Source organism: Yersinia nurmii (assembly GCF_001112925.1).
GTDB lineage: Bacteria > Pseudomonadota > Gammaproteobacteria > Enterobacterales > Enterobacteriaceae > Yersinia > Yersinia nurmii.
The window spans coordinates 230,687-288,357 of record NZ_CPYD01000001.1 but is presented as its reverse complement, the minus strand read 5'-3'; the positions used below and the strand labels follow the sequence as shown (position 1 = coordinate 288,357).

The window sequence follows — 57,671 nt, the reverse complement described above, 5'->3', positions numbered from 1 at the left end:
GGTAAAAATGGGTGAACTGGAAACCGACTGGTTGAACTGGCTGACGCCCCGCGCCGGTCGGGTGCGCTTTTGGTCTGCGCCCTCGGTGGGGGAACAGGTGATTATCCTCAGTATCGGCGGCGAACTGACGACCGCTTTTGTGTTGCCCGCGGTGTTTTCCGATAGCAACCCTGCACCCTCGGCTTCAGCGGATGCCATCGTAGTGACATTTCCCGATGGGGCCAGATTTGAATATGAACCTGCAACCCGTCATTTAGCCATCACTGGCATGAAAACCGCCAATATCGTGGCCGAAACCTCGATCACCCTCACCACGCCAGTGGTGAAATGTACTCAACACCTGATTACCCGAACCCTTCTGATTGAAGAAGGCGGCGAGGTCACTTTAACCATTCCGGTGGCAATCTGACCTCAAACGGCATTGTGGTTCACACCCATCAACACGGCGGCGTTAAAGGTGGCGGTGATTCCTCCGGGGGGCCGCAATGACTTATCTCGGCATGAATGCGCAGACAGGCAAAGCCATTACCGATATGGCTCACATTCGCCAGTCTATCAGCGATATTTTAATCACGCCGCAAGGCTCCAGAGTGATGCGTCGGGAATACGGTTCGCTGCTGTCCACGCTGATTGATCAGCCGCAGAACCCCGCCTTACGGCTCAAAATGATGGCGGCGGTGTATGGTGCAGTCATGCGCTGGGAATCCCGCGTGACGCTGACGGCGATTGATCTCACGACTGAAAACAGCGGAAAAATGACGGTAGAGCTGTTCGGCAACCGCTCGGATAGCGCCGAACGCCTCAGTCTCTCTATCCCGTTAAGGGGGCAATAATGGCGACCATTGATTTAAGTCTGCTGCCCGCGCCGCAGGTGGTGGAATCACTGGAATTTGAAGCGTTACTTAATCAGCGCAAAGCGGCCCTTATTGCACTTTATCCTACTGAACAACAGGCGGCAGTGCGGGTGACGTTGTCCTTTGAATCTGAACCGATAGTGAAGCTATTGCAGGAAAGCGCTTATTTAGAATTGCTGCTACGCCAGCGAGTCAACGAAGCTGCGCAGGCGGTGATGGTGGCTTACGCCAACGGCAGCGACCTCGATCAGTTAGGTGCCAATAACGGCGTCGAGCGCCTGCTTTCTCTCACGCTCACCGATAACCGGGGCTTTGAGGCCGATCAGTTAGATATTGAATTTGATGACAGCGACGGTCAGCTAGCCTTACCGCGCCGGGGAACCAGTATTGAAATTGCCCTCGGCTGGGCAGGCTTACCTTTGATAAATAAAGGTATCTATACGGTTGATGAAATAGAACACAGCAGCGCACCGGATAAACTGACTATTCGCGCCCGCAGTGCGGATTTTCGCGAAACGTTAAATATCCGTCGGGATCAGTCTTTCCATAATTCGACGGTCGGGGAAATTATTAATACCATCGCCGAACGTCATAAACTCAAACCGGCCTTAAATAAAGCGATGGCAGATTTACCTGTCAGCCATATTGACCAGACCAGCGAATCAGACGGCAATTTTATTACCCGCCTGGCAAAACAATTTGGTGCTATCGCGGCGATTAAAGACGGTCACTTATTATTTATTCAGCAAGGCCAGAATAAAACCGCCAGCGGTAAGCCCCTGCCAGTAATGACCATTACCCGTAAACAGGGGGATGGTCATGTTTTTAGCCTGGCAGATAGAGGCGCTTATACCGGCGTGGTGGCTAACTGGCTGAATACTCGCACCACGGAAAAACCGGCAGTAGCGGTAAAGCGTAAACGGAAGAGTAAAAAGCCTGTCCAGTCGAAGAAACCGGTAGAGAAGCAAGGGGAATATCTGGTCGGTACCGAGGATAACGTGCTGACGCTGCGCACCACTTACGCCACCAAATACAACGCCCAGCGGGCAGCTAAAGCCAACTGGGAACGGCTACAACGCGGCGCGGCCAAGTTCTCGATTCAGTTAGCCAGGGGGCGAGCCGATCTCTATCCCGAAGTGCCGATTAAAGTCACTGGTTTTAAAAAACAGATAGATGACGCCGACTGGACGTTGGTCACGGTCATTCATTCATTGAGTCACAGCGGGTTTACCACGGCGTTAGATCTGGAAGTGAAAATAGATGAGCTGGATATGGAATGATGATTTTGAATCAACAATCACGCATAATTATCATTAACACCGACCTTAGTCGGGATGATGCCGGAGTCCGGATCATGTTCAATTGCCCTTTATGCCACAGCGCAGCCCATACCCGCAGCAGCAGCCAGATCACCACCGAAACCAAAGAACGCTATCACCAGTGCACCAATGTGAATTGCGGCCATACCTTTGTGACGATGGAAAGTTTTATGCGATCGATTGCTACGCCAGGGGAAATAAACCCGGTACCGCCTCACCTGCAAGTAGGCGGGCAAGTGTTGATGTTCTGACAAGTTGATACGCCAATCCTGCTTTTCTCCAGAGACAAGAACGCCCGCTTTAGCGGGCGTTCTTGTTCAACAAAAGTAGTAATAGCATCGACATGGACAATATGTGGACGGTGCTTGAAATAAATTCTTTTATTTCAATGTATTGAACCTTATTTTATGTCACCAAGTACAGACATTGCAGGGGGTTCTCCAAATTGACCGTTCAATATCAGTCGAAATCAACATAACGGCGGCAGGGTAGGAGGAAGGGGATGCCCTTATTAGCTCGGTGATTCGGGCGATCACAACGTCTGAGCTGGCACTCCTGCTGCCGACGCTAGGTCGGATAAAACTGTTTTGCCGGGCACCCACTCAGAGTAGATGGCTGGCAAAACAGACTTTTTGGCAAGTACATCGTGCGGCGGTTGGTGAAAATAGCTGTGCTTGATAAGTAAAGGCCCCACAGTCGTGGAGCCTTTAAGTTTATACCCTTCAGACTTGAAGCAACAGGGTTGTTAGCGGATTCACAGGCCCAAATCAGTGACTTAAGTCAGTTCATCGGGCTTTGTTTTCTTGCTACCTGTCCGTCACTCCAAATTCTTTGCGTATAGGGTTATTAAATCGACTGAGTGAAAGTACGAGTAATAACATCCTGTTGCTGTTCTTTGGTCAGCGCGTTGAAGCGTACTGCGTAACCCGATACACGGATGGTCAGCTGCGGATATTTTTCCGGATTTTCCATCGCGTCTAACAGCATTTCACGGTTCATCACGTTCACGTTCAGGTGTTGACCACCTTCGATGGACGCTTCGTGATGGAAGTAACCATCCATCAGACCCGCTAAGTTAGCTTTACGCACTTCGTCATCTTTACCCAAAGCGTTTGGTACGATGGAGAAGGTATAAGAAATACCATCTTTCGCATAAGCAAACGGCAGTTTGGCAACGGAAGTCAGAGAGGCAACCGCACCTTTCTGGTCACGACCGTGCATTGGGTTAGCACCTGGACCGAATGGCGCACCAGCGCGACGACCGTCTGGGGTGTTACCGGTTTTCTTACCATAAACCACGTTAGAGGTAATGGTCAGAACAGACTGAGTTGGTACCGCGTTACGGTAGGTACGCAGCTTCTGAATTTTCTTCATGAAGCGCTCAACCAAGTCACAAGCGATGTCATCAACGCGAGAATCGTTGTTACCGAACTGTGGATATTCGCCTTCGATGTTGAAATCGACTGCCAGACCATCTTCATCACGAATAGTCGTTACTTTCGCGTATTTGATAGCAGACAGGGAGTCAGCCGCAACGGACAGACCTGCGATACCACAAGCCATGGTGCGATATACATCACGGTCATGCAGAGCCATCAGCGCAGCTTCGTAGCTGTACTTGTCATGCATGTAGTGAATGATGTTCAGCGAAGTCACATATTGTTTAGCCAGCCAATCCATGAAGTGGTCCATGCGTTCCATGACTTTGTCATAGTCCAGCACTTCGTCCATCATTGGCGCTTCTTTCGGGCCTACCTGAATTTTCAGTTTTTCATCAACGCCGCCGTTGATTGCGTACAACATGGTCTTCGCCAAGTTGGCACGAGCGCCGAAGAACTGCATTTGTTTACCGACGATCATCGGGCTAACGCAACATGCGATGGCATAATCATCGTTGTTGAAGTCAGGACGCATCAAATCATCGTTTTCATACTGTACAGATGAGGTGTCGATAGAAACTTTCGCTGCGAACTTCTTGAAGTTCAACGGCAGTTTCTCAGACCACAGAATGGTCATGTTCGGCTCAGGAGATGGCCCCATGGTGTACAGGGTATTCAGGAAGCGGAAGCTGGTTTTAGTCACCAGAGTACGACCGTCAACGCCCATACCAGCCAGAGACTCAGTTGCCCAGATTGGGTCACCGGAGAACAGCTCATCGTATTCAGGGGTACGCAGGAAGCGAACCATACGCAGTTTCATTACCAAATGGTCAATCAGCTCTTGCGCTTCGATTTCGGTCAGTTTGCCGGCTTTCATGTCGCGTTCAATGTACACGTCCAGGAAAGTAGACACGCGGCCGAAGGACATCGCTGCACCGTTCTGGGATTTCACTGCGGCCAGATAGCCGAAGTAAGTCCACTGTACCGCTTCACGAGCGTTAGTCGCAGGACCAGAAATATCGCAGCCGTATTTAGCCGCCATTTCTTTGATTTGACCCAGCGCACGATGCTGTTCAGCAATTTCTTCGCGCAGTTGGATGGTCATTTCCAGATCTTCGCCGTTTTCCAGACGTGACTGTAATGAATTGAACTGAGCCAGTTTGTCTTTCATCAGGAAGTCGATACCGTAAACGGCTACGCGACGGTAGTCACCGATGATACGACCACGACCATAAGCATCCGGCAGACCGGTCAGAATACCGGACTTACGGCAGTTCAGGATGTCTTTGGTGTAAACATCGAATACGCCCTGGTTATGGGTTTTGCGGTATTCGGTGAACACTTGTTTCAGCTGTGGATCCAGCTCACGACCGTAAACTTTGCAGGAGTTTTCAACCATTTTGATGCCGCCGAATGGAATCAGGGCGCGTTTCAATGGTGCTTCAGTCTGCAAACCAACGATGGTTTCCAAATCTTTGCTAATGTAACCAGCGTCGTGGGAGATGATGGTTGATGCTACGTCGGTATCGAAGTCAACTGGCGCATGAGTGCGGTTTTCCAGTTTGATGCCTTCCATAACCTTGGCCCACAGCTCATCGGTTGCTTTGGTAGAGCCGGCCAGGAAGGATTCGTCACCTTCATACGGGGTGTAGTTCTTCTGGATGAAGTCACGAACGTTTACTTCGTTCTGCCAGTCACCCTCGGTAAAACCTTGCCATGCGTTGGCCAATTTTTCATTAAGTTCGGTCATAATGCATCTACCTTTTAATGTGAATTTCTTCGAAAACCAGACGTAGCGGCCACACTTTAATGTTGCTGGTCACCGCGCAGATAAATTACCCAATAAGTTAACCCTACCAATAACCCGCCACCAATGATGTTACCGATGGTAACAGGAATGAGGTTGTCGATAACAAAGTTACTTACGGTCAGATTAGCAAATTGCTCAGGCGTTGCTCCTATGGCTTGCCAGAACTCAGGCGAAGCGAAGTTTTTAATCACTATGCCCATAGGAATCATAAACATGTTGGCGATACTATGCTCAAAGCCGCTGGCGACAAACATACCAACTGGCAGAATCATCGCGAACATTTTGTCCATAATGGTACGGCCGGAGTAACTCATCCATACCGCTAAACACACCATCAGGTTAGCTAAAATGCCCAAACATACCGCTTGAATAAAAGTATGGTGCAATTTGTGATCTGCGGTTTGCAGCACATTCAAGCCCCATTGGCCGTTGGCAACCATATATTGACCGGCAAACCAGATCAGGCCGACAAAAAACAGCGCTCCGGCTAGGTTTCCAACGTAAACATTCACCCAGTTAGTACCCAACTGACGCCAGGTAATCCGGCCGCTGGCTTTCGCTACGGTGGTCAATACGGTGGAAGTAAAGAGGTCGCCGCCGCAAACCACGACTAACATCAAACCCAGTGAGAAGCAGATACCGCCAACTAATTTTGCAAAGCCGAAAGGAACGCCCGCGGTGCCGGTGGTAGCTGTAATGTAAAATACAAAAGCAATTGAGATAAACACGCCTGCAGTAATTGCCAGATAGAAAGTTTTCATCGGATGCTTGGTGGCTTTGTAGACACCGGCATCTTCGGCTACTTTCGCCATGGCCGCAGGTAGTAATGCATCGAAGGGGTTGTCAGCTTTCACACTAACTCTCTCTTTAGGGTTAATAAAGCACAACGAGATACTAGCAAAGCAGTATAGCGTGAAAATTGACGTGGATCATATTGGGCGACTTTAACCGGCTATAAACACCTGTATATTAAAGGGTTAATAAGGTTATATATCTGATATTTAAAGAGAAAAAATATTTTAAGATTTACAAAAAATTTTGATTAAACGTTCAAATCGATGAAGAAAAGGTTAATAAATAGCGTGATTTGTAGATTATCGCCTTTAACCACGTCATTAAAAATTAACTATTTATTTACCTGCCCGTAAGAATGCGAGCTTCAGGCGGAATTATTTGTCTAAAAGTGCCATTTTCTACCAAAAATAATAACTGCTTTTTGATGAAAAAATAATTCTGTCGATGGGAATATCTGCATAAATAATTAGTCAGGCGCGGAGATGTCTATTTATTAAGCGTACAGTTTATATAACTCGTCGCATCATATAGAACATACAGCGATAAAATGAGGATCTATCCATGTGGGGTAAAAAAACGGCGAACCCATAGGATTCGCCGTTGCTTGATGAGATGGCAGTTTTCAGTACTGGAACAACGCTTTTAGTTTTTTGCCCAGTAACGACGCTTGGCCGCTTGCAACGTCTCATAGGCTCCCAACAGCGCCTGATGAGCCGGTAATGCTCTCAAATCAGGATCTACGCTAAACAGCCCGTGGAAGCGAACTTCGCCACAAAGGGCGGCAGAAGCGGCATCCACGGCATCCTGACCATACATTTTCACAAATGCGCCGTGATATTGAGCAGGATCGCGATCCGGCTCCTGAGTCAGCAGCAGCAAGGTTTGCAGGCAACGGTAATAGTTAGCCTGTTCAGGAGTAAATACGGAGGAGTTGAAATCCTGCGTCCACTCAACCCAAATCAGCGCTTGCTCCAAATCACCACCAGCCAGCGCCAGCATGGATTTCAGTTCGCCAACGCGCAGAGTATACCAACCGTTGTCTTTACCGGAGGCGATGCCTAGCAGTTCACGCACACGCGCAAAATCATCCAGACCTTCGTCGTCCAGCTGTTCGATCAATTGCAGATACTGCTCTGGCTTCCACTCGGTGCTTGGCAACGCCAGCAGAGTGTCACGCAGATGTACGCCCATAGTGTTATTGGCCATCAGCAAATCTTCTGCCGGATAGATGTCGGACATCCCCGGTACCAGAATACGGCAGGCGTAAACGCCCAAATGCTCATAATCTGCGATGTAAACTTCAGCATCTTCCTGCTTGAATATAGCCATCAGCGTAGCGAATTCTTCTTCGGTTGTGCCGCTGAAACTCCAGTCAACAAACGGATAGTCTGCGTCCTGCTTGAACATATCCCAGCTAATTAAACCGCTAGAATCGATAAAGTGAGTTTCCAAATTGGTGTGTTCAGCCACTTCTTCGTCATCGAAGGTTGGGGCGGTGAAAACGTCCAAATCTTTCAGGCTGCGGCCTTGCAACAATTCGGTCACGGTGCGCTCCAGCGCTACGCCGAAGTCAGGATGCGCGCCGAATGAAGCAAAACAAGTTCCGTTAGACGGGTTGAACAACACCACGCAAATAACCGGGTAAGCGCCGCCCAAAGAGGCGTCATAAGAAAGGATTGGGAAACCTTCCTCTTCCAGTTTCGCAATGGCTTCAACTACGCCTGGGTAGCGGTTTAGCACCGCTTGCGGGATTTCCGGCAGGCTGATGGATTCCGCAATAATGCGGTTTTTCACATAGCGTTCGAAAACTTCTGACAACCCTTGGACACGTGCTTCATTGGCGGTATTACCAGCAGACATACCATTAGACACATAAAGATTTCCTATGATATTCATAGGAATATATACTGTCTCTAGGTCAGATTGACGGGTAAAGGGCAGGGAACAGATTCCACGCTCAACGTTACCTGACTGTAAGTCCACCAGATCATTGGCATCTAGCTCTTTGTCTGGGTCATAAAAAGCGTGCAGACGGGCATCGAGAATGCCTTGTGGCAGGGAGCCATCAGCCGGAATAGGGAACCACTTCTCATTGGGATAATGAACGAACTCACCGTTGGCGATTTCTTTACCCAAATAAAAATCAGCGAAGAAATAGTTAGTTGATAAACGCTCAAAATATTCACCCAGAGCGGAGGCCAGTGCGGCCTTTTTGCTCGCGCCTTTGCCGTTGGTAAAACACAGCGGACAGTCGCGATCGCGGATATGCACTGACCAAACATGAGGAACCGGATTGAGCCAGGAAGCTTCTTCAATATTAAAACCGAGATCGCTCAGTTTTTGCTGAAAACGGGAAATGGAATCTTCCAGCGCAGCGTCTTTGCCTGGGATAAAAGTTTGCGTCATGTTATTCACTTTTTGACCGTACTAAAAACGCGCAATCATACGGGGTTTTGGCCGATAGCTCCATGTATTCCTAAAGCACAATATATGTCACAGTATTTGTGTGGATTTACCGGATAATTCATTCATTTATAAGAAAGGGAGTTGGCAAGATGAAGTCTTTAAAATTAACCGTTTTGGCAGGGATTTTGGCAGGGATGAGTGGTTCGGCACTGGCTATGCCGAATATTACGCTGTTAGCTACCGGTGGCACCATTGCTGGCGGCGGCGATTCAGCCACCAAATCCAACTACACCGCGGGGAAAATTGGTGTGGATGCCTTGGTTAATGCAGTTCCGGAAATCAAAAACATTGCCAACGTACATGGCGAGCAATTGGTCAATATCGGTTCCCAAGACATGAATGACGATGTCTGGTTGAAACTGGCTAAGAGAATCAATGCAGACTGTGCAAAAACCGATGGTTTTGTGATTACTCACGGCACCGATACTCTGGAAGAAACGGCTTACTTCCTCGATCTGACGGTAAAATGTGATAAACCTGTGGTTGTAGTTGGCGCAATGCGCCCTGCGACAGCAATGGGAGCTGATGGCCCACTGAATCTTTATAACGCAGTGGTTGTTGCCAGCGATCCGCAGTCAGCCAAGCGTGGCGTATTGGTGGCAATGAATGATGTGGTATTGGATGGCCGTGATGTGACCAAGACCAGCACCACTTCAGTACAGACCTTCCAGTCACCAAACACCGGCACCGTCGGCTTGATCCATGACGGTAAAGTGAATTACCTGCACGCTAGCGAACATAAACAAACTCCGTTTGACGTCAGCAAACTGACTACCTTGCCGAAAGTTGGCATTGTTTATAGCTATGCCAACGCCTCCGATCTTCCAGCCAAAGCCTTTATCGCCGAGGGTTATCAGGGCATCGTCAGCGCCGGTGTGGGTAATGGCAACATGTACCATAGTCTCTTCGACACTTTGGCAACTGCTGCACACAATGGCGTAGCCGTGGTTCGTTCTTCTCGCGTACCAACCGGTTCTACCACGCAAGATGCTGAAGTTGACGATACCAAGTACGGTTTTGTGGCTTCTGGCCTGTTGAATCCACAAAAAGCTCGCGTATTGCTGCAATTAGCCTTAACGCAGACCAAAAATCCGCAGGAAATTCAAAAAATGTTCCTGACTTACTAAGTCGTTCATTTTATTCATTCGGGGCAGATCGCTGCCCCTTTTTACCTCGAATCCTTTTTTGCACCGAAACCCGCCGCTAACCCGCACCTGACGTCATTCATGCGCAAATTGAGTTATCTATCGCGTCGCGCGTCGCATAGTCATTAACTTTCAGTAAGTAATTCTGCATAACATGCCGAAAGACGCGCGAATCGCTATAAAACGCCGGGACGCTTTCGACTTTCTGGATGAATAAGCGTTGCAGCCGTTGAATGCGAATGATAAAACCGATGTATGGGTTAAAACGATGTTTATCTCAGTGAAAGCGGTGAGGGGAAATGACACAGGTTTACAATTTTAGCGCTGGCCCAGCAATGCTGCCGGTGGAAGTTCTGCGTCGTGCACAACAAGAATTATGTAACTGGCATGGTATTGGCACTTCAGTAATGGAAATCAGCCATCGCAGCAAAGAATTCATTCAAGTGGCCGAGCAGTCCGAACAGGATCTGCGCGATCTGTTGAAAATTCCTGATAATTATAAAGTGCTGTTTTGTCACGGCGGAGCCAGAGCGCAATTTGCCGCAGTGCCGCAGAATCTGCTCGGTGATAAAACCTCGGCAGATTACATCGATGGCGGCTATTGGGCACACAGTGCCATTAATGAAGCACAGAAATATTGCACGCCAAATGTAATTGATATTAAAACACAAATTGATGGTCTCACCGGCGTTCTGCCTATGAGCCAATGGCCGTTAAGCGCGAATGCAGCCTATGTCCATTATTGCCCGAACGAAACTATTGACGGCGTAGCGATCCATGAAGATCCCGATTTTGGCGATAAAATCGTGGTGGCTGATTATTCCTCATCGATTCTTTCCCGTCCTATCGATATCAGCCGCTATGGCCTGATTTACGCTGGCGCACAGAAGAATATCGGTCCAGCGGGTTTGACGTTGGTTATCGTCCGTGAAGACCTGCTGGGCAACGCGCACAAAGATTTGCCTTCTATTTTGGATTATCAGGTCTTGGCGAAGAATGATTCCATGTTCAATACGCCGCCAACCTTCGCTTGGTATCTTTCCGGCATGGTCTTTAAGTGGTTGAAAGAGCAAGGCGGCCTGGTGGAAATGGAAAAACGTAACCGCGCCAAAGCCGAATTACTTTATAGTGCTATCGATAGCAGCGATTTTTATCGCAATCAGGTGACCGCGGCCAACCGTTCCTGGATGAATATTCCGTTCCAACTGGCTAAACCGGAACTGGATGACGTTTTCCTCACTGAAGCCGAAGCGGTAGGCCTGCAAGCGTTGAAAGGCCATCGGGTTGCTGGTGGTATGCGGGCGTCCATTTATAACGCTATGCCGATTGAAGGCGTTAAAGTATTAACTGATTTTATGGCTGACTTTGAACGTCGCCATGCCTGATCGCGTTTCAGGGGATTTCCTGCTTTATCGGCAGTTACTTTCCCGATGTTTTTAGCGGTAATATGCCGCCATTTTTGCCTCAAAACAGCCCCGTTAATCCGGGGTTGTTGATTAATAGAAGACTGGAGAGTGTTTTTCCCATGCTGGAATCCCTGACGTTACAACCCATCGCGCTGATTGACGGCACCGTTAATCTTCCCGGCTCCAAAAGTGTGTCTAATCGCGCCCTGCTGCTGGCTGCACTGGCTGAGGGGACAACCCGGCTAAACAATCTGTTAGATAGTGATGATATTCGCCATATGCTGAATGCCCTGAAAACTCTGGGCGTTACTTATCGTCTTTCCGCCGATCGCACTCAGTGTGAGGTTGACGGATTGGGGGGGCCACTGTTGGTCGCTGATCCGGTAGAGCTGTTCCTCGGTAATGCAGGCACCGCAATGCGCCCACTGGCTGCGGCTTTGTGCCTGAGCCACGGTGATGTGGTATTAACCGGCGAGCCGCGTATGAAAGAACGCCCAATTGGCCATTTGGTGGATGCATTGCGTCAGGGCGGCGCGCAGATTGATTATCTGGAACAGGAAAATTATCCGCCACTGCGTATTCGCGGCGGTTTCCGTGGCGGCGAGCTGGCCGTTGACGGCAGCGTATCCAGCCAGTTCTTGACAGCGCTGTTGATGGCAGCACCTTTGGCTGAGCAGGATACGCAAATTCGTATTCAGGGCGATTTGGTTTCCAAACCTTATATCGATATTACTTTACATTTAATGCAAAGTTTTGGCGTTGAAGTGACGCACGAAAACTATCAGATATTCCATATTGCCGGCGGCCAAACTTATCGTTCGCCGGGTGAATATTTGGTCGAAGGGGATGCGTCCTCTGCCTCTTACTTCCTCGCTGCGGCAGCGATTAAAGGCGGCACTGTGCGTGTGACCGGAATCGGTAAGAAAAGCGTGCAGGGTGATACCAAATTTGCTGACGTATTGGAAAAAATGGGTGCAATCATCCGTTGGGGTGATGATTATATCGAATGTAGCCGTGGGGAATTACGAGGCATCGATATGGACATGAACCATATTCCCGATGCGGCGATGACCATTGCTACCACTGCGTTGTTTGCCGAAGGGCCAACAATCATTCGTAATATTTATAACTGGAGGGTAAAAGAAACCGATCGTCTGGCAGCCATGGCTACTGAACTGCGTAAAGTTGGCGCAGAAGTGGAAGAAGGCCACGACTATATTCGCGTGATCCCACCTGCACAGCTGATCGCGGCAGAGATCGGCACTTATAACGATCATCGTATGGCGATGTGTTTCTCGCTGGTGGCGCTATCGGATACGCTGGTCACTATTCTCGATCCCAAATGTACCGCAAAAACCTTTCCTGACTATTTCGAACAGTTGGCTCGCTTAAGTCAAACCGCGTGATTCTGCTGGTTTAAGCACGGTTTTTATTAAAGTATGCTTCTTATTAATAAATGGGCGGGATAACCTTCCCATTTATACAAATAGAAAATATATTCAGCAAAACACATCAATTTTTCCTAAACTTAATCTACGAGGTGTGGTTTTATTTTCAGCAACCACACCTCGCAGGGTAACAGTTCTCGCAGATGCGGCGTATAATGTCGCACCTGTGTTTACCCGATTGGGTAGACAAGAGGTTTTGCCTACCGAAAGGAGAGAGAAATGACGGCGATAGCCCCGGTGATAACCGTTGATGGACCGAGTGGTGCAGGCAAAGGCACGCTGTGTAAAGCACTGGCTGAAACGCTGAAATGGCGTTTACTGGATTCAGGTGCAATTTACCGCGTTTTAGCCTTGGCCGCCTTGCATCATCAGGTCGATATCAGCACCGAAGAGGCACTGGTTCCACTTGCCGCCCATCTCGACGTCCGTTTTGTCGCAGAAAACGGGGAATTACGCGTTATTCTTGAAGGTGAGGATGTCAGTAATGCTATCCGCACTGAAACTGTTGGTAATACCGCCTCTCAGGCTGCTGCTTTCCCGCGTGTTCGTGAGGCGCTGTTGCGCCGTCAGCGGGCATTTCGCGAAGCGCCGGGTCTGATTGCAGACGGCAGAGATATGGGGACCGTAGTGTTTCCCGATGCGCCAGTGAAGATATTTCTTGATGCCAGTTCGGAAGAACGAGCACACAGACGCATGCTACAGTTGCAGGAAAAGGGCTTTAATGTTAACTTTGAACGTCTTTTAGCCGAGATACAGGAGCGAGATGATCGCGATCGTAATCGGTCTATAGCGCCTTTAGTACCCGCGGCCGATGCGTTAATACTGGATTCAACCAGTATGTCCATCGAGCAGGTGATTGAACAAGCGCTGGCGTATGCCCAAAAAGTTTTAGCGTTGCCGTCGTGTTAATAACGTCAGCGTAGCAAGAACCAAGCTCTTAATAACTTGTTATTAAAGGGCAAATTAACCTTACTGCCAAGGATGGACGGCGAGGCATGTGAAACAACCCCATTAGGCAGGATGCCCGATGGACGTTAAACTTAAGAATCCTGAAGATTATTAACATGACAGAATCTTTTGCTCAACTCTTTGAAGAATCCCTGAAAACAATTGAAACACGTCCGGGCTCTATCGTCCGTGGTGTTGTTGTTTCTATCGATAAAGATATCGTACTGGTTGACGCCGGTCTGAAATCCGAATCAGCAATTCCAGCAGAACAGTTCAAGAACGCGCAAGGCGAACTGGAAATTCAGGTTGGCGACGAAGTTGACGTTGCACTGGACGCTGTTGAAGATGGCTTCGGTGAAACTCAGCTGTCCCGTGAGAAAGCTAAGCGTCACGAAGCATGGCTGACTCTGGAAAAAGCTTTCGAAGTTGCTGCAACTGTAATCGGCGTGATTAACGGTAAAGTTAAGGGCGGCTTCACAGTCGAACTGAACGGCATCCGTGCGTTCCTGCCAGGTTCACTGGTTGACGTGCGTCCAGTTCGCGATACTCTGCATCTGGAAGGCAAAGAGCTTGAGTTCAAAGTCATCAAGCTGGATCAGAAACGCAACAACGTAGTTGTTTCTCGTCGTGCCGTTATCGAATCAGAAAACAGCGCAGAACGCGATCAACTGCTGGAAAACCTGCAAGAAGGCATGGAAGTTAAAGGTATCGTTAAGAACCTGACTGACTACGGTGCATTCGTTGATCTGGGCGGCGTTGATGGCTTGCTGCACATTACTGACATGGCTTGGAAACGCGTTAAGCATCCAAGCGAAATCGTCAATGTGGGCGACGAAATCACTGTTAAAGTGCTGAAGTTCGACCGCGAACGTACTCGTGTATCCCTGGGCTTGAAACAGCTGGGCGAAGATCCATGGGTTGCTATCGCTAAACGTTACCCAGAAAGCACTAAGCTGACTGGTCGTGTAACCAACCTGACTGATTACGGCTGCTTCGTAGAAATCGAAGAAGGCGTTGAAGGTCTGGTACACGTTTCTGAAATGGATTGGACCAACAAAAACATTCACCCGTCTAAAGTTGTTAACGTAGGCGACGTAGTGGAAGTTATGGTTCTGGACATCGATGAAGAACGTCGTCGTATCTCTCTGGGCCTGAAACAGTGTAAATCTAACCCATGGCAGCTGTTTGCAGAAACTCACAACAAAAACGACCGCGTTGAAGGTAAAATCAAGTCTATCACTGACTTCGGTATCTTCATCGGCCTGGACGGCGGCATCGACGGCCTGGTTCACCTGTCTGACATCTCCTGGAACGTTGCAGGCGAAGAAGCAGTTCGTGAATACAAGAAAGGCGACGAAATCGCAGCTGTTGTTCTGCAAGTTGACGCAGAGCGCGAGCGCATCTCCCTGGGCGTGAAACAACTGGCAGAAGACCCGTTCAATAACTACCTGTCTATGAACAAGAAAGGTGCTATTGTTACTGGTAAAGTAACTGCAGTTGACGCTAAAGGTGCTACAGTTGAATTGGCAGGCGGCGTAGAAGGTTACCTGCGTGCTTCTGAAGCAACTCGTGACCGCGTTGAAGATGCAACGCTGGTACTGAACGTAGGTGATGAAGTTGAAGCCAAATATACTGGCGTTGACCGTAAAAACCGCGTAATTAGCCTGTCTGTTCGTGCGAAAGACGAAGCTGATGAGAAAGATGCAATCGCTACTGTTAACAGTAAGCCAGAAGAAAGCAACTTCTCTAACGCTATGGCTGAAGCGTTCAAAGCTGCAAAAGGCGAGTAATAACGGGGGGCGGTTTCTCCGCCCCTATACGGTAGTTTAGCTGCAAAGCTTGGAGGTAATATGACCAAGTCTGAACTTATTGAAAGACTTGCTGGCCAGCAATCTCATGTACCGGCGAAGGCCGTTGAGGATGCAGTGAAAGAAATGCTTGAACATATGGCTGGAACATTAGCCGAAGGTGAGCGCATTGAGATCCGCGGATTTGGCAGTTTTTCTCTTCACTACCGTGCTCCGCGTGTTGGTCGTAATCCGAAAACTGGCGACAAAGTAGAGTTGGAAGGTAAATACGTTCCGCACTTTAAGCCGGGTAAAGAATTACGCGATCGCGCTAATATCTACGGTTAAGTTGTTCGCAACCAGCCGGGTTATTACTTGTGAAAATATGAAACGGTGCCTTTATGGCACCGTTTTTCTTTTTATAATTATCGCGTTTTGATAAAAATCTCTCAGCCTAATACCGTCTTTATTTCCAGCCCAATTATCCTGCACTGAATTAAGAACGCGTTTTTAATTTAATGTTTCCCCAGTATTCAATCTCACTCTGAGTTAATCCAATCATCCGGTATTTTCCTCGCGTTATTTCTTTCTAACTAGCCACTATATTTTGAAGTTTGTCGCAATTCTATTTGGGTATCTGCAACCGCTGAAACTAGCTTTCGAGGCTCCTCGGAGGCTTTAGCCTTGATGCTGGTAAAGCACGCTTTAATACTGAAAATACGCTTAGCGGCAGGATGCTGTGAAAAGACCAATAGCCAATTATTAAAGGATGGTTTTTTACTGTGTTATCAATCGATCGATGTGCAGGGGCGTTAATTATAGGTTTGCTACCTCTGATGTTTATCCCACGCTTGGCGGGTTTTGTGCCGGTGTTATTAATGCTGCTTACCGCAATTATCCTGTGGCTTAGCGGTGATAAAAACGCTCGGTTCGCGGCTTTGTCAATATTGGGCTTTTTATGGGGGAACTGGCAGGCTGCCAGTCTGGTGAATCAAATAGAGCATATGGTGCAGGGAGATAAGTTGATCGTTGCTACTGTCACCAGCATTTCTTTAGTTAGCCATAGGGGGGAGAAAGCCAGAAAGTTATTGAAAATCGAGCAGGCAGATGGTCGGCGAGTCTTTCCACCGGTTTCTGTTTCGGTCCATTGGCCAAAAACATTGCCTGAATCCTGTTCCGGACAGCGTTGGCAGCTAAAGATCCGCATGAGGCCAGTACACAGCTTGCTTAATGAAGGTGGGTTCGATAGCCAACGTTGGGCAATGGCCAATCGACAGCCTCTTACCGGGCGGATTATCACTGGGCGGATGTTGGAGGAGAATTGTCATTTACGGCAAGAAATCATCTCTAGGACAGATCGGCAATTGCAGTCCTATAGTCAGAGACCTTTGCTATTAGCGCTGGCTTTTGGTGAGCGGGGGGAATTATCACCACAGCAGTGGGAGACTTTGCGAAAAACTGGCACTGCGCATCTTATGGCTATTTCGGGTCTACATATTGTTATGGCGGCGTTGTTTGGTCGTTTATTAGCGAGAGCGATTCAATATTTATTTCCAACGCGCTGGATCGCCCCCTTATTGCCATTACTCACCGGGTGGCTACTCGCATTAACCTATGTCTGGCTGGCGGGTGCTAATCCACCGGCATTGCGGGCAGGATTGGTTTTAACGCTGTGGTTAGCTTTACGGCTGTTTGGCGTTCTATCCAGCCCTTGGCAGGTTTGGCTATGGGCGGTGGCACTGATATTGCTTAGCGAGCCTTTAACACTGCTATCAGACAGTTTTTGGTTATCTTGTATAGCAGTACTGAGTTTGTTGTTTTGGCTGCACTGGGTTCCACTACTTTCCCCATTTCTAACGAAAAATCGCTATGCTTGGCCGCTCCGCCTGACGCATTTGCAATTTGGGATGATGTTGTTGCTTATGCCGTTGCAAATGCTCCTATTTCATGGCATTAGCCTATCCTCGTTCCCCGCGAATTTATGGGCGATGCCAATAGTGTCATTTATCACCGTTCCCTTGGTGCTAATAGCATTGGTATTTTCATTTTTCTCCTCAATTGCGGGAGTCTTCTGGTCGTTGGCCAATAGCTCGTTAGAGATCGCTATGTTGCCTTTAAACAACTTAAAGGCCGGTTGGCAACACACTGGCGAAACGGCGTTGGCGATTGGTGGTCTGGGCTGGCTAGCCGTAGTGATATGGCGCTTTCGGTGGTGGCGTTTATATCCTTTTGCCGTTATGGCTCTCTGCATCAATTTGATTCTTATCGCTCAACGGCGAGATGCCCACCGATGGCGAGTTGATATGCTGGATATTGGACATGGTTTAGCCATCGTTATTGAGCGGGAAAGCAGAGCGGTGGTATTTGATACCGGTAATCGCTGGAGGACTGGCAGTATGGCAGAAAAAGCTATTTTGCCTTATCTCAAATGGCGAGGTTTAACGGTGGATCATATTATTCTGAGTCATGATCATTTGGATCATTCTGGTGGGTTAGATTTGATTCGCGCTGCCTTTCCTATGGCAAAGGTGAGGGCACCTTTCCCGATAAAGAATATTGGATCCAATATGGCGTTATTACCTTGTCGGCAAGGGGAACGTTGGAAATGGCGGCAGCTTGATTTTGAGGTGCTATGGCCGCCACAATTGACCGAAAATGCGCAAAATGACGATTCCTGCGTCATTCGTATTTCAGAGGGCAAGCATAGCCTGCTGCTGACCGGGGATATTGAAAGGAAAAGCGAGCGACAGCTGGTGAAAACATCCCGCCATAAATTGCGGTCTACGTTGCTACAGGTTCCACATCATGGGAGTAATACCTCGTCTATCGCTCCTTTTCTTCGCGCTGTACAGCCTGAATTAGCTGTGGCATCGGCATCACGTTATAACCAATGGCGCTTGCCAGCGAGAAAAGTCATCAATCGTTACAAAGAAAATGGGATTATCTGGCGTGATACATCGCGCTCTGGGCAGCTCAGTATCTCTTTTTCAGACCATGATTGGCAGATTAAAGGCTATAGGGAACAATTATTTCCCCGTTGGTACCACCAGCGATTTGGTGTTGGAGGCCATAATGAGTAGAATAGGCCGCTATTTCTTCTGGTACTGGTATTTGAATGATGAATGATAAAGATCTCTCCACCTGGCAGACCTTCCGTCGCCTTTGGCCGATGATCGCTCCTTTTAAAACCGGTCTTATCGCTGCGGCGATAGCGCTAATTCTGAATGCGGCCAGCGATACCTTTATGCTGTCGTTGTTAAAACCGTTGCTGGATGATGGTTTTGGTAAGTCGAACAGTTCTATCCTGATGTGGATGCCACTGGCCATTATCGGGTTGATGTTGGTTCGCGGGATCAGCGGTTTTATCTCCAGCTACTGTATCTCATGGGTTTCGGGCAAAGTGGTGATGTATATGCGCCGCCGTCTGTTCAGCCATATGATGGGCATGCCAGTATCTTTTTTCGACCAACAATCTACAGGCACATTGCTGTCGCGGATTACTTACGATTCCGAGCAGGTGGCTTCTTCTTCTTCCAGCGCATTGATTACCGTAGTGAGAGAAGGTGCGTCGATTATCGGCCTGTTTATCATGATGTTTTATTACAGCTGGCAGTTGTCGCTGATTTTAATCGTTATTGCGCCGATCGTTTCTATCGCTATTCGCATGGTTTCCAAGCGTTTCCGTAATATCAGTAAGAATATGCAAAGCACTATGGGGCAGGTGACGACCAGCGCTGAGCAGATGCTGAAAGGACATAAAGAAGTATTGATCTTCGGCGGTCAAAAAGTAGAAACCGAGCGTTTTGATACCGTGAGTAACCGGATGCGTCAGCAGGGTATGAAAATGGTTTCTGCCTCTTCTATTTCCGATCCTATTATTCAATTGATTGCCTCATTTGCGCTGGCATTTGTGCTTTATGCCGCCAGTTTCCCAAGCGTGATGGAAACGCTGACGGCCGGTACTATTACCGTGGTTTTCTCTTCCATGATTGCCTTGATGCGTCCGTTGAAATCGCTGACTAACGTCAATGCCCAGTTCCAACGCGGTATGGCGGCCTGTCAGACGTTATTTAGCATCCTGGATATGGAACAGGAAAAGGACGATGGCAAACTGGAAATCGATCGCGTAAAAGGTGATATCGATTTCCGTAATGTGACTTTTAAATACCCAGGCAAAGAAACGCCAGCGTTGATTGATATCAATATGCATATCGAAGCCGGTAAAACCGTAGCCCTGGTAGGGCGTTCAGGCTCGGGTAAATCAACGATTGCTAACTTGATTACTCGTTTTTATGACGTCAGTTCCGGCAGTATCCTGATGGATGGCCATGACCTGCGGGAATACAAACTTAGTTCTCTGCGTAATCAGGTGGCGTTGGTTTCGCAAAACGTACATCTGTTCAACGATACCGTCGCTAATAACATTGCTTATGCCAGAGATGAACAATATACCCGCGCAGAGATAGAAAAAGCGGCGCGTATGGCCTATGCCATGGACTTTATTGAGAAAATGGATAACGGTCTGGATACGGTGATTGGTGAAAACGGCGTGATGCTTTCTGGTGGTCAGCGCCAGCGTATTGCTATTGCCCGTGCATTACTGCGTGACTGTCCGATTCTGATTTTGGATGAAGCGACTTCGGCTTTGGATACTGAATCTGAGCGAGCCATTCAGGCGGCGTTGGATGAATTGCAGAAAAACCGCACCTCGTTGGTGATTGCTCACCGTCTGTCGACTATTGAAAAAGCCGATGAAATTCTGGTTATTGAAGACGGTCGCATTATCGAACGTGGGGAACACCGCGAGCTGCTCGCTCGTCAAGGCGCCTATGCTCAGCTTAGCCGCATGCAGTTTGGCCAATGATTGAGCGTATCTGGTCAGGTGAATCGCGACTGTATTGGCTTTTATTACCACTATCTTGGCTGTACGGCGGGATGAGCTGGTTGATAAAGAACAGTTATCGCCTTGGTTTGCGTACTAGTTGGCGTTCCCCTGTACCCGTAGTCGTGGTGGGGAATCTAACCGCTGGTGGCAACGGCAAGACGCCGGTCGTTATCTGGCTGGTGGAGCAACTGCGGCTGCGGGGTCAACGCGTTGGCGTTGTTTCTCGCGGTTACGGCGGAAAAGCCGATAGCTACCCGTTGGTATTGAATGAAAGTACATCAACGACGCAGGCTGGCGATGAACCGGTGTTGATTTTCCAACGTACCGGTACGCCTGTAGCCGTTGCGCCTAAACGCTCGGAGGCGATTCAGGCGCTGCTAAAAAACCATGCTCTGGATGTGATTATCACAGACGATGGTTTACAGCATTATGCTTTGCAACGAGATTTTGAAATTGTGGTGGTGGACGGCGTTCGTCGATTTGGTAACGGCTGGTGGTTGCCTGCTGGGCCAATGCGTGAAAGGTCTGAGCGATTGGCCTCCGTGGATGCCATTATCACGAATGGTGGAACCGCGGTTGCGGGAGAAGTACCAATGCTGCTAAAAGCGGGGCATGCGGTGAATATTTTGACCGGTGAACAATTGCCCGCTGAACAGCTAAAGAACATCGTAGCCATGGCTGGTATTGGGCATCCGCCACGCTTTTTCCGAACCTTACGTCAATTAGGGGTCACGATAGAGAAAGAACATGCTTTTGCCGATCATCAGGATTTTTCTCTGTCCCAGCTCCAGAGTCTGACCCATGATCGCCAAACCCTGTTAATGACTGAGAAAGATGCGGTTAAATGCCGCAAATTTGCTCAGCCTAATTGGTGGTATCTACCGGTAACGGCAGAATTACCGCCAGTACAGGCCGAGCAATTGTTGGCTCGAATTATTTCGCTACGTAGCGTTGACGATGAGCGCGTAACCTAATTCGATAAAATTTCAGTCAACCCTAGAATCTGAGCACAGGCCGCGATTGAGCGGCGCTGTGTAACCTCATACAGTGCCAGTTCATCGATAACCGGCACGCCTAAATCTCGCTCAAACGCTTCCCGACTGGAGTGTTCGCTAAAGTGCGTCTGTGCTTTATCTCCCAGGTTCGACTGAAATATTCCTGCGGCACTGACTGGCAGAAAGTCCTCATACACCAAAGGTTCAAAGTCGATATAACCGCTATTGATAAGATCGTCGAGAGAGGTGCTGTTACGCTTTTTTAGCTCGGTATCTGGCATTTTCCCCGTTGGGAAATAGCGGTAGAAGGCCAGTTCCTGTGATCGCATCGCCCCGTGATCATCAGGGAAGGCGCTAAAGTGATGAGATAACAGTGCCATATACCTATCGGAATTTTTCTCACTGGCGGGCTGTTGCAGTTCATCCTGTGCGGCTTGTAATAAGCGATCGTATAACGCACGTCCTTTGGCAGTTAGAGCGGCTCCACGCTGTTCGATTTCGCCGAAACGTGCAGTATGTTTGCCCTGAATGCTCTGCCCATTCCCTTGTGGAAAAGCGACCTGCTCTTCCAACGCTTTGAAACTGGTTTGGCGCAGCAAAATAGGGCAGCGTCGAGTTGGCGGGCCTTCGATTACCGCTTTAGGCGTAATATTATGCTCCGGCATGGCGCGTTGAACGGCGTCGATATCCAGCGTTCTCGGCGTTAAGTGATTAATGTGCGGCCCTTTAAATGCGACTACGTCGGCAATTAGGCGGTGCTGGTCGTGTAGGCGTTGATATATCTCGGCGCTGACGGTCGCAGTATTGTGCCAGCGGAAAGTTTCTAAAGCCTGAGTGATAAAGTCGTCGGCTTCCTGCTGAGTCAAACCGCCAGCGGTTTCATGACGTTTAATCAGCTCAATAGCGCGCGGAGTGAAAATATTACGGCGCGCCAGTATTTCCGCCGCTAGCTGACGCAATTGCGGTTGTTCGATCAGTTCCAACCGTAGCAGGGAAGTAAATACCCTAAACGGGCTGACCTGAAGCGATGTCTCGTGAATGGCGCGAAACGCGGTGGAATGTACCGGCACTCCCGCTGGAGCCAGATCGTAATAGGCCACAGGAACCATACCCATTACGGCAAACAGGCGGCGTAACATCGCTAGCTCGGCGGCGGTTCCTACGCGGATAGCGCCGTGCCGCTCCATATTCAGCCGTTCAATTTCGCCGGTGCGAGCTAAGTGTTTTTTCAGTTCAGGATGTTCAGCCATCGCCTGCCGATTGGTTTGGGCAACAATCTGCAATAGGGTACTGTAAAGAGGAACTTCCGTTTGGTACATCTCTGACATGGCACGAGAGAATCCGGCGCGAATCTGATCCGGCTGAATCTGCAGTGGGGTGTTCATAATAGGGTAACTCCTTTTATCGTCTATATTTTTTTACTGTTTTTCTTAGTACGAAAATGGCTTGGAAAAATAGAGATGCATTAACGCTGAGCTGCTTTTTAGTCTAGGCAGGAAACGCAGAGTCGAGGGCAACCCGCAGGAGAATATTGAGGAATTATGCGCCAGCTCTCATTGATTTTTATTTCGGCAATAAAATAGAAGAGAAAATAGTTGCGCGACTATTTATTTTATGCGTTAATAGCCTCGGCCTGTGATACAGACCTATTTATGTGTAAGAGTGTGTAGTGAGAGTATAAAGAGTACTAGCAGTTCCTCCCAAGCCGTTATCATTTGATTCCGCTTCAAAGACGAACCTTCTAAGAATCTCCGGTAAACAACTTCCATAAGTAACGTCCCTGAATACAGTCCAGCTATTTTAAATAGCAATAAGTGCCTTGTGGCGAGTTATTAATATTTTTGAAGGTAAAGTTTATGTCTAAGAAGACTGGTCAAGTTAAATGGTTCAACGAAAGCAAAGGCTTTGGTTTTATTGAACAAAACGACGGTGGCAAAGATGTATTCGTACATTTCTCTGCAATCGCCACTGACGGATTCAAAACTCTGGCTGAAGGCCAGCGTGTAGAATACACCGTTGAAGACAGCCCGCGCGGGCCGGCTGCTGCAAACGTTGTTGCTCTGTAATTCAGAGATTAATAATGTTTAAAATATTTTAGGATAAAAAATGGTAAAGCAAATGCGCTAACCATTGACCTAAATATTTAAAAATTCTAAAACCCGCATTATGCGGGTTTTTTCATTAATTCAAGCTCATAGAGGTTTAATCAAAAAAACTTTAGGATGGGCAACTGCATCTAAACAATAAATAAAAATGAGTTGTTAGGATGCCCAGTAAAAGGAAATTTATTATGACGTTAAAAATGGGTCGGGTGAAATGGTTCAACCAGCTGGAAGGCTACGGTTTTATTTCACCACTCGATGGTGGGCTGGATGTTTATGTCAGCAAAATGGCAATTGCCAACACCAAAAATAAATCACTAAGTGAAGGACAGAACGTAGAGTTCTCCACTTACAAAAGTATTCACGGGCCTTCTGCGGCCGATGTGATTGCCTTCTAAAGCAAACGGCTACCTCGGTAGCCGTTTGTATTTTACCGATACTTCGGTATGCGATGGTAATACAGGTGCTCTTTATTTGTTAATTAAAGTCTGAATTTTATTCGATTCTTAATTACTAAAGTTAGCGAACATCGCGATGATTTTATGAAACAGTTTCATCTTTAATCCGATAAATATATTATGTGATGTAAGTCACAAAATTCTACTCCCCGCATTTCAACATATCAATAACATTCATTGCAAAACTGCCATTTTTCTTTGTTGCCGATATTGATGAGTTATCACTCGGAGTAATGGAATATTGAGTTGGTTAACCTGCCTGAGTGGATATGCTATTCTCTTACGCTTTCCTGCTGTCGATAGCTCCACGTCCTCGGAGGGTGTATGGATCACCGTTTACTCGAAATCGTTGCTTGCCCAGTGTGCAATGGCAAACTGTATTTTAATAAAGAAAATCTGGAGTTGGTGTGCAAAGCCGACAATCTGGCTTACCCCGTTCGCGATGGCATTCCGGTTTTGCTGGAGAATGAAGCGCGCGCCCTTTCCGTTGATGAGAAGCACGCATGAGTTTTATCGCGATTATTCCTGCTCGTTATGCATCAACCCGCTTGCCGGGTAAACCGCTGGCGGATATTGGCGGTAAGCCGATGGTGGTACATGTGATGGAGCGCGCACTGGAGTCTGGTGCCAGTCGGGTTATTGTCGCCACCGATCATGATGACGTGGTTCGTGCCGTGCAGGCTGCGGGCGGTGAAGTTTGTCTGACTCGCGCCGATCATCAGTCTGGTACTGAGCGGCTGGCTGAAGTGATTGAACGCTACGGTTTTGCCGATGACGATATTATTGTCAACGTACAAGGCGATGAACCACTTATTCCTCCGGTGATTATTAGCCAAGTAGCAAGCAATCTGGCGGCCTCCAGCGCCGGTATGGCGACATTGGCGGTGCCAATTGAAAGCAGCGAAGAAGCGTTTAATCCCAACGCAGTGAAAGTTGTCATGGATGCTCAGGGCTACGCGCTGTATTTCTCCCGCGCGGCGATTCCGTGGGAAAGAGAGCGTTTTGCCCAATCTAAAGACAGCATTGGTGATTGCTTCTTACGTCACATCGGTATTTACGCTTATCGCGCCGGTTTTATTCGCCGCTATGTTAATTGGGCACCAAGTAAGCTGGAACAGATCGAGCTGCTCGAACAGCTGCGGGTTTTATGGTACGGCGAGAAAATTCACGTTGCCGTGGCTAAGGCCGCGCCAGCGGTGGGCGTAGACACCCAGGAAGATCTGCAAAGGGTGCGGGATATCATTCTTAATCAATAAAGCAGATAAAAAATCGCGACGAAACCGTCGGCCGGTTGTAAAACCAAAATTGTCAAAAGATAGTAGAACCAAACGCCGGTGTGCGGGCCACCCGGCGTAATTATTTACCCCGCCTTTTTGTTGTTTGCTCGCTTTTGTTTGATCTGCATTCTGGAAATATCCCCAAGCGCATCTCATTATGGTGCTCTACCTCAATCGTCATTCTGCTGTCAGTCATAATGGGCGAACCTAATATGGAACAGTTAAAGGCCGAATTAAGCATTGTATTGGGTGAATCCATTACCCGGCTCGAATGCGTCAGTGAGCAGCCTTATGCCCATTTGTTTGCTCTTTATGACAAACAGGGGCACGCGATCCCGTTATTGGCCAAAAGCTATGTTTGTCAGGGAATTGCCCAGCAGGAGGCCTATAAACTTTCGATGCTGGCACGGGATGGGGATATTCGTTTACCCACGGTCTATGGTTTGGTGATGACCCATCAGACGCCTTACAAAGAAATTCTGCTGATGGAACGACTGAGGGGCGTTTCAGTGGAAGCGCCGCCACGGACGCCAGAACGCTGGCATGTATTGATGGATCAAATTGTTGAAGGCGTACTGGCCTGGCATCGCATTGATAGCCACGGCTGCGTCGGCAATGTAGACAGTATGCAGGAAAATGATTGGTTTAGCTGGTATCAACAGCGGGTAGAGGTGTTATGGTCCAGTTTAAGTCATCTCAGCTCACCACTAATCACTCTGGATGACCGTGCCGTTTTATACCGTTCTAGAGCGGGGTTATCTCATCTGTTTGCCGATTTTGACGACAGTTGTGTGCTGATTCACGGTAATTTAACCCTGAGAAGTATGCTGAAAGATCCCCGTAGCGATCAGTTATTAGCGATGTTAAATCCCGGCCCGGTGCTGTGGGCTCCGCGCGAATACGATCTTTTCCGTCTCAGCGACGAAGGGATGCCAAGCCAGCTATTGTACCGCTATTTGCAGAAAGCCCCGGTTTCTGAGGCTTTTGTCTATCGCCGCTGGCTGTACACACTTTGGGAATTAGTCGGACGATTTATTCACACCGGCTATTTCGACCGACCGGTGTTTGATCGCGCAGCCAGCCAACTATTGCCTTGGCTGGCCTGATTTCCCCTTTCCTAAGGATTAATGACTGTGAGCGTCGGCGGGGGATTTCACCCATTGCCAGAGTTTCCCTAAGGTTTCGTACCAGGCGCGTTCACTGTGATAAAGATAGCTGGCAGCAGGAATAGCACGTTCCCAGCTGTGCAATGGGCTGGTAATGGCTAATTGATTTGCTGGCGCGGGAATAGGATGTAATCCCTTGGCGGTAAAGAAATTAATGGCGCGCGGCAAGTGATTGGCTGAAGTGACCAGTAGGAAAGGTTTATTCCCCACCAGAGCGGCTACGTCTGCCGCTTCTTCTTCGGTATCTTTCGGTTTTTCCAACATCACTATATCACTGCTCGCTACGCCCAGACTTTCAGCAACCTGCGCAGCGGTTCGGGCGCTGCTTTGCGAAGCGGGCCCAGAGCCGCCGGTAAACACCAGTTTGCTGCCCGGATGCTGTAAATACAGTCGAATACCTTCAGTGACTCTTGGCAAACTATTGGGAAATAAATTCGCGCTGGGTGCCCAATTCGGATTAAAGGTATAGCCGCCACCGAGGACAACAATGTAATCTACCCGGTCATTACCCTGATAAGTGGCATACTTATTTTCGATAGGTAGCAATAAACGATCGGCCACGGGTTGCAGGCTAATAAGCAATAATACTAACCAGCTTAGGGTGAGCAGCGCCTTGCCACTTTTTTGCCAGTGGGTAAACCACAATAGGATTAAAGCCAAACCTATTAATATAAGTAAAAGTGGCAGCGGCATTAATAACCCGCCGAGGAACTTTTTTAGGGTGAATAGCATGAAAAAGTGAACCTTTTGGCTGAAAAAACGGCATCCGGGCGGGATTACTGCCCAAGAAGATTTATTCTACGTCTGGCTGTGCCAAAATAGCATATTTGGGGCGAACTCTTTTCCCTGTCGTTATATACCCGCGAAGTTTCGTCTCTTGGCTTACAGGCGATAGAGCGAAAGTGAAAAGGTATAGATTTCATTAACGGAGCAGTTGTCCATGCAGCAGGATCGCAATTTCGATGATATTGCCGAAAAGTTCTCGCGTAATATCTACGGCACGACGAAGGGAATGATTCGTCAGGCTGTGGTTTGGCAAGATATCACCGAGCTGTTGACACAGTTGCCGCAGCGACCGCTAAGGATTCTTGACGCGGGCGGTGGTGAAGGACATATGGCTTGTCAGTTGGCTGCCCTTGGACATCAGGTCATGTTGTGCGACCTTTCCGGCGAGATGATTCAGCGCGCACAGGCGGCTGCGCAGGAAAAAGGTGTGAGCCACAACATGCAATTTATACAAAGTGCGGCTCAGGATATTACCCAACATTTGGAACAGCCGGTTGATCTGGTATTGTTTCACGCGGTGTTGGAGTGGATTGCGGAACCCGAAGAGGTTTTACAGGTACTTTGTGATGCATTAACCCCCGGCGGCGCCCTGTCCCTGATGTTTTTCAATTCAAATGGACTGGTGATGCGCAACGCCGTGTTGGGTAACTTCCAACTCGCTACGCCTGATGTGAAAAGACGCCGCCGACGTTCTCTGTCGCCGCAGTATCCTTTGGACCCGCCTAAGGTTTATGGCTGGCTTGAGCAAATGGGGATGACCATTAGCGGCAAGACGGGGGTGCGGGTGTTTCACGATTACTTAAAGAACAAACAGCAGCAGGTGGAAGAATTTGCTGAGCTACTGGCGCTGGAACAGCGCTATTGTCGGCAGGAACCCTTTATTAGTTTGGGGCGCTACGTGCATGTCATGGCGTTTAAGCCGAACCTGAAGGACCAACTATGAGTGAATTTTCCCAGACAGTACCCGAACTGGTCGCCTGGGCGCGAAAAAATGATTTCTCGATTTCGCTGCCAACGGAGCGTTTGGCATTTATTCTGGCCATTGCCACCCTAAACGGTGAGCGGCTGGACGGTGAAATGAGCGAAGGCGAGCTGATCGATGCGTTTCGTCACGTCAGTAAAGGCTTTGAACAAACCCACGAAACCGTTGCCGTACGGGCCAATAACGCCATTAATGATATGGTTCGGCAGCGTCTTCTTAACCGATTCACCAGCGAACTGGCGGATGGCAATGCCATTTACCGACTAACGCCGTTGGGCATCGGCATTACCGATTATTATATTCGTCAGCGTGAATTCTCTACGCTGCGCCTTTCCATGCAGTTATCTATTGTGGCGCAAGAATTACAGCGCGCGGCGGAAGCGGCAGAAGAGGGCGGCGACGAATTCCACTGGCATCGTAACGTCTTTGCCCCGCTGAAATATTCCGTCGCAGAAATCTTCGATAGCATTGATATGACCCAGCGCCTGATGGATGAGCAGCAAAACAGCGTGAAAGAAGATATCGCCGCTTTGTTGAATCAGGACTGGCGCGCGGCGATTGCTAGCTGTGAGCTGTTGCTGTCTGAAACCTCCGGTACCCTGCGTGAGCTGCAAGACACGTTGGAAGCCGCTGGGGATAAATTACAGGCCAATTTACTGCGTATTCAGGAAGCCACTATTGGTAATGCAGGTTTGGATCTGGTTGATAAGCTGGTGTTTGATTTGCAGAGCAAATTGGACCGCATTATTAGCTGGGGACAGCAGGCCATCGATCTGTGGATCGGTTACGATCGCCACGTGCATAAATTTATTCGTACCGCTATCGATATGGATAAAAACCGAGTCTTTGCTCAGCGCTTACGTCAGTCGGTACAGAATTACTTTGATAACCCGTGGACACTGACCTACGCCAACGCTGACCGCATGCTGGATATGCGTGATGAAGAATTGGCGCTGCGTAGTGAGGAAGTGACCGGAGAACTGCCGCCGGATCTCGAATTTGAAGAGTTCAACGAAATCCGCGAACAAATTGCCGCCATGATTGAGCAGGCGCTGCTGGTATATCAACAACAGCAGATACCGCTTAATTTGGGGGAAGTGATGCGCGATTATCTTGCGCAATATCCGCGTGCTCGTCATTTTGACGTGGCTCGTATCCTGGTCGACCAGGCAGTTCGCCTCGGTGTGGCCGAAGCCGATTTTTCAGGGTTACCGGCGGAATGGCTGGCGATTAATGATTACGGAGCCAAGGTGCAGGCACATGTCATCGACAAATATTGAATTAGTAATGCCAGTTAAGCTGGCGCAGGCATTGAGCAATTCACTGTTTCCTGCATTGGACAGTCAGCTGCGAGCTGGCCGTCATATCGGCATAGATGAATTGGACAACCACGCCTTCCTGATGGATTTTCAGGAGCAGTTGGAAGAGTTTTATACCCGTTATAACGTTGAGCTGATTCGTGCGCCGGAAGGTTTCTTCTATTTGCGTCCGCGTTCTACCACGCTGATCCCACGTTCGGTATTGTCCGAACTGGATATGATGGTGGGTAAAATTCTGTGCTATCTCTATCTCAGCCCGGAACGTCTGGCTCACGAGGGGATTTTCAGTCAGCAGGAAATGTATGAAGAGTTGCTGAGTCTGGCGGATGAGAGCAAGTTGTTGAAGTTTGTTAACCAGCGCTCTACCGGCTCCGATCTGGATAAGCAAAAGTTGCAGGAGAAAGTCCGTACTTCTCTCAACCGTTTACGTCGTTTAGGTATGCTCTACTTTATGGGCAACGACAGCAGCAAATTCCGTATTACTGAAGCGGTATTCCGTTTTGGTGCCGATGTGCGCAGCGGCGATGACCCGCGGGAAGCGCAGTTACGTATGATTCGTGATGGCGAAGCGATGGCTGTGGAAAACAGCCTGTCGTTGCAAGACGATAACGACGAGAACGAATCAACCCAGGCGAATGCCGCGGAAAGTGCAGAGGATGAACAGGAATGATTGAACGCGGTAAATTTCGCTCACTGACGCTGGTAAACTGGAACGGTTTCTTTGCCCGAACCTTCGATCTGGATGAGTTGGTTACTACGCTGTCCGGCGGTAACGGAGCCGGTAAATCCACCACCATGGCGGCTTTCGTTACGGCATTGATTCCCGATCTGACTTTGCTGCATTTCCGTAACACCACCGAAGCCGGTGCCACTAGCGGTTCTCGCGATAAAGGTTTACACGGGAAACTGCGCGCCGGGGTGTGTTATTCCACGCTGGATGTGATCAATTCCCGTCACCAGCGCGTGGTGGTCGGGGTGCGCTTGCAGCAGGTAGCCGGTCGGGATCGTAAAGTTGATATCAAACCTTTCACCATTCAGGGCTTGCCAACGGCGATTCAGCCGACGCAGATCCTCACCGAAGTGGTCGGTGAGCGTCAGGCGCGAGTGCTTTCCCTGCAAGAGCTGAAAGAGCGTGTGGAAGAAATGGAAGGGGTGCAGTTTAAGCAATTTAACTCCATCACCGATTATCACTCCCTGATGTTTGATTTGGGTGTGATTCCAAAACGTCTGCGTTCTTCTGCAGACCGCAGCAAGTTTTACCGACTGATTGAAGCTTCGCTGTACGGCGGGATTTCCAGCGCCATTACCCGCTCGCTGCGCGACTATCTGTTACCGGAAAACAGCGGCGTACGCAAAGCCTTCCAGGACATGGAAGCCGCGCTGCGGGAAAACCGCATGACGCTGGAAGCGATTCGTGTGACTCAATCGGATCGTGATCTGTTCAAGCATCTGATTTCCGAAGCCACTTCCTACGTGGCGGCGGATTATATGCGTCACGCCAATGAGCGCCGAATTCATCTGGACGGCGCTTTAGTACTGCGCCGCGATTTGCTCAGCAGCCGCAAGCAGTTGGTGACTGAGCAATATCGTCACGTAGAAATGTCCCGCGAGCTGGCGGAACAAAGCGCCGCCGAATCCGATTTGGAAACCGATTATCAGGCTGCCAGTGACCACCTTAATTTGGTGCAAACGGCGATGCGTCAGCAGGAAAAAATCGAGCGTTATCAGAGCGATTTGGAAGAGCTGACTTACCGCTTGGAAGAACAGAACGAAGTGGTGGCCGAAGCCAGCGAACAGCAGGCAGAAAACGAAGCCCGTGCGGAAGCGGCCGAGCAAGAAGTGGATGAGCTGAAAAGCCAACTGGCGGATTATCAGCAGGCGCTGGATGTGCAACAAACTCGCGCTATTCAGTATCAGCAAGCTTTACAGGCTTTGGAGCGTGCGCGTGCGCTGTGCCAGATCCCCGATTTGACTGCGGACAACGCCGAAGATTGGCTGGACACTTTCCATGCTAAAGAGCAGGAAGCCACGGAATCGCTGCTGTTACTGGAACAAAAGCTCAGCGTGGCAGATGCGGCGCACAGTCAGTTTGAACAGGCTTATCAGCTGGTGGTCAATATTGCCGGTCAGGTGAGCCGCAGCGAAGCCTGGCAGACTGCGCGAGAATTATTGCGCGATTGGCCGTCGCAACAGCATCTGGCGGAGCGAGTGAAACCGCTACGTATGCGTTTGTCTGAGCTGGAGCAGCGTCTGCGTTCTCAGCAGGATGCCGAGCGTCTGCTGCAGGAATTCTGTAAGCGTCAGGGCCAAGTTTATCAGCCTGAAGCGCTGGAAGAATTACAGCGTGAGCTGGAACAAAAAGTTGAGGAATTGTCTCTCAGCGTGTCCGATGCCGGTGAACGCCGCATGGAAATGCGCCAGGAGCTGGAACAGATTAAGCAGAAAATTCAGACGCTAACCAGCCGTGCGCCAATCTGGCTAGCGGCGCAGGACGCACTGAATCAGCTGGGTGAGCAAAGTGGGGTATCGCTGGAAGACAGCCGTCAGGTGACGGAATACATGCAGCAACTGCTTGAGCGCGAACGTGAAACTACCGTTGAGCGTGATGAAGTTGCGGCACGTAAACGTCAGATTGAAGCGCAAATTGAGCGGCTGAGCCAGCCAAGTGGTGCGGAAGATCCGCGCATGGTGGCGTTAGCCGAGCGTTTCGGAGGCGTATTGCTGTCTGAAATCTATGACGATGTCACTATCGACGATGCACCGTACTTCTCTGCGTTGTATGGACCCTCTCGCCACGGTATCGTGGTGCCGGATCTGTCGCTGGTTCGCGATCAGTTATTGGGGCTGGAAGATTGTCCGGAAGACTTGTATCTGATCGAAGGGGATCCACAGTCCTTTGATGACAGCGTATTCGCCGTCGAAGAACATGAAAAAGCGGTAGTGGTGAAAATTGCCGATCGTCAATGGCGTTATTCCCGCTATCCGGAAGTGCCGCTGTTTGGTCGTGCGGCGCGGGAAAATCGTCTGGAAACCCTGCATGCCGAGCGCGACAGTCTGGCGGAACGTTATGCCACGCTTTCCTTCGACGTACAGAAAACCCAACGCGCCCATCAGGCATTCAGCCGCTTTATCGGTTCTCATCTGGCAGTGGCTTTCGATGCGGATCCGGAAGCTGAAATTCGCCTGCTGAATACCCGTCGCGGTGAAATTGAGCGCGCCCTGAGTGCTCACGAAGATCAAAATCAGCAGCAGCGTCAGCAGTTCGAACAGGCCAAAGAAGGCATTGCGGCGTTGAACCGATTGATTCCACTGGTATCTTTGCTGCTTGACGACACCTTGCAGGATCGGGTGGAAGAAATCAGTGAAGAGTTGGCCGAGGCGCAGGAAGCGGCGCGTCATATTCAGCAGCACGGTAATGCTCTGGTCAAGCTGGAGCCTTTGCTGGCGGTGCTGCAAAGCGATCCGCAGCAGCATGAACAACTGAAAGAAAGCTATATTCAGGCGCAAAACAGTCAGCGTCAGGCCAAGCAGCAGGCCTTTGCCTTAACGGAAGTGGTTCAGCGCCGGGCTCACTTCAGCTATACCGATTCTGCCGGTATGCTGAATGAAAACTCCGATCTGAACGACAAACTGCGCCAACGTCTGGAGCACGCGGAAGCCGACCGTACTCGCGCTCGCGAGCAATTACGTCAATATCAGACCCAGTTCACTCAGTACAGTCAGGTACTGGCGTCGCTGAAAAGTTCTTATGACGCTAAACGGGATATGCTCAAAGAGCTGACCCAGGAATTGCAGGATATTGGCGTTCAGGCCGATGCGAATGCAGAGGCGCGTGCGCGAGCTCGTCGCGATGAATTGCATGCGGCGCTCAGTACCAACCGTTCTCGTCGTAATCAGTTGGAAAAACAGTTGACCTTCTGTGAAGCGGAAATGGATAGCCTGCAAAAGAAACTACGCAAACTGGAGCGGGATTATCATCAGATTCGCGAGCAGGTGGTGAATGCGAAAGCCGGTTGGTGCGCGGTGATGCGTATGGTGAAAGATAACGGCGTCGAACGTCGCTTACATCGTCGTGAACTGGCGTATATGGACGGCGAAGAGCTGCGTTCGATGTCGGATAAAGCCTTAGGCGCCCTGCGTCTGGCAGTCTCTGATAACGAACATCTGCGCGATGTACTGCGTCTGTCGGAAGATCCGAAGCGTCCGGAACGCAAAATCCAGTTCTATATCGCGGTTTACCAACATCTGCGCGAGCGTATTCGTCAGGATATTATTCGCACTGATGATCCGGTTGAAGCCATTGAACAAATGGAAATTGAGCTGGGTCGCCTGACCGAAGAGCTGACCGCCCGTGAACAAAAACTGGCAATTAGCTCCAAAAGTGTAGCGAATATCATCCGTAAAACTATTCAACGCGAGCAGAACCGTATTCGTATGCTGAACCAAGGCTTGCAGGCGGTTTCCTTCGGACAGGTGAAAAGTGTGCGGTTGAACGTGAATGTGCGTGAAGCCCATGCCACTTTACTGGATGTGCTGTCAGAGCAGCAGGAACAGCATCAGGATCTGTTTAACAGCAACCGTCTGACCTTCTCGGAGGCGCTGGCCAAACTCTATCAACGCCTGAACCCGCAAATGGATATGGGGCAGCGTTTGCCGCAAACCATCGGTGAGGAGTTATTGGATTACCGTAACTACCTCGAGCTGGAAGTTGAAGTTTTCCGTGGCGCAGACGGTTGGTTACGTGCGGAGAGCGGGGCTTTGTCCACTGGTGAAGCTATCGGTACCGGTATGTCGATTCTGGTGATGGTGGTGCAGAGTTGGGAAGAGGAATCTCGTCGCCTGCGCGGGAAAGATATTTCTCCTTGCCGCTTGCTGTTCCTTGATGAAGCCGCGCGACTGGATGCGAAATCTATTGCGACACTGTTCGAGCTGTGTGAGCGATTGGAAATGCAATTAATTATCGCTGCGCCGGAAAATATCAGCCCGGAAAAAGGCACCACCTATAAACTGGTGCGTAAAGTATTCCAGAATCATGAGCATGTTCATGTGGTTGGATTACGCGGTTTCGCCAATGATTTACCGGCTATCGCGACAATACAGACGGAAATACCGCAATAACTTCGGAATTAACTGACGTGTAAATAAATGAAAATGGTCGCTAACAGGCGGCCATTTTTTATAGCTTAAATAAAATGAGCTTTCATTTTCTCGATGTGAGAAATCTGTTAGCGTAAAGAATCGATTTACTTTGTCGTATAAATAAGTCAAATATCATTTCTGTTTGTATAATAAAACTAATAGGTAGTGGTCACGGCAAACTATGACGTACTTAGATGAGCATACCGGGGGCATAGAATGTCGCTAGAAAAGAGAAATTCACTACGGCCATTAGCCCTATATTGCGCACTTATCTGTAGCCTGACACCTATGTTCAGCGCTTCAGCCACTGCTCCGACTTTGCCCATCGACTCTGGGGCCTTGCCCGTGGAGACAGGAACCATGTCGGTGGCGCAGAGTCGCTCTAAACTGCTAGCCGTGCTGCCCAAAAATATCACGCCTTATTACGCTTCTAATCTGGCGGCGCTGTATGCGTCTAACCAGATGCAGCCGATGTGGCAGGATCGTCTGGCGGTACAGAGATTTCAGCAGCAATTAGCTGAACTGGCGATGTCCGGCATTCAGCCGCAGTTTATGCAATGGGTAAAATGGTTGAGCGACCCGGAAGTCAAAGGAATGGCGCGAGATGTGGTTCTGTCAGACGCGATGTTGGGCTACTTGCACTTTGTGTCAGGCGTTGGTGCCAATGGCAGCGTGTGGCTGTACAGCAACGTCCCTTACAAAATGGCTATGCCACCAGCCGCGATACTGAACCGTTGGCAGCAAGCTATACGCGAAGGCAATACTGCCGCCTATCTTTCGACTCTGGCACCACAGCATCCACAGTATGAAAAGATGCATCAGGCGCTGAAAACTATGCTGGCCGATAATCGTCCTTGGCCGCAGTTTACCGGTGCGGCGACTTTACGCCCTGGTCAGCTAAGCGATGATATTCCTGCGCTACGCGAAATACTGGCTCGCAGTGGCATGCTAAACGCCGCGCCAGCCGCTCCGGTTAAGTCGCCGGAGGTGATTCCGATGGATAATCCTGCAGCCGTTGCGGTTAACGACGATTTATCCGTCGATGAAGAAAAAACTCGTGCGCAGGCTCATTCGCTGGTAGTGAGCCCGGCAGCGGCGCCGATCTCTGAAATTGTCACTTCTCCACAGACTCCGGTAGCAGAACATCCCGGCAGTACGCTGAGCGTGACCGATAATCAATACACCGAAGATCTGGTAGCGGCGGTGAAACGCTTCCAGCAGTGGCAAGGGCTGACTGATGACGGTGTGATTGGTCCGAGAACCCGCGAATGGCTGAACGTGTCTCCGCAAATGCGTGCCAGCCTGCTGGCGTTGAATATTCAGCGACTGCGTATTCTGCCGGGGCAGGTCGACACTGGCATTATGGTGAATATCCCGAACTATTCGCTGAGTTACTACCAGAATGGTACCGAGGTACTGTCGTCACGCGTGATTGTCGGCCGACCAAGCCGCAAAACGCCTCTGATGAGTAGTGCATTAAATAACGTGGTGGTTAATCCGCCGTGGAACGTACCAACCTCGCTAGTGCGTCAGGATATCGTGCCGAAAGCGCGCAATGATTCCAGCTATTTCCAACGTCACGGTTATACGGTGTTATCTGGCTGGAGCAATGATGCGGAAGTTATCGATCCTTCAATGATTGACTGGAGCGCGATCTCGCCGAATAACTTCCCGTACCGCCTGCGTCAGGCGCCAGGTGCGTCTAACTCGCTGGGGCGTTATAAATTCAATATGCCAAGTTCTGATGCCATTTATCTGCATGACACCCCGAATCACGGCCTGTTCCAGAAAGATATTCGGGCATTAAGTTCCGGCTGTGTGCGCGTGAACAAGGCCTCCGATCTGGCCAATATGCTGTTGCAGGATGCGGGTTGGAACAATGCGCGAGTATCATCCACGTTAAAACAAGGGGATACCACTTACGTGAATATTCGTCAGCGTATTCCGGTGCAACTGTATTATCTGACGGCGTGGGTGGCGGATGATGGTAAACCTCAGTTCCGCACAGATATTTACAATTATGATAAAACGGTGAGATCTGGCGCACAAATCACGCCACAAGCAGAGCTTTTAATGCAATAAATGCAGTAAAACTCAATAACTAATGGTCTGAATACCTGGTTGTCTGACGGGCGCTCATTTTTGCGAGCGCCTTGGAACCTTTGCCTCACGCGGGTTGACTGGTTTTCCGTGGGCGGTTATGGTTCGGGACGGTGCGTTTTGCGCTTACTTTTGACATTATTGCCGGGTAGAAACAGAGATCATGGATAAAATCGACAATTATCGCCGCAAGTGGCTAACTTTAGGCGGGACAGCGCTGGGTCTGTCGCTGTTACCAGGGCACGCATTCGCGACCCTTTCTACTCCCCGCCCACGGATCTTGACCTTAAATAACCTGAATACAGGTGAGTCTATCAAAGCCGAGTTTTTTGACGGCAAAGGTTACAATAAAGAAGAATTGAGTCGCTTAAATCATATTTTCCGCGATTATCGTGCCAACAAAGTTAAACCCATAGACCCACGTCTGTTTGATCAACTCTACCGCTTACAAGGTCTGCTTGGTACCACCAAGCCGGTACAGCTTATTTCTGGTTACCGTTCACTGAATACCAATAATGAAATGCGTGAACATAGCCGTGGCGTTGCCAAACATAGCTTCCACACTTTGGGTAAAGCGATGGATTTCCATATCGAAGGCATTCAGCTAAGTAATATCCGGAAAGCGGCATTAAAAATGCGCGCAGGTGGTGTAGGATATTACCCACGTAGTAACTTTGTGCATATTGATACCGGGCCAGCGCGGACCTGGTGATCAGCAATATTCAGCCAGTGGGGTAGCTTTATCGGTTACGTCACTGGAGTTGGAGCCTTATGAAATATCATATTATTCCGGTAACGGCGTTCAGCCAAAACTGTACTTTGATTTGGTGTGATGCAACATTGCAGGCTGCTTTAGTCGATCCCGGCGGCGACGCCGAAAAAATCATTGCTGAAGTGAGTCGTTTGGGCGTCACGGTAACGCAGATCCTGTTAACTCACGGTCATTTAGATCACGTTGGCGCGGCGGCAGAATTGGCCGAATTCTATCAGGTGCCTATCATCGGGCCGGAAAAAGAAGATCGTTTCTGGCTGGAAGGCTTGCCAGCACAGAGCCGTATGTTCGGTCTGGGTGAGTGTCAGGCATTTGAGCCAACGCGTTGGTTGGAAGAAGGGGACGAGATAAACGTGGGCGAAATGCGGTTATCCGTTCTTCATTGTCCGGGGCATACGCCGGGGCACGTTGTTTTTATCAACCAGCAGGCGAGGCTAGCCTTAACCGGTGATGTGATTTTCAAAGGCGGTGTTGGTCGAAGTGATTTCCCACGCGGCGATCATCAGCAATTGATCGATTCCATCAAACAGAAGCTACTACCTTTGGGTGATGATATGGCGTTTATTCCCGGCCACGGCCCGATGTCCACCCTTGGCCATGAACGGCAGAGCAATCCTTTTATTATCGACGAACCAGCCATTTGGTAAGCGGTTTTATCCTGAATGTAGATGTTCTAAAGGCGCCGATTGGCGCCTTTTTAAATGCATTTTGATCGAATAGGGAAAACCCGAGTATTTTCCTCAAGAAACAATAAATAAATTTGTGTAATATTCGCAGCAAACAATACTAACAGTAGTATGGTCTCGAATGATGTTGGGCTAACCTCGAAGATTAATTTATTAGCCAGCTTTATCGTAGAGGAAATAAATAACAATCATTTTGTCTTATAGCAGCTTTATAGTCGTTTCATGGAATTTACTATGCCATTTCGTCGTTCCAGTTTAAGAAAGTTGTTGCCCCGATTGGGATTATCCTTTGTGGTATTGCTGCTGTTTATCCTATTTGGTGCTGGCGTTATTTATGTGCAGACCGTTAATAATATGCATTCAGATGCCGAAACTAAGTTAAAGCATGCTCGGCAAATGATTGATCGTATTCTTGATAATGCTCATCTTGCCGCGACTCGGGTACAGGGCAGTCTGGGGCAACCTTGCTTACAGGTAGTTCAAAATTTACGCGATCAGGTGGCTACAATTCCCGATGTACGCTCGGTAAATTTAACCCGGCGGGGCAATCAGATTTATTGTACTTCCCTCTATGGCCCTTATGACGATCACGTCAATTTAGCGGCTTACGTCGATGGCCAGCTATACCTTATGTCGGGAAATAAAGTCACGCCTTCACGACCGGTGATGATATATCGACAGGTAGCTGGGGAGTACAGCACCTTGGTTGGCATTGATGGTTATTACTTACATAATATTCTTAACCTGCTGAGCGGGGATATACAGCTCAGATTGGTTATCGGCGATCGTTGGATGGATGCCGTGGGAAATACCCATGCGGGTAACCCATCGCATATAAACATGCCATTGACTCTCGCTTCGGAAAAATATGCTTATTCCATCACGACCAGCCTGACACATGGTCAGTATCTGGCCTATGCTTGGCAATATGCTAGCGGCAGCTTAATATTTTTCCCTCTGCTAGGTTTTATTTCCGCGTTTCTGGTATTCCGTTTGTGCGGAAAATCCTCTTCGCCGATGCAGGTACTCAATATCGCGTTGGAAAATGGGGAGTTCGTGCCTTATCTGCAACCGGTAGTGACCGGGAAAGGGGAGCACTGTATCGGTTGCGAGGTGTTAATGCGTTGGCATAACCCGAATCATGGCATGATTCAGCCGGACCGTTTTATTCCTCTGGCAGAAGATTGCGGATTAATCGTGCCGATGACGCGCTCTATTATGCAGCAAGTCAGCAGCATGTTTGCTCCTTATGCCAGCCAGCTACCGGATGATTTCCATTTTGGTTTCAATATCAGTGCCGACCATTGCCGTGATTTAAGTCTGGTGGATGACTGCCGCGCATTCATTGCCGCTTTTGCAGAAAAGCCTATTAATATCACGTTGGAGCTGACCGAGCGGAAATTAATTGTTGCCGACGAAATTACCGATTGTTTGTTCGCGGAACTACATACTTTGGGCGTATTTATTGCCATAGATGATTTTGGTACCGGTCACTCTAGTCTGGTGTATTTGCAAAAATTCAAAGTAGACTTCCTGAAAATTGACCAGAGCTTCGTTGGAATGATCGGTTCTGATGCATTATCCAGCATCATCGTGGAGAATGTTATCGATCTGGCAACAAAAATGGGGTTGATGACGATAGCAGAAGGGGTGGAAAACGAAACGCAGGCGCGTTATTTGCAAGCGTGTAATGTCGACTATCTACAGGGTTATCTATTTGGCCGGCCAATGCCAATGGCCGAATTTATTGAAAAAAATATCAATCAGGCGACCTTTGAAGAGGCCGCGTCGGAGCTAAAACCGAAAAAGGGTGCCTAAGGCACCCTTTAACCGCAATCCGCTGAAAATAGAATCAGAGTACCGCGACGATGGCTTCACACAGTGGAGCCATGTTGTCTGGTGTCATACCTGCCACGTTAACGCGACCTGAATTCACCGCATACACGCCAAACTCATTACGCAGACGCAGAACCTGTTCTTTGGTCAAACCGCTGAACGAGAACATGCCGTTCTGGTTAATGATGAAGCTAAAGTCTTGTTTCGCCCCTTTCTCTTGCAGGGTATTAACAAACAGTTGGCGCATCCGATGGATACGTTGACGCATATCGGTCAGCTCTTGTTCCCAAATAGCACGCAGCGCGTCATTACTCAGAATAGTAGCAACGACAGAGGCGCCGTGAGCCGGTGGGTTAGAGTAGTTAGCGCGGATAACTGCTTTGACCTGGCTGAATGATTTCTCCGCGATATCGCTGTCTGCCGCAACGATAGTGCAGGCGCCGACGCGTTCGTTGTACAGGCCAAAGTTTTTAGAGTAAGAGCTGCAAACGATCAGTTCTTTATGGCTAGCGGCGAAAATACGCAGACCCTGAGCATCTTCTTCCAGACCACGGGCAAAGCCCTGATAGGCGAAGTCGAACAGCGGCAGCCAGCCTTTAGCCACGGACAGTTCGGCAAGTTTAGCCCACTGTTCGTCGGTTGGATCGATACCGGTCGGGTTATGGCAGCAGCCGTGGAACAGCACTACGTCACCGGCTTGAGCTTCTGACAGGCTTTTCAGCAGGCCATCAAAGTCCAGCGCGTGGTTGGCCGCGTCATAATAATTGTATTCAACCACTTCCAGACCGGCAGCGGAGAATACATTCTTATGGTTTGGCCAGCTTGGATTACTGACCCAAACGCGTTTAGCTGAAGTTTGATGAGCAATAAAATCGGCCGCGATACGCAATGCGCCAGTGCCGCCCGGAGTCTGCGCGGTGCGCGCACGTTTTTCCGTTACGATTGGGCTTTGTTTACCGAACAGCAATTCCTGAGTGCAGCTGGCGAAGACCGGCAGGCCGTCTATACCCAGATAGTTTTTGGTTGTTTCGTTTTCCAGCAAATACTGTTCAGCTTTTTTCACGCTGGTCAGCACCGGCGTTTTACCGGTTTCATCTTTATAAACACCGATACCCAGATTGATTTTATTTGGGCGGTCATCGGCGCGGAAAATGTCGGTCAGACCCAAAATAGGATCGGCAGGTGCAGCAGTGATTTTTTCAAACATGTCAGATGCTTCCATGGCTTAGAGTTAAGCGGACAGAGCCATCAGGGTAGCGCCAGTTCAGGGCTTTGCCAACCGTTTGCGAGAAAAAGAGATCAATCTTGTGAGGCGGGGTGATTACGGGTGAAAAATCGTCAGAATTACTCAGGAAGTAGCAGATTATGCACAATGTGAGTCAGGGTTTAAAAGTAAAAATACAGAAAGCAAAAGGCAGAGCCGAAGCCCTGCCTTTTTTACTTACGCCAAATGAGCTGGCATTAAGTCAGACAACTTAGAACTGGTAAACCATGCCAACACCGACTACGTCATCAGTATTGATGCCGTTAGCAACGGTGAAGTCATTTTTGTCCAGCAGGTTGATTTTGTAATCAACGTAGGTAGACATGTTTTTGTTGAAGTAGTAGTAAGAACCAACAGAAACATATTTCAACAGATCTTGGTCGCCGATTGCTGCGCCAGTAACGCTGTTCAGATCCTTACCTTTAGACTGGACGTAGCCCAGGGAAGGACGCAGACCGAAATCGAACTGGTATTGCGCAGTGATTTCGATGTTCTGAGTTTTGTTAGCAATAGTGTTGGTTTCATTACCGTAAGGAGTGGTGTTCAGCGCTTCAGCATACATGACAGCCAAGTATACGTTGTTAGCATCGTATTTAGCACCAACGTTCCATGCCTGAGCTTTGTCGCCTTGAGCAGTGGTGAAGCGTTTCTGAGTATCAGTACGGTTAGAAGAAGAGTAACCCGCACCGAAGCTTACGCCGTAACCGATATCATAGATAGAGGAGATACCGAAGCCGTCACCGTTTTCAGTTTTAACTTCGTCACGGCCTTCTTCGTTTTTGCCTTGGTATTGCAGAGCGAAGCTCAGACCATCAACCAGACCGAAGAAGTTGTTGTTACGGTAAGTAGCCAGACCGGTAGAACGGCCAGTCATGTAGTTGTCAGAGTTAGACACAGAGTCGCCGCCGAATACTGGCAGCATATCGGTCCATGCGTTCACGTCATAGATTACGCCGTAGTTACGGCCGTAGTCGAATGAACCGTAGTCAGCAAATTTCAGACCAGCAAAGCCCAGACGGGTTTTGTTGCCCTTGTCGCCCTGAGATTCAGCGTGGTTAGCCTGAACGTTGTATTCCCACTGGCCGTAACCGGTCAGTTGGTCAGTAATTTGGGTTTCGCCTTTGAAGCCGAAGCGAACGTAAGTTTCGTCGCCGTCTTGGCCTGCATTATCGGAGAACTGATGGCGGGCATCAACTTTACCGTACAGGTCCAGTTTGTTGCCGTCTTTGTTGTAGATTTCTGCCGCGTTTGCTGCACCAGCAGCCAACAGAGCAGGGATTACTACTGCAAGAATATTGCGCTTCATCATTATTATTACCCTCATTGGTGTTATTCGGACACCTGCCACTGCCGCCAATAATTTTTTTGGAACTATTGTTGAGAGTTTGGTGTCGTCTGTGTCTGAGACGCAGTGTTCCATTCGCAGACCGGTTAATCCACACCGAAAATGCTACTAATTGACAGAAACTGTTTCATTGAAAGACAAACTGTTACTAAATGTAAAATAAAGGGAACTTTGTGACTAATGTCAAACTTTAAAAAATGACAAAAGCCAGCATAAGCTGGCTTTTTTTTATACAACTAACAGAAACCAATTGAAAATGATTAATTTAGAAGCTGGCGTTTCTTGGGGTACGTGGGAATGGGATCACGTCACGGACGTTTTGTACGCCGGTCACATATGCGATCAAACGCTCAAATCCAAGACCAAAACCTGAATGTGGCACAGTGCCGTAGCGACGCAGATCACGATACCACCAGTAATCTTCTTTATTCAGGCCCATTTCTTCCAAACGTTGGTCCAGAACATCCAGACGTTCTTCACGCTGTGAACCACCGATGATTTCCCCAATGCCTGGGGCCAATACATCCATCGCCGCTACAGTTTTACCATCTTCGTTCATACGCATATAGAAAGCTTTGATGTCTTTCGGGTAGTTTTTAACCACTACCGGCGCTTTGAAGTGTTTCTCTGCCAGATAGCGTTCGTGCTCGGAAGACAGATCGATACCCCACGACACTTCGTTTTCGAAGGTCTGGCCAGATGCGAGCAGGATTTCAATTGCGTCTGTGTAATCTACCTGTGCAAAGTCGGAGCTTACGAAACGTTGCAGACGATCGATCGCATCTTTATCTACACGTTGAGCGAAGAAGGCCAAATCGTCAGCGCGCTCGTCCAGAACGGCTTGGAAGACATACTTCAGCATTTTTTCAGCCAGAGCGGCAACATCGTCTAAAGAGGCGAAAGCGACTTCCGGCTCAATCATCCAGAATTCAGCCAAGTGGCGGCTGGTGTTGGAGTTTTCTGCGCGGAAAGTCGGGCCGAAGGTGTAAACCTTAGATAACGCACAGGCGTAAGTTTCGCCGTTCAATTGACCCGATACGGTCAGGAAGGCTTCTTTACCGAAGAAATCTTCGCTGAAATCGATCTTGCCTTCGTCAGTCCGCGGCAAGTTTTCCAGATCCAAAGTCGATACGCGGAACATTTCGCCTGCGCCTTCGGTATCGGATGCGGTAATCAGCGGAGTAGAAACCCAGAAATAACCGTTTTCGTGGAAGAAACGGTGAATTGCCTGCGCCAAAGTGTGACGAACGCGGGCAACGGCTCCAATCAGGTTGGTACGTGGGCGTAAGTGAGCGACTTCGCGCAGGTATTCGATGCTGTGGCGCTTGGCCGCCATCGGATAGGTATCCGGATCGTCCACCCAGCCGACAACTTTCACGTTGGTCGCTTGAATTTCGAAACTCTGACCTTCCCCTGGAGAGGCAACGACGGTGCCGGTCACTTCAACCGAGCAACCGGTCGTCAGATGGAGTACTTCGTCCTGATAATTCGGCAGAGTATTATTAACGACGGCCTGTAACGGATCAAAGCAGGAACCGTCATAAACGGCGACGAAGGAGATGCCAGCTTTAGAATCTCTCCGGGTACGCACCCAACCGCGTACGGTGACTTCACTGTCAACCGCAGCACGGCCTTGCAGTACGTCGACTACAGGCACTACGCTCATAGATTTCTCTCTTTATAAGTTTTGGTTCAGAAATAGATTAAAACCCAAAATATGGGGATGTTGCTATGTTACTTGCGGCAGTGCAGGACACAAGAGGAAATCATCGGATTAGTGCAAGATTTCTACGGATAACATAAATAAATCGGCGGATGGCGAAGATCGCGGCACGGTATCTGGTGCTATATAAAGGAGGAACAGTGAAATAAGCCGGATGAGGAAGACTCACCCGGCACCTTGCGGTTCAGCTAGCCTTTTGTACTAAAGGCAAATCAAAGGCTTCACGCAGTTCATCAACGAAGGCGGGATCCTGACAAATGGTTTTTCCAGGGCTGTCTGATAATTTGGCCACGGGCTTTCCATTACATTCCACCAGTTTAATCACGATATTCAGCGGTTTGACGCCCGGAATATCACAGGTCAGGCGGGTGCCAATACCAAAGACCAGATTGATACGCTGATAGAAATGGCGATATAAATCCAGCGCCTTCTCCAGATCAAGGTTATCGGAAAACACGAGCGTTTTGCTCATTGGGTCAATTCCCAGCTTGATAAAGTGGGCAATGGCTTTTTCGCCCCATTCTACCGGATCGCCAGAGTCATGGCGTAGACCCTGATAGCGAGTGGCAAAAGGCAGATCGAAATCGCGCAGGAAAGCGTCCATGGCAATGCAATCGGTTAGCGCTATTCCCAGTTGATCTGGATATTCATCCAACCAAGCTTGTAAGGCAACGCGTTGACTGCTTGCCAGTTCAGGGCTGATTTGCTGATGAGCCTGGAACCATTCGTGTGCCTGGGTGCCCACCGGCGTCAGAGACAATCGGCGTGCCAGATCGTAATTGCTGGTGCCGACTAAATAAGGAAACTCTGCTTGTAAGGTGCTGACAACGGCCTGCTGTACTTCACGGGAGAAACGGCGACGGGTGCCGAAATCCATCAATTTGAAACGAGATATATCCACATCGCTGCTTAATTGATTGAATTGTACTAGCTTGGCGCGGAGTTTCTCGATAGCCATCTGCGGGACGATCTGCGGCGAGCGGTGGCGATGCACCACCTCACTAATAACCGCCAGCAATGGCACTTCCCACATAATAACTTCACACCACAGACCGGAAATACGAATATCCAGTTTCCCTTCGCGGGCGGATACGCTGACCTGCTGCGGATTGAACCGAAAATCCCGTAACCAATTCAGATAATCGGATTTGAAGAAGGGGAGGCCGGACAGATAGGCGAATTCGTCCTGGGTTAACGCCAGTTCACTCATAAGAGCGATCTGACGACGAATTTCATCCACATAGTCGCCCAGCAATTCGTCACCGCGGCAGCGGAATTCCGCAGCAACGGTAATATGGCGATAACGATGAAACACTGCTTGTTGCATATGAAGCTTGTAAGCATCCGTATCAAGCAATGAAGTCAAAATCGGAGAGGCGTCTTGAGTCATGGCGCGTTACAGCATCCTCGTAGGAGCATTTTCCAGATTCGGCATAATCAATAAAGTTGCAGGAGTATACCGGTATTATCCTGTTATTGAACCCTCATAACACCATAAATGGCGTAACAAGATCTAGAGTTAAACGTGCCATCAACTTTACTCGTCGGCCTTTTAGTCTATAGAAAATAAAATAAGCTAAATATTTTCGTAACTTAGATGCAGGGGCTATTTATTGCTCGCCCGAAATGTAGGGGTATTATTTGTCATTTTTTGTTCTTAAGAGAAACAAAATACCTGGTCGATTTATCGTCAGAAACTGCGCTATTCAGATAAATTTTATTGCAGTTATTTTTATAAGGAATTAATTGTGTGGGAAAACAACAATAAAAAAGGCGTGGTTGTTCTGTCATTAGGCTAAATAAAACCGTCTGCGGTATAAAAACTGACCCGATCTTTGCCATTGCCTTTGCAATAATACAGAGCTTCATCCGCTTGCTTAATAGCCCTTTTCATTTCTGAATAGCTCTCTAGCATGGCGATACCACAGCTGATACGGAACATAACCGTGGTGCTGTCTTCTAATTTTAGCATCAGTTGGTTCACTTTTAACCGTAGGTTATTCATGATTCGAATCGCGTCCTCCGGCGTACCGTTATTTAATACAATGGCAAACTCTTCTCCGCCGTAGCGTGAAAAGATATCGGTAGAGCGGAAATAGGATATCAGGAGCTTACTGAATTCAATCAGCACCTTATCACCTACACCATGGCCGTAGGTGTCATTAAGTGACTTGAAATTATCGATATCGACCAAAGCAAAAGCCATCGGATAGCTAGTGGTAGGCATGGCTTCACACAGATTAAACAGTTTCCGACGATTATAAATATTGGTCAGCGGATCAATAAAGGACGCTTTTTCCAGCTCACCAATCAGATTTTTTTTCAGATTCAAGAAGGACTTTATCTAACTGATAACGGCGCAGATCTTTAATGGCGTCGGTAATAGCAACTAAATCCTGACTCAGATAAACCACTTGATTCTCAATATTCATATTTCCCTGGGAAAGCTTTTTGATATTCTTCGTGGTTTCAGATAACCATTTATTGATATTAACGCAAAATATCAGGCGTGGGACAATAATCAATAGGGCTAATAACATTCCGATGGCAAGAGTGCTATCTACTCTTATGTTACTTTGTAAGATATTGCTTTGGAGTGATTTTATTTCTGTTTCAAATATCTGGCTATTAAAACTCTGGGCAATTGAGCTAATATAATTTACATACTCATAAATATCTCTGACATCATACTTTTCGTTTTTGGTCATAGAGAGATATAAAGCATTGGCGATTTTTTCGCTGTTTTGCAGCGATATTTTTCCTTGTAAATCGTTGACTACGTGACTCATTTCATTGAATTTGTATGTTTTATCGATAAAACCGAAGCGGGGTTGTAGCGAGTGCAGCACGCCGGTAAGTTGGATAGCTTTAAGATATGGCTCTGGTCGCTGAACTTTGGCTAAATTGATGTCTACGATCTGATCGACTAAATCGGTGAGGGTCATAACCAAACGACTATTTATTCTGATGGCTTCGAGGAAGACATATGACGCTGCTTTTATCAGGCGGTTATCGATAATATATAGCGAGTATTTTTGTTGACCTCTGAAATGTAAAATGCATTATTCATGTCATAGAGGTAACTGTCGTTCAACGGTATTTTCGAGCCTTCACGTAAGTCATTGGCTATTAATTTATCCATCAGTTGAATCGAGGAAATAACCAAGTATTGATAAGTGGCGCCCAGTTTTTCAACCATGGTTGAATTGGCATTTTTTTAAACGTCACTATTTTCTTGGTGGCAGTTATTACTGCCTGATTGATTTCCTGCTGGTTTACATCGGTTCTGATTAAACTGATTTTTTTAAGCGATGCATGTGCAATACGGCCTGAAATGCCTCGGTAAATTCATGCAATCGCTCAATTTTATACAGATTTAATTTATTGTTTTCTGCGATGGTGCTATTGCGAGATATGTTGGTGTAAACGAATACAGAGAAAAATACCATTAATGAAAGTGTGAAAAAATAAATAAGATATTTTACTCTCATAGCCGTATTGTTCCCGATCAGCCTTCATTGTGCATTACACCACTTACCCCGTCATATCCATTCGAATCATCTTGTTGGTGATGAGCTATTACGTGAATGATACCACTCTGAGATTAAACTTAACGAGAGATAATTCTGATGCTGTCAGTCGTATTTTTACACTTTATTTCTATCTTAGTTCATTTTGTCCGTTTACCTTGCAACTGCACATATTCCGCAACAAAAAACTCCGATGGCAACGGATTTTCATGCTAAGGAATGGCCAGACAATAAAATAAACAGAGTATTTTTTCAATTAACTGACGGCTCTCACCTTTACCAACTGGGTTCATCGTAGCTATCTCGGCGATACCTGTTGCTCATGTCAATCCTTCGGGTTCTCAACTGGGTTTTTTTTACAGCTGTGATACATTTAAATTCACTCTGAGTCTGGATGGAAAGTTTCTGTGGTACAGAGATTCCGCCATCTGAGTACAAAAACACCAGACCGGGTAATCATATTCACTGATGACGTCAAAAGGGTTTTTATGACACAACAGCCGCAAGCCAAATACCGTCACGATTATCGTGCGCCGGATTACACCATTACCGATATTGATTTAAATTTCGAGTTGGACGCGCAGAAAACGACGGTAACGGCAGTCAGTAAAGTAAAACGTCAGGGAACCGCAGGTGCCCCATTGATCCTGAATGGCGAAGACCTGACGTTATTAAGCGTCAGTGTTGATGGTCAGCCGTGGTCTCACTACCGTCTACAGGACAAAACTCTGGTTATCGAAGAATTACCGGAGCAGTTTACTTTAACTATCGTTAACGACATTCACCCGGCAACCAATACGGCTCTTGAAGGGCTTTATCTCTCCGGCGAAGCGCTGTGCACTCAATGTGAAGCCGAAGGTTTCCGCCATATTACTTATTATCTGGATCGTCCAGATGTGTTAGCGCGCTTTACCACGACTATTGTGGCAGATAAAGTTCGCTATCCTTATCTGTTATCCAATGGCAATCGTCTGGAACAGGGCGAATTAGCTGATGGTCGTCATTGGGTTAAATGGGAAGATCCGTTCCCGAAACCAAGCTATTTGTTTGCTCTGGTGGCGGGTGATTTTGATGTATTAAGAGACACCTTTATTACCCGTTCAGGTCGGGAGGTGGCGTTAGAATTGTTCGTCGACCGCGGCAACTTGGATCGCGCCGATTGGGCTATGATTTCCCTGAAAAACTCCATGAAATGGGACGAAACTCGTTTCGGTCTTGAATACGATCTTGATATTTATATGATCGTTGCCGTTGATTTCTTCAATATGGGCGCGATGGAGAATAAAGGGCTAAATGTCTTCAACTCCAAATACGTTCTGGCTAAAGCAGAAACGGCTACGGATAAAGATTATCTTAATATCGAAGCGGTTATTGGCCACGAATATTTCCATAACTGGACCGGCAACCGTGTGACTTGTCGCGACTGGTTCCAACTTAGCTTGAAAGAAGGGTTGACGGTATTCCGCGATCAGGAATTCAGCTCCGATTTGGGTTCTCGTCCGGTAAACCGTATTGATAATGTTCGTGTGATGCGAGCCGCGCAGTTTGCGGAAGACGCCAGCCCAATGGCTCATGCTATTCGTCCGGATAAAGTTATTGAGATGAATAACTTCTATACCCTGACGGTGTATGAGAAAGGATCGGAAGTGATCCGCATGATGCATACATTATTAGGTGAAGCTCAGTTCCAGGCCGGAATGCAGTTGTATTTCGAGCGCCATGATGGCAGCGCTGCCACCTGTGATGATTTTGTGCAGGCGATGGAAGATGCGTCCAATGTCGATCTTTCGCTATTCCGTCGCTGGTATAGCCAATCCGGTACGCCGTTAGTAACGGTACGCGATGACTATGATGCGGAAAAACAGCAATATCACCTGCATATTAGTCAGAAAACCTTGCCGACTGCCGATCAGGCCGAGAAGTTACCTCTACATATTCCGTTCGATATTGAGCTTTACGATAGTAAAGGCGAAGTCATTCCACTTCAGAGAAACGGTTTGCCGGTTCATCATGTGCTGAATGTGACCAAATCCGAAGAAACCTTTACCTTTGATCAAGTACCTTGCAAGCCAACGCCTTCGCTGCTGCGTGAATTCTCTGCGCCAGTGAAACTAGATTATCCGTATAGCGATCAACAGTTAACTTTCCTGATGCAGCATGCGCGCAATGAGTTTTCTCGTTGGGATGCGGCGCAGACCCTGCTGGCGACCTATTTCAAGCTGAATGTAGCGAAATATCAGCAGAAACAACCGCTTTCCTTGCCTTTACACGTCGCAGACGCCTTCCGCGCGGTATTGTTGGATGACCAGCTTGATCCGGCGTTGGCTGCGCAAATTCTGACTTTGCCTTCAGAGAACGAAATTGCCGAGTTGTTTACTATTATTGACCCAGAAGCGATCGGGGCGGTTCACGAAGCGATTACTCGTTGTCTGGCGCAAGAGTTAGCCGACGAACTCTTGGCGGTATATCTGGCTAATCAGACGCCGGAATATCGGGTTGAGCATGCAGATATTGCTAAACGTGCGTTGAAAAATACCTGTCTGGCTTATTTAGCGTTTGCTGACGCCGAGTTTGCTAACAAGCTGGTTTCTTCCCAATATCATCAGGCTGATAATATGACTGATTCGCTGGCGGCGCTGTCTGCGGCGGTAGCGGCGCAGTTGCCGTGCCGTGATGAGCTGTTGGAAGCCTTCGATGTACGTTGGAATCACGATGGTTTGGTGATGGATAAATGGTTTGCCTTGCAGGCATCGAACCCGGCCGATGACGTACTGGAACGGGTTCGTGCTTTGCTGAAACATCCATCCTTTAGCCTGAGCAACCCGAACCGCACCCGTGCGCTAATCGGGGCGTTTGCTTCAGCTAATCCGGCGGCGTTCCATGCTAAAGACGGCAGCGGTTATCAGTTCTTAGTTGAGATTTTAAGTGATCTGAACACGCGTAACCCTCAAGTCGCCTCACGTTTAATTGAGCCATTAATTCGATTAAAACGTTATGACGCCGAACGTCAGGCCAAGATGCGTCAGGCGCTGGAACAGCTCAAAGGACTGGAAAATCTGTCTGGTGATTTATTCGAAAAAATCACCAAGGCGCTGGCAGCGTAATGCAATAGTCAGCGATTGACGGGAGTTATACTCCCGTCAAAACTAGGATCTTTATTTCTTGAGCCTGATGATGAATTTTGCAGATCCTATAGCGGTACTACTTGCTTATTTAATGCATCGTTTTTATTTTCAGAAATAAGTTGATCTCGTTTTTCTTATCTGCGCCAAATTTTATCTAAAGATAGAATCTATTACTAATCATTTGAGAAACCAGAATGTGTTTAAGCTTATATTATTCTGAGGTGTAATAGTGTCCAGATTTTTTAATAATTGAATTAAAATAACAGACATAATGGAATTAAATATGTCTCATGATATTTTTTGACGACAAATGGAATTATGCAGGGGCTAATATCTTTAGGTTGTTGGACAAAGACCTCATAGAAAATAAGTAGCAAATAGATCATGAAAATGAGCTGTTTGTTTACCCATTTTCGTATAGCATAAAATGAGTTTTTTAATCTTAAGTTTGAATTCTATCGCATATCGGCAAAGGACTCTTAAGGAAAGTAGCCTAACATAGAGCATAGAGCATAGAGCATAGGTGTGGAGTGTAGGGATGCCATGCTAACAGACCTAAACATTAATTATCCGAATAGCTTAAGTCATGCTGCATCGCAGCTGGAAGAGATTATATCTCTTCTATATTAAGATGTTATTTGCCAATATCATGGGGCTGGCACATCAGGCTATAGCTTATGGGAAGATAAAGGGTTCTGATTTATAACGCATTCTATTAATAGGAAAATGCACAAACTTCGATGCCGAGACATGCGTAGTTTTCTCAAGATCTGCGCGCCTATTCTCTTACAGTCTTCGGCGTTGTTGACAAATATCATTGGCCCGATTGGACTTGATTTCCAACATGTTCCATATTCTTTAGTATACAAAGCTGCGGTGAAGTGAAAATTAAAAATAGCCACAAGCGCAAGAAGAAAGATCGTAATGTTGGCAGATGAAAGTATATGTCATTTTAAATTTAAGGCGTTATTCTTTCCTGTCATCAATATATAGGTAGATATTACCATTTTCATAATACATATCAGTACACCTGCAACCCTATAGTTGGTAAGACGATAAAATAATACGATATCGGGGTATGACAGATGCGGGGATATTTCTTTAATTATGTGCTGTATGTTGGTGTTTACGCAGGTATATAACTTATCTTCTCCTCTCCTCCATTAAATGGCGAAATACACCATACGCATAGCTGGAAGGTATACTGGGCGAATACCCCGTTAGGTAATGCGGATACGATCTTTCCGTCATAAAAATCTCTTTTTATATTCCGTTGGCGATTATATATCGATACAGCTAATGCATCTTAATTTTATCACTTTTAAGAATAATAACTAAATACTACGTCTACAGTGATGGCTCCAGTACGGTTTATCAAAATAACCCTGAGTTATTAAAGTAATACCTTTAGTGAATCGTTCTCCAGCACTTATCTATAGAATTGGTACAGAAAATAGTTCGATAAGATCTATCTGCTGACGCGACGATTTCTTAGGTTATTGCGAAGTGTTCTATAGCCAGCCCCGCTAGCATGATTACTTCTATACCCTCAGTTTTGTGGTATTGAACCGACATTATCTCTGAAGAGAGAAATTGTTTTCAGGCATGAGGGGAATCCTAGGCGCGGGTTGGTATGACTCATTCTGACCAAGAAATACACTCGGCATTAACAAGTGATGATCAAAATAAGCCTTCGGTGGGATTCTTTTCAGGGCTTTACTTAGCAAACGTTTACTTTGTGAAAGGATATATTTACCATTCGTGCGTTTATCCACTCGATGGAAAGTTCGCCCCGCTTGTCGCTGGCGAACGTTGCCGATAGAAAACGTTATCGATAGCAAAATAGGCTGGAGAACTCGCGTTTTCATTCCATTTTCCTCAGTCACTTGCTTGTCACCGGGAGCATAGGAGATCACATGTTTTATCCGATCGTTAAAAAGGCACTGTTCCAGCTCGATCCAGAGCGCGCTCATGAACTAACTTTCCGTCAATTAAAACGCATTACGGGCACGCCGCTGGAGTTTTTAGTGCGTCAATCGGTGCCGACGAAGCCAGTGAGCTGCATGGGACTGTCATTTAAAAACCCTGTTGGTTTAGCTGCGGGTCTGGATAAAAACGGTGATTGCATTGATGCCTTGGGCGCAATGGGATTTGGTTTTATTGAAGTGGGGACGGTCACGCCACTGCCGCAGCCGGGAAATGATAAACCTCGCTTATTCCGCGTCCTTGAAGCTGAAGGTCTGATCAATCGGATGGGCTTTAATAATCTCGGTGTGGATAATCTGGTCGATAACGTTAAAAAATCGCATTTTGGAGGAATTCTTGGGATTAATATCGGTAAGAATAAAGATACGCCGGTAGAGAATGGTAAAGATGATTATCTGATCTGCATGGATAAAGTTTATCCATACGCCGGTTATATTGCGATTAATATTTCGTCACCAAATACTCCAGGGCTACGTTCTTTACAGTATGGGGAAGCGTTGGACGATCTGCTTGCGGCCGTTAAAAATAAGCAGGCGGAACTGCATCAGCGTCATCATAAATATGTGCCGGTCGCCGTTAAGATCGCTCCGGATCTTACTGAAGAAGAATTGATCCAGGTCGCGGATAGCTTGGTAAAACATAATATAGATGGCGTTATTGCCACTAATACCACCTTAGATCGTTCTTTGATCCAAGGTTTAAATTATTGTGAACAAAGTGGTGGATTAAGTGGCCGCCCATTGCAATCCCGTAGCACCGAGGTGATTCGCCGTTTGTCACAGGAATTACAGGGACGTTTGCCTATTATTGGGGTGGGCGGAATTGATTCTCTGATGGCAGCCAGAGAAAAAATGGCAGCAGGGGCTTCACTAGTCCAAATTTATTCTGGCTTTATCTTCCGTGGGCCTGGTTTGATTAAAGATATTGTTACTCATATCTAATTATTTCTCTTGATTTTCGTCTGGGGGTTTATTTATGCCCCCAGCTCGTCTATATTTTATCCGTTAGTTTAAATAAACATCGATAAATGTAAATGAATTGAGTTTGATTAGATAACCAGACAACTCAATTATTGAGCGGTAAATGTTGGCAGTGGGATGGGAAGGAATAAAATATGCGGATTAAACCTGACGATAAATGGCGTTGGTATTTTGATGCTGAACACGATCGGCTGATGCTGGATCTAGCCAATGGTATGATATTTCGTTCTCGCTTCCCGGCCAAAATGTTAACGCCAGATGCATTTAGTGAATCCGCATTTTGTGTGGACGATGCTGCTCTTTATTTTGAATTCGAAGATCAATGTCGCCAAATTAAATTGAGCCACGAACATCGAGCCGAACTGGTATTAAATGCGTTAGTGGCATTTCGTTTCCTGAAACCCTTAATGCCAAAAAGTTGGTATTTTGTGCAACAGGCAAAAGTTTTAACGCCGGAAAATGGCAGCTTGGCCTTGGTGAAACTGATGGAAACCGGAGAAGAGGTTAGGGTATTAGTCGTTGAATCCGGTGATTCCGCGAGCTTATGTTTATTGGCTCAGCCTCAATTGCAGCTGGCGGGCAGACCCTTGATATTAGGCGATGCGATTAAAATTATGAACGATCGCTTATTGCCATTAGTCATAGAAAATACCGATATTCAGGCGTTTGACCGGGCGGTCTGATCGATAATGACGGCTTAATTCGAACTATGTCATCTGCCCTGATTTCGGGTTGCTCTTTCGACGCTATTTACCCGTCAGTGTGATATCCCCTTTTGGCACACAGCTGCACGCCAGAATAACGCCATTTTCTGCAATAGCACTTTGTTTTAACGGCGCCACTTCACCATCCAGCAATGTCACTTTGCAGCTACCGCATATTCCAGCCCGGCATGAATAAGGAATACGAATATTCTGTTGTTCCAGTTGCTCCAGTAATACCTGCTGATTATTACCAGTAAAACGAATACCGTTATATTCAATAGTGACGGCGCGAGTGCTATCCTGCACCATCGGTAAGGCCTCCGCCACGACGCCAGCGCCATAAGGGCGGGGCGGTTTGGTCGCCAATACCTCAATATTATCGCCGACGCGAATAATGCCGCTATTACGTGCAATCATATTCTGACCAAAATCCACATCGCCATTATCCGCAGTTCGGAATTTCTGTAGTGTAGTTAAAGGTTCGGCGGTAGGATGCTTTTTTCCACGCTCAATGCTGACGGTGGTCAAAATACAGCGGCTGCAAGGTTTCACCAGATCGAATATCACATCACCGACGCGAATCACCTGCCAGCTATCTTCCGCAAAAGCGCTGGCACCAGTGACGACTAAATTAGGCCGAAATTGTTCAATCTTAATGCTGCCGGGGCATCGTCGCTGTAATTCGGCAAAAGAGGCTTCATTAATCAGCAAATAGGGATAGCCATCGGCGAAGGAAAGAGGAATTTCCGGCTGGCGTTTTACCCGACGAGTCAGTTCCGGCCCAAGCCAGCGTAATTGAACTTCGCGTTGGAAATAGCCGCTGAGCCAGTCGTTTATTTCCGCAGGGGCAATCAGAGCGGTAAAATGATTTCCCCATACTTCGGTGGGGGCCGCAGTGGGGGAAAAATCATTAAAGCGGATACTGGCGCTTTCGCCGTCTGGCGCGGTAAGAAATAAACCGTCAACCAGTAGCGCCGGAGTAAAAGTCACCATCTTCGGATTATTACGAGCTGTAATAAAAGTGCCATCCGGTTCGGTGATCATAAATACTCGGTCAAAAGCGAGGCCGCTACGGCCTACCTGTGCATGGGAAAGCTGTAATCCACGCATGGATTTTACCGGGTGAATGTAAAGTTTAGAGAGAGTGATCACCATGTGCTCCATGCGTGTATGAAATTAGAAGGGAGCAACTTTATGACAAGCGGACAGGATTAGCTATAATGCGCAACAATTTTATTTTTGGTGATAGTGCGATATGAACTCTTTGTTTGCCAGCACGGCGCGTGGACTGGAAGAACTGTTAAAAAGCGAACTCGAAGCGCTGGGTGCCCACGACTGTAAAATAGTGCAGGGTGGGGTACATTTTCAGGGTGACGATCGGCTTATGTACCAAAGTTTGCTGTGGAGTCGTTTGGCTTCCCGCATTCTGCTGCCCCTGAATGAATTTAAGGTTCACAGCGATCTGGATCTTTATCTGGGGGTGCAAGCTATCGACTGGCCGTCGATCTTTGGCGTGGACAAAACTTTTGCCGTGCATTTTAGCGGTGTGAATGAAGAAATCCGCAATAGCCAGTACGGCGCATTGAAAGTAAAAGATGCGATTGTGGATAGCTTCACTCGCAAGATCGATCAACGCCCAACGGTTGCCAAGCAACAGCCGGATATTCGGGTGAATGTGTTTCTGCAACGCGACACCGCCAGCGTGGCATTGGATTTGAGCGGCGAAGGTCTGCATCAGCGCGGTTATCGCGATCTGACCGGGCAGGCGCCGTTAAAGGAAAACTTGGCTGCCGCGATTATTCTGCGATCTGGCTGGCAGGCAGGAACGCCAATGGTCGATCCTATGTGTGGTTCCGGCACTTTGCTGATCGAAGCGGCGATGATGGCTTCGGATCGTGCTCCGGGCCTGCATCGCCACCATTGGGGCTTTACTGCCTGGAATAGTTTTAACGAAGAGCTGTGGCGCGAACTGACGGCGGAAGCGCAGGTGCGTGCTCGCCGTGGCCTACAGGAAACCACGTCCCGCTTCTTTGGCTCCGATATTGATCGTCGGGTCATTGAAATGGCACGAGCCAACGCTCGCCGCGCCGGTGTAGCGGAATTGATTACGCTGAATGCAAATGACGTCAGTAAACTGGTTAATCCGTTGCCGGAAGGTCCTGTGGGTACGGTGATCAGTAACCCGCCGTACGGGGAGCGTTTAGAAAGCGAGCCAGCGCTGATCGCTTTGCACAATATGTTTGGTCGCATCATGAAGACGGCGTTTGGCGGCTGGCGTTTATCGTTGTTCAGCGCCTCTCCAGAACTGTTGAGCTGCCTGCAATTGCGTGCCGAGCGTGAATTTAAAGCGAAAAACGGCCCGCTGGACTGCGTACAAAAAAACTATCAGCTGGCGGCTAACCCGCAGGGTACCAGCGGCGTTCAGGTGGCAGAAGATTATGCCAACCGTCTGCGCAAGAATGTGAAAAAACTGGATAAATGGGCGAAACAGCAGGGTATCGAATGTTACCGTCTGTATGACGCAGATTTGCCGGATTACAACGTGGCGGTGGATCGCTACGGCAGCAAAGTGGTGGTGCAGGAATATGCGCCGCCAAAAACTGTCGATCCGCAAAAAGCCCGCCAGCGTTTGTTCGACGTAATCAATGCTACTTTAGCGGTACTGAATTTACCGTCTAACCAATTGGTATTGAAAACCCGCGAACGTCAGAAAGGGAAAAGCCAGTACGAGAAACTTGCGCAGAAAGGCGAATTCCTGTTGGTGGAAGAGTATAACGCCAAGCTGTGGGTGAATCTGACTGACTATCTGGATACCGGTTTGTTCCTCGATCACCGTTTGGCGCGTCAGATGCTGGGCAAAATGAGTCAGGGTAAAGATTTCCTGAACCTGTTTGCTTATACCGGTACCGCCAGCGTGCATGCAGGCTTAGGTGGCGCGCGCAGTACTACGACAGTTGATATGTCTCGTACCTATCTGGAATGGGCGGAGAAAAACCTGCGGGTTAACAGTTTAACCGGCCAGCAACATCGACTGATTCAGGCGGATTGCCTGTCTTGGTTAAGTAACACCGACGAGCAGTTTGACGTGATTTTTATCGATCCGCCAACCTTCTCAAACTCCAAGCGTATGGAGACCACGTTTGACGTACAGCGC

The 57,671-nt window shown here is 48.1% G+C and carries 41 protein-coding genes and 1 pseudogene (2 of these 42 running past the window's edge); 30 read left to right on the top strand and 12 right to left on the bottom strand.

Annotated features, from left to right (window positions below):
* From AD970_RS01245 to AD970_RS01230, 4 genes and pseudogenes are all read left to right on the top strand, one after another.
* Positions 1-489: pseudogene (locus AD970_RS01245) on the top strand (phage baseplate assembly protein V); it begins 95 nt to the left of the window's first position.
* Complete coding sequence (locus tag AD970_RS01240) at positions 486-833, top strand: GPW/gp25 family protein (RefSeq protein ID WP_049596516.1); 348 nt, start codon at positions 486-488, stop codon at positions 831-833. Before AD970_RS01245 ends, AD970_RS01240 begins: the two are co-directional and overlap by 4 nt.
* A gap of 236 nt (positions 834-1,069) precedes the next feature.
* Positions 1,070-2,134: a phage late control D family protein gene (locus AD970_RS01235; protein ID WP_049596827.1), complete on the top strand. Its 1,065-nt coding sequence runs from the start codon at positions 1,070-1,072 to the stop codon at positions 2,132-2,134.
* Between the two features lie 74 nt (positions 2,135-2,208).
* On the top strand, positions 2,209-2,424 hold the full coding sequence (locus AD970_RS01230) for an ogr/Delta-like zinc finger family protein (RefSeq protein WP_049596826.1): 216 nt from the start codon (positions 2,209-2,211) through the stop codon (positions 2,422-2,424).
* 595 nt (positions 2,425-3,019) lie between these two features.
* Here AD970_RS01230 and pflB read toward each other — a convergent pair.
* From pflB to ycaO, 3 genes are all read right to left on the bottom strand, one after another.
* Positions 3,020-5,302 carry a formate C-acetyltransferase gene (gene pflB / locus AD970_RS01225; RefSeq protein WP_049596515.1) on the bottom strand — a complete coding sequence of 761 codons (2,283 nt, stop codon included), beginning with the start codon at positions 5,300-5,302 and terminating at the stop codon, positions 3,020-3,022.
* Positions 5,303-5,358: 56 nt separating this feature from the next.
* Complete coding sequence (gene focA / locus AD970_RS01220; RefSeq protein ID WP_049596514.1) at positions 5,359-6,216, bottom strand: formate transporter FocA; 858 nt, start codon at positions 6,214-6,216, stop codon at positions 5,359-5,361.
* Between the two features lie 583 nt (positions 6,217-6,799).
* Complete coding sequence (ycaO, locus tag AD970_RS01215; RefSeq protein ID WP_049596513.1) at positions 6,800-8,563, bottom strand: 30S ribosomal protein S12 methylthiotransferase accessory factor YcaO; 1,764 nt, start codon at positions 8,561-8,563, stop codon at positions 6,800-6,802.
* Between the two features lie 149 nt (positions 8,564-8,712).
* Between ycaO and ansB the strand changes: the two genes are divergently transcribed.
* The 9 genes from ansB to lpxK all read left to right on the top strand — a co-directional run bounded on the left by ansB (position 8,713) and on the right by lpxK (position 21,216).
* Entirely contained in the window at positions 8,713-9,750 is a 1,038-nt protein-coding gene (ansB, locus tag AD970_RS01210; RefSeq protein WP_049596512.1) for an L-asparaginase 2, read from the top strand.
* 317 nt (positions 9,751-10,067) lie between these two features.
* A complete protein-coding gene (gene serC / locus AD970_RS01205; RefSeq protein ID WP_049596511.1) occupies positions 10,068-11,153 on the top strand; it encodes a 3-phosphoserine/phosphohydroxythreonine transaminase in 1,086 nt (361 codons plus the stop codon).
* A 140-nt stretch (positions 11,154-11,293) separates the two neighbouring features.
* Entirely contained in the window at positions 11,294-12,580 is a 1,287-nt protein-coding gene (gene aroA / locus AD970_RS01200) for a 3-phosphoshikimate 1-carboxyvinyltransferase (RefSeq protein WP_049596510.1), read from the top strand.
* Positions 12,581-12,841: 261 nt separating this feature from the next.
* Positions 12,842-13,531 carry a (d)CMP kinase gene (gene cmk / locus AD970_RS01195; protein ID WP_049596509.1) on the top strand — a complete coding sequence of 230 codons (690 nt, stop codon included), beginning with the start codon at positions 12,842-12,844 and terminating at the stop codon, positions 13,529-13,531.
* Positions 13,532-13,686: 155 nt separating this feature from the next.
* Positions 13,687-15,360, top strand: a complete 1,674-nt coding sequence (gene rpsA / locus AD970_RS01190) for a 30S ribosomal protein S1 (protein WP_049596508.1) — start codon at positions 13,687-13,689, stop codon at positions 15,358-15,360.
* A 60-nt stretch (positions 15,361-15,420) separates the two neighbouring features.
* Positions 15,421-15,705 carry an integration host factor subunit beta gene (gene ihfB, locus AD970_RS01185; RefSeq protein ID WP_049596507.1) on the top strand — a complete coding sequence of 95 codons (285 nt, stop codon included), beginning with the start codon at positions 15,421-15,423 and terminating at the stop codon, positions 15,703-15,705.
* 488 nt (positions 15,706-16,193) lie between these two features.
* Positions 16,194-18,437 carry a ComEC family protein gene (locus tag AD970_RS01180; RefSeq protein ID WP_235786887.1) on the top strand — a complete coding sequence of 748 codons (2,244 nt, stop codon included), beginning with the start codon at positions 16,194-16,196 and terminating at the stop codon, positions 18,435-18,437.
* Positions 18,438-18,472: 35 nt separating this feature from the next.
* Entirely contained in the window at positions 18,473-20,221 is a 1,749-nt protein-coding gene (gene msbA, locus AD970_RS01175) for a lipid A ABC transporter ATP-binding protein/permease MsbA (protein ID WP_049596505.1), read from the top strand.
* Positions 20,218-21,216 carry a tetraacyldisaccharide 4'-kinase gene (lpxK, locus tag AD970_RS01170; protein ID WP_049596504.1) on the top strand — a complete coding sequence of 333 codons (999 nt, stop codon included), beginning with the start codon at positions 20,218-20,220 and terminating at the stop codon, positions 21,214-21,216. The genes msbA and lpxK overlap by 4 nt, the downstream gene beginning before the upstream one ends.
* Here the strand turns inward: lpxK and hglS are convergent.
* Entirely contained in the window at positions 21,213-22,622 is a 1,410-nt protein-coding gene (hglS, locus tag AD970_RS01165; protein WP_157045412.1) for a 2-oxoadipate dioxygenase/decarboxylase HglS, read from the bottom strand. The genes lpxK and hglS overlap by 4 nt on opposite strands.
* 471 nt (positions 22,623-23,093) lie before the next feature.
* Here hglS and cspE point away from each other — a divergent pair, with 471 nt between their 5' ends.
* From cspE to AD970_RS01140, 5 genes are all read left to right on the top strand, one after another.
* Positions 23,094-23,303, top strand: a complete 210-nt coding sequence (gene cspE, locus AD970_RS01160; RefSeq protein WP_004717375.1) for a transcription antiterminator/RNA stability regulator CspE — start codon at positions 23,094-23,096, stop codon at positions 23,301-23,303.
* A 224-nt stretch (positions 23,304-23,527) separates the two neighbouring features.
* Positions 23,528-23,737 (top strand): cold-shock protein, encoded by a 210-nt coding sequence (locus AD970_RS01155; RefSeq protein WP_049596502.1) that lies wholly within the window; start codon positions 23,528-23,530, stop codon positions 23,735-23,737.
* A gap of 384 nt (positions 23,738-24,121) precedes the next feature.
* Positions 24,122-24,304 carry a Trm112 family protein gene (locus AD970_RS01150; RefSeq protein ID WP_004717378.1) on the top strand — a complete coding sequence of 61 codons (183 nt, stop codon included), beginning with the start codon at positions 24,122-24,124 and terminating at the stop codon, positions 24,302-24,304.
* Positions 24,301-25,053 carry a 3-deoxy-manno-octulosonate cytidylyltransferase gene (gene kdsB, locus AD970_RS01145; RefSeq protein WP_049596501.1) on the top strand — a complete coding sequence of 251 codons (753 nt, stop codon included), beginning with the start codon at positions 24,301-24,303 and terminating at the stop codon, positions 25,051-25,053. Before AD970_RS01150 ends, kdsB begins: the two co-directional genes overlap by 4 nt.
* A gap of 233 nt (positions 25,054-25,286) precedes the next feature.
* A complete protein-coding gene (locus AD970_RS01140; RefSeq protein WP_049596825.1) occupies positions 25,287-26,180 on the top strand; it encodes a YcbJ family phosphotransferase in 894 nt (297 codons plus the stop codon).
* Between the two features lie 18 nt (positions 26,181-26,198).
* On the opposite strand, the gene elyC is transcribed toward AD970_RS01140, so the two are convergent.
* A complete protein-coding gene (elyC, locus tag AD970_RS01135) occupies positions 26,199-26,972 on the bottom strand; it encodes an envelope biogenesis factor ElyC (RefSeq protein WP_049596500.1) in 774 nt (257 codons plus the stop codon).
* Between the two features lie 208 nt (positions 26,973-27,180).
* On the opposite strand from elyC, the gene cmoM reads away from it, so the two are divergent.
* The 8 genes from cmoM to AD970_RS01095 all read left to right on the top strand — a co-directional run bounded on the left by cmoM (position 27,181) and on the right by AD970_RS01095 (position 39,842).
* Entirely contained in the window at positions 27,181-27,969 is a 789-nt protein-coding gene (gene cmoM, locus AD970_RS01130; RefSeq protein ID WP_049596499.1) for a tRNA uridine 5-oxyacetic acid(34) methyltransferase CmoM, read from the top strand.
* Complete coding sequence (mukF, locus tag AD970_RS01125; protein ID WP_049596498.1) at positions 27,966-29,288, top strand: chromosome partition protein MukF; 1,323 nt, start codon at positions 27,966-27,968, stop codon at positions 29,286-29,288. Before cmoM ends, mukF begins: the two co-directional genes overlap by 4 nt.
* The gene (gene mukE, locus AD970_RS01120; protein WP_049596497.1) at positions 29,269-29,997 is read left to right on the top strand and encodes a chromosome partition protein MukE; all 729 of its coding nucleotides are present in this window, start codon (positions 29,269-29,271) and stop codon (positions 29,995-29,997) included. The genes mukF and mukE overlap by 20 nt, the downstream gene beginning before the upstream one ends.
* Entirely contained in the window at positions 29,994-34,445 is a 4,452-nt protein-coding gene (mukB, locus tag AD970_RS01115) for a chromosome partition protein MukB (protein ID WP_049596496.1), read from the top strand. The genes mukE and mukB overlap by 4 nt, the downstream gene beginning before the upstream one ends.
* Positions 34,446-34,682: 237 nt before the next feature.
* On the top strand, positions 34,683-36,548 hold the full coding sequence (gene ldtD / locus AD970_RS01110; protein WP_049596495.1) for a L,D-transpeptidase: 1,866 nt from the start codon (positions 34,683-34,685) through the stop codon (positions 36,546-36,548).
* A gap of 181 nt (positions 36,549-36,729) precedes the next feature.
* Positions 36,730-37,278 carry a YcbK family protein gene (locus AD970_RS01105; protein ID WP_049596494.1) on the top strand — a complete coding sequence of 183 codons (549 nt, stop codon included), beginning with the start codon at positions 36,730-36,732 and terminating at the stop codon, positions 37,276-37,278.
* Between the two features lie 59 nt (positions 37,279-37,337).
* Positions 37,338-37,985, top strand: coding sequence for an MBL fold metallo-hydrolase (locus AD970_RS01100; RefSeq protein WP_049596493.1), 648 nt, complete (start codon positions 37,338-37,340; stop codon positions 37,983-37,985).
* A gap of 273 nt (positions 37,986-38,258) precedes the next feature.
* Positions 38,259-39,842, top strand: coding sequence for an EAL domain-containing protein (locus AD970_RS01095; protein ID WP_084728098.1), 1,584 nt, complete (start codon positions 38,259-38,261; stop codon positions 39,840-39,842).
* A 34-nt stretch (positions 39,843-39,876) separates the two neighbouring features.
* Here AD970_RS01095 and AD970_RS01090 read toward each other — a convergent pair whose 3' ends face one another.
* The 6 genes from AD970_RS01090 to AD970_RS18615 all read right to left on the bottom strand — a co-directional run bounded on the left by AD970_RS01090 (position 39,877) and on the right by AD970_RS18615 (position 47,137).
* The gene (locus tag AD970_RS01090; protein WP_049596492.1) at positions 39,877-41,067 is read right to left on the bottom strand and encodes an amino acid aminotransferase; all 1,191 of its coding nucleotides are present in this window, start codon (positions 41,065-41,067) and stop codon (positions 39,877-39,879) included.
* A gap of 268 nt (positions 41,068-41,335) precedes the next feature.
* A complete protein-coding gene (ompF, locus tag AD970_RS01085; RefSeq protein ID WP_162199312.1) occupies positions 41,336-42,430 on the bottom strand; it encodes a porin OmpF in 1,095 nt (364 codons plus the stop codon).
* A 304-nt stretch (positions 42,431-42,734) separates the two neighbouring features.
* Positions 42,735-44,135 (bottom strand): asparagine--tRNA ligase, encoded by a 1,401-nt coding sequence (gene asnS / locus AD970_RS01080; protein ID WP_049596490.1) that lies wholly within the window; start codon positions 44,133-44,135, stop codon positions 42,735-42,737.
* 241 nt (positions 44,136-44,376) lie between these two features.
* On the bottom strand, positions 44,377-45,582 hold the full coding sequence (gene pncB / locus AD970_RS01075; protein WP_049596489.1) for a nicotinate phosphoribosyltransferase: 1,206 nt from the start codon (positions 45,580-45,582) through the stop codon (positions 44,377-44,379).
* 405 nt (positions 45,583-45,987) lie between these two features.
* Positions 45,988-46,524, bottom strand: a complete 537-nt coding sequence (locus AD970_RS18620; protein WP_072080574.1) for a GGDEF domain-containing protein — start codon at positions 46,522-46,524, stop codon at positions 45,988-45,990.
* A complete protein-coding gene (locus tag AD970_RS18615; RefSeq protein WP_072080573.1) occupies positions 46,496-47,137 on the bottom strand; it encodes a hypothetical protein in 642 nt (213 codons plus the stop codon). Before AD970_RS18615 ends, AD970_RS18620 begins: the two co-directional genes overlap by 29 nt.
* Before the next feature lie 1,073 nt (positions 47,138-48,210).
* Here AD970_RS18615 and pepN point away from each other — a divergent pair.
* From pepN to AD970_RS01050, 3 genes are all read left to right on the top strand, one after another.
* Entirely contained in the window at positions 48,211-50,826 is a 2,616-nt protein-coding gene (gene pepN, locus AD970_RS01065) for an aminopeptidase N (protein ID WP_049596488.1), read from the top strand.
* Positions 50,827-52,763: 1,937 nt separating this feature from the next.
* Positions 52,764-53,774: a quinone-dependent dihydroorotate dehydrogenase gene (gene pyrD / locus AD970_RS01055; RefSeq protein ID WP_049596486.1), complete on the top strand. Its 1,011-nt coding sequence runs from the start codon at positions 52,764-52,766 to the stop codon at positions 53,772-53,774.
* Positions 53,775-53,947: 173 nt separating this feature from the next.
* Positions 53,948-54,496, top strand: a complete 549-nt coding sequence (locus AD970_RS01050; RefSeq protein WP_049596485.1) for a cell division protein ZapC — start codon at positions 53,948-53,950, stop codon at positions 54,494-54,496.
* A gap of 63 nt (positions 54,497-54,559) precedes the next feature.
* On the opposite strand, the gene AD970_RS01045 is transcribed toward AD970_RS01050, so the two are convergent.
* Entirely contained in the window at positions 54,560-55,672 is a 1,113-nt protein-coding gene (locus AD970_RS01045; protein WP_157045411.1) for a YcbX family protein, read from the bottom strand.
* A gap of 100 nt (positions 55,673-55,772) precedes the next feature.
* Here AD970_RS01045 and rlmKL point away from each other — a divergent pair, with 100 nt between their 5' ends.
* Positions 55,773-57,671: the 5' portion of a bifunctional 23S rRNA (guanine(2069)-N(7))-methyltransferase RlmK/23S rRNA (guanine(2445)-N(2))-methyltransferase RlmL gene (gene rlmKL, locus AD970_RS01040; protein ID WP_049596484.1), read on the top strand. The gene runs 222 nt beyond the window's last position; the window shows 1,899 of its 2,121 coding nt (coding positions 1-1,899); it begins with the start codon at positions 55,773-55,775; the stop codon falls past the right edge of the window.

Bases quoted from the DNA above. Each gene is read 5' to 3' on its own strand.
- AD970_RS01240 (WP_049596516.1), top strand. From the start codon at position 486: ATGACTTATCTCGGCATGAATGCGCAGACAGGCAAAGCCATTACCGAT.
- AD970_RS01235 (WP_049596827.1), top strand. From the start codon at position 1,070: ATGGTGGCTTACGCCAACGGCAGCGACCTCGATCAGTTAGGTGCCAAT.
- AD970_RS01230 (WP_049596826.1), top strand. From the start codon at position 2,209: ATGTTCAATTGCCCTTTATGCCACAGCGCAGCCCATACCCGCAGCAGC.
- pflB (WP_049596515.1), bottom strand. From the start codon at position 5,302: ATGACCGAACTTAATGAAAAATTGGCCAACGCATGGCAAGGTTTTACC.
- ycaO (WP_049596513.1), bottom strand. From the start codon at position 8,563: ATGACGCAAACTTTTATCCCAGGCAAAGACGCTGCGCTGGAAGATTCC.
- ansB (WP_049596512.1), top strand. From the start codon at position 8,713: ATGAAGTCTTTAAAATTAACCGTTTTGGCAGGGATTTTGGCAGGGATG.
- serC (WP_049596511.1), top strand. From the start codon at position 10,068: ATGACACAGGTTTACAATTTTAGCGCTGGCCCAGCAATGCTGCCGGTG.
- aroA (WP_049596510.1), top strand. From the start codon at position 11,294: ATGCTGGAATCCCTGACGTTACAACCCATCGCGCTGATTGACGGCACC.
- cmk (WP_049596509.1), top strand. From the start codon at position 12,842: ATGACGGCGATAGCCCCGGTGATAACCGTTGATGGACCGAGTGGTGCA.
- rpsA (WP_049596508.1), top strand. From the start codon at position 13,687: ATGACAGAATCTTTTGCTCAACTCTTTGAAGAATCCCTGAAAACAATT.
- ihfB (WP_049596507.1), top strand. From the start codon at position 15,421: ATGACCAAGTCTGAACTTATTGAAAGACTTGCTGGCCAGCAATCTCAT.
- AD970_RS01180 (WP_235786887.1), top strand. From the start codon at position 16,194: ATGTTTATCCCACGCTTGGCGGGTTTTGTGCCGGTGTTATTAATGCTG.
- msbA (WP_049596505.1), top strand. From the start codon at position 18,473: ATGATGAATGATAAAGATCTCTCCACCTGGCAGACCTTCCGTCGCCTT.
- lpxK (WP_049596504.1), top strand. From the start codon at position 20,218: ATGATTGAGCGTATCTGGTCAGGTGAATCGCGACTGTATTGGCTTTTA.
- hglS (WP_157045412.1), bottom strand. From the start codon at position 22,622: ATGAACACCCCACTGCAGATTCAGCCGGATCAGATTCGCGCCGGATTC.
- cspE (WP_004717375.1), top strand. From the start codon at position 23,094: ATGTCTAAGAAGACTGGTCAAGTTAAATGGTTCAACGAAAGCAAAGGC.
- AD970_RS01155 (WP_049596502.1), top strand. From the start codon at position 23,528: ATGACGTTAAAAATGGGTCGGGTGAAATGGTTCAACCAGCTGGAAGGC.
- AD970_RS01150 (WP_004717378.1), top strand. From the start codon at position 24,122: ATGGATCACCGTTTACTCGAAATCGTTGCTTGCCCAGTGTGCAATGGC.
- kdsB (WP_049596501.1), top strand. From the start codon at position 24,301: ATGAGTTTTATCGCGATTATTCCTGCTCGTTATGCATCAACCCGCTTG.
- AD970_RS01140 (WP_049596825.1), top strand. From the start codon at position 25,287: ATGGAACAGTTAAAGGCCGAATTAAGCATTGTATTGGGTGAATCCATT.
- elyC (WP_049596500.1), bottom strand. From the start codon at position 26,972: ATGCTATTCACCCTAAAAAAGTTCCTCGGCGGGTTATTAATGCCGCTG.
- cmoM (WP_049596499.1), top strand. From the start codon at position 27,181: ATGCAGCAGGATCGCAATTTCGATGATATTGCCGAAAAGTTCTCGCGT.
- mukF (WP_049596498.1), top strand. From the start codon at position 27,966: ATGAGTGAATTTTCCCAGACAGTACCCGAACTGGTCGCCTGGGCGCGA.
- mukE (WP_049596497.1), top strand. From the start codon at position 29,269: ATGTCATCGACAAATATTGAATTAGTAATGCCAGTTAAGCTGGCGCAG.
- mukB (WP_049596496.1), top strand. From the start codon at position 29,994: ATGATTGAACGCGGTAAATTTCGCTCACTGACGCTGGTAAACTGGAAC.
- ldtD (WP_049596495.1), top strand. From the start codon at position 34,683: ATGTCGCTAGAAAAGAGAAATTCACTACGGCCATTAGCCCTATATTGC.
- AD970_RS01105 (WP_049596494.1), top strand. From the start codon at position 36,730: ATGGATAAAATCGACAATTATCGCCGCAAGTGGCTAACTTTAGGCGGG.
- AD970_RS01100 (WP_049596493.1), top strand. From the start codon at position 37,338: ATGAAATATCATATTATTCCGGTAACGGCGTTCAGCCAAAACTGTACT.
- AD970_RS01095 (WP_084728098.1), top strand. From the start codon at position 38,259: ATGCCATTTCGTCGTTCCAGTTTAAGAAAGTTGTTGCCCCGATTGGGA.
- AD970_RS01090 (WP_049596492.1), bottom strand. From the start codon at position 41,067: ATGTTTGAAAAAATCACTGCTGCACCTGCCGATCCTATTTTGGGTCTG.
- ompF (WP_162199312.1), bottom strand. From the start codon at position 42,430: ATGAAGCGCAATATTCTTGCAGTAGTAATCCCTGCTCTGTTGGCTGCT.
- asnS (WP_049596490.1), bottom strand. From the start codon at position 44,135: ATGAGCGTAGTGCCTGTAGTCGACGTACTGCAAGGCCGTGCTGCGGTT.
- pncB (WP_049596489.1), bottom strand. From the start codon at position 45,582: ATGACTCAAGACGCCTCTCCGATTTTGACTTCATTGCTTGATACGGAT.
- AD970_RS18615 (WP_072080573.1), bottom strand. From the start codon at position 47,137: ATGACCCTCACCGATTTAGTCGATCAGATCGTAGACATCAATTTAGCC.
- pepN (WP_049596488.1), top strand. From the start codon at position 48,211: ATGACACAACAGCCGCAAGCCAAATACCGTCACGATTATCGTGCGCCG.
- pyrD (WP_049596486.1), top strand. From the start codon at position 52,764: ATGTTTTATCCGATCGTTAAAAAGGCACTGTTCCAGCTCGATCCAGAG.
- AD970_RS01050 (WP_049596485.1), top strand. From the start codon at position 53,948: ATGCGGATTAAACCTGACGATAAATGGCGTTGGTATTTTGATGCTGAA.
- AD970_RS01045 (WP_157045411.1), bottom strand. From the start codon at position 55,672: ATGGTGATCACTCTCTCTAAACTTTACATTCACCCGGTAAAATCCATG.